We start from the raw sequence: 57,671 nt of genomic DNA, 5'->3' as shown, positions 1-57,671 counted from the left end.
AAAAGAATAAAGTAAGTTTCTTCATTTCTGTTATTTAGTAATTTCGTACAAAAGTATCTGATTTCCTTGAAAGTTGAAAGCTGCGGATAGAAAGTTCGTAACTTTTAACCTTTACAACTGAACTTTTTTTATCCTTTGGCATTCAGCAGCGGTTTGTATTTCTCCAAAGCCTGCTGAAAGACCTTGCGGGCCTCATCCATCGTTCCATAAAATTCACCGCCGGAAGCATTCAAATGACCGCCGCCGCCAAAGAACTCGGCAGCCAGCTGATTGCAGGGGAATGTACCGACCGAACGTAAAGAAATCTTTATCATCGGCTTCTCCGTATCTTCACGCAGGAAGCAAGAGAAAATCACCCCTTTGATGCTTAAAGGAATGTTCACAAACCCCTCACTATCTCCACGCACATAGTCGAACTGGCTTTGTTCGGCTTTAGTCAGAGAAATTAAGGCTGCATGATAGTCCGGATAGACCTTCATTTGTGACAAGACATATCCCATTAGGCGCAAACGGCTTTCTGAATAAGTATTGAACACCTTGCGGTAAATCTCGTCCTTGTCAATACCTTTCGACAACAGTTCGCTGATGATGAAATAGATTTCCCGGTTATTGGAATTATAGGTGAACCCGCCGGTATCCGTCATCATACCCGTATAGATGCACTCCGCTCCTTCCCTTGAAATGTCACTGAAATAGCCCATACGGCAAATCAGGCGGAAAACCAGTTCCGAAGTGGAAGATATCTCCGGATGGGAAATGATAATCTTGCAGAAATCCTCCGGATGGAGATGATGGTCTATCAGTATTTTTCTTGCCGGGGATGCAAGAACAGCGTCACCCATGGCATCTATACGATGGATAGCATTAAAGTCCAGACAACAAATGACATCCGCCTCGGCAATCAGCTTGTCAGCGAACTCCTTGTAGCGGTCGTACAGAAGGACGTCCTTGCTCCCGGGCATCCATTTCAAGAAGTCGGGAAAGGCGTTCGGCACAATAACATTCGCCGTCTTTCCCTGCGAGCTGAAGAAGTGCCACAAGCCCAGAGAAGAGCCGATGGCGTCCCCGTCGGGACCCACATGCGAAACGATTACTATCTTGTCTGCACGGTCAAACCATTTGGTGAAATGGTCTATCTTGGATTGTTCTATTACTTTGGTCAACATATTTTTATTTACTATTTGACGATTGACTATTTACTATTTGGCGTTTATAACAAATTGAAGGGGCAAAAGTACGAAAAGTTTGTGATTTATAACAATATGCGGTAAGAACCTTTTTGAGAAAGAAGAAGATAGGGAATACCTAAGCGAACGCAATCATTGGCAATCTTATTCTGATAATAGTCTGAAAGAGAAGCGTCAAGCACCACCATGCCCATGGAAAAGAGCGAAGTAAGTTCCTCTATCCCACCTTGATACCCCTTGGAGACATACAGATAATCAACTGAAAGGGGATGGGAAGAGTTCTTGTTTCTCCAACGGTTGTCGGAAAGAAGACAGATGCGCTTACCGGCGTAAGAGACAATCTGGTAACGCATGGATAAGCCGGAAGTGGTATAATCTCCGGCAACCAGTCGGGGAGTCTCCAGACGCAGGCGGTTCCAATGCGGAGAAAGGGCACGGCACAGACGCGGCATATCCGGCAAGCTATCGGCACATGCCAACCAAGAATGACGGTTGTCTGCCATGCAATGGACAACGGGACAACCTCTCACGCTATAAAAAGCAATCCCCTGCCGGGGAGCATTGGACATGATGGAAAGGGAATGCCAGGAAACCACTGCCAACAATGCCAGCAACGCAAAGCAGACTCTACGTACCGTAAGGCGTAGAAAGCCATAATATGCCATCCCCAAGAACAGATAGACGAGCAAAACACCCCATATATCCAGCCAAATATCATCAACAGCAGCGCCGGGAAGATGCTCTATCCAGCGGAGCACTTCATTCTGGACATGTACCAATGCCTCTACTACCCTTGCAAACAGATGTTGTACAAAAGGCAGCGGCGTAAGCATCAACAGAAAGACAGCCGAATACAGAACGAGCGACACCATGGGAATTACCCAAAGATTAGTCAACAGAAAATGAGTGGAAAAACGGGAGAAATAGAAAATGACCAAAGGGGCCGTACCCAGCTGAGCCGCCACAGACACTGTCATAAGTCCCCACAAATATCGCAGGAAACGATTGTCAACCTTCCAAAGGGCATATAACTTAGGTTGTACAAGTACAATAGCTGCAACCGCCGAGAATGACAACTGAAAACCGACATCAAACAACCAGACCGGCTTGCACAGCAGCATCAGGAAAGCAGTTGCCGCCAGCGTATTCAGAGTCAGCGGCTTTTCCGGCTGCAAACCGGCAAACGCCAACAAAGAGAACATGACGACCGACCGCACCACCGAGGAAGACAATCCCGTGAAAAAAGCAAAACTCACCAAGAAAAGGACCAGAAGCAAAAGCAACAAAAGTTTTAACCGCCGCCATCGCCTCCACAAAGGACGAAGCACAAACAAGAGCAAAGCATACAGAAAACCTATGTGCAACCCCGAAAGTGCCAGTACATGGCTGGCTCCCGAAACGGAGTAGGTCTCCACAATATCATCACTCAGTTCCTCTTTATCCCCCACTGTCAACGCAGCAAGTACCGCCAATTCATCAGCTTCAAAACCCAAACTCCGGTATAAGCCAACCACTTTCTCCCTATAATCCAGTGCCACTTGGCTGACAGTGCGAGAGGCATCATGCCCCGTCTTCCGCCAATGTCCGTCAGCCACGTAAGCCGTGCCGCTATAGCCTTTCCGCCTCAGGTAGCGAGCATAGTCAAACTCGTCGGGATTACCATTGTTTGCCGGAGGAACAAGCCGGGTAGATACCAACAACTCATCACCACGGCGCAAAGTGGCCGTAGCAGAATCTTTCGGAAAATAAGCCAGAAAAAGATGATTCCGGGGGCAACCCGTAACTGTATCCTGCTCTACCTCTCCCAGCAGGGCAACCCTGCACAATATGCTGCGCTCCCTCTCTTCGGGATGCTCGCGGATACAAACCCTATAAACAGCAGGTTTGCCCGAAAAGGGAAGTACCGTCTTTCCCTGCTGCCAACTCATCAAGCAGAACCCCGTACCACCCAAGAAAAGGTATACCGCCGCTCCATACACCCATCCGGTATACTTGTATCTACCTATAATAAAAAGAAAAAGCAGAAAACCTGCCACATACTCCCATGCAGAAAGCACGTGTGGAAACGCATCTCCACACAAAATACCAACTACCAACGGCATCAACAGTCGAAGGAAAGGATGCCGTTGCCAGCTGTCGATTATCAATCCAGAAGACGGATTACAGATTCCTTAATGCACGGATGGCCTCCTTCGGATCGGGAGCCGAGAAAACGGCATTGCCTGCCACCAGTACATCTGCTCCAGCTTCTACCAGACGCGAACCGGTTTCCAAGTTTACGCCACCGTCCACTTCTATCAAGGCCTGCGAACCGGTAACCGTAATCAATTCACGCAACTCGCGCACTTTATCAAGAGAATGCTCTATGAACTTTTGTCCGCCGAAGCCAGGATTTACGCTCATTATCAGCACCATGTATACATCATTAATAATATCCTTCAACAAGGATACGGGAGTTGCCGGATTAATTGTTACCGCCGGCTGCATCCCTGCTTCGCGGATTTGCTGCACCACACGGTGCAGATGCGGACAAGCCTCGTAATGCACATTCATGACATGTGCCCCCAGAGCCTTCACCTCCGGAATAAACTTCTCCGGCTGTACAATCATCAGATGCACATCCAAAGGTTTCTGCGACAGTTTTGCCACATACTTCAGTACCGGGAATCCGAAAGAAATATTGGGGACAAACACACCGTCCATGATGTCGATATGTACCCACTCAGCCTCACTTTCGTTAATCATTTCAATGTCTCGTGCCAGATAACCAAAATCGGCAGAGAGAATAGAAGGGGATATGATTGGTTTCATAATGTTATGTTCTAAAGTTTACGAACTTTGTTATGTACAAATATAGAGAAAAGATTTAATTCAGCCTAACATTGGAAATCAAAACTCTCACTGCAAACTTACTGCATACCTTTTGCAGCGTCACTGCAAACGTGTTGCAGTAGCACTGCAAAGCAGTTGCAGTCACACTGCATATTAGTTGCAGCAACACTGCAAAGAGGTTTGCAGTGACGCTGCAAAAGGTATGCAGTAAGTTTGCAGTAGGAAGTCATTGAATGACAATCAGTTATTTCATCACGTATCCTTCCGTCAACCGGAAGCCGCGCAACAGTTCATCCGTTTTCAGTTTCTTCTTGCCCGGAAGCTGGAGGGAGCAGATGCCGACAAAGCCATCTTCGGCAGCAACGCGGATATAGGTCTTCCCGTCTGTCTGCAAGGTTCCGGGAACCAGTTGATGGGATTCCCCTATTTTCTCCGTCTCGAAGATTTTTACCACAACAGATTCTCCACCGGGTTGGACCAGCTCCGTCCAAGCGGCAGGATAGGGAGAAAGGCCGCGTACAAAATCGTAAATACGCTTCACCGGGCGGTTCCAGTCAATACGACAAGTATCTTTGAAGATTTTCGGTGCCGGACGCAGTTCACCCACGACGGCCATTTCTTCTTGAGGAATACTTTTCACTGTACCGGCAAGAATGGCATCTACGGTTTCTACCACCAGGCGACCGCCCAACAGCATCAGTTTGTCGTGGACGATACCCACGTTGTCCGTATCGGCAATGGGTACCCGTACCTGCTGGATAACCTCACCGGTGTCAATCTCATGTTTCAGGAAGAAAGTGGTGATGCCCGTTTCCGTATCACCATTAATCACCGCCCAGTTGATGGGGGCTGCGCCGCGATACTGCGGAAGCAGGGAAGCATGCAGGTTGAAGGTGCCCAATCGCGGCATGTTCCATACCACCTCCGGCAACATGCGGAAGGCAACGACTATCTGCAAATCGGCCTTCCATGCACGCAACGCCTCCACAAAAGCCTCATCCTTCAGCTTCTCCGGCTGAAGAAGCGGAAGATTATGTTCCAGTGCATACTGTTTCACCGGAGAGAATTGGAGCTTATGTCCCCGTCCGGCAGGCTTGTCGGGCATCGTAATGACACCCACCACATTGTAACCTCCTTCTACCAGACAACGAAGAGCCTCCACCGCAAAGTCGGGAGTACCCATATATACAATCCTCAAATTCTTCTTTTCCACCATTTCATTTACAATTTACCATTTACAATGTACCATTTGCGAGGCAACTCATTTGCCCATTTACAATTTACCATTTACAATGTACGAAGCATCTTCTTTGCGATTTACAATGCCCCATCACCCCGAACGGCAAATAGTAACTTGTAAATAGTAAAATAGTAAATACCAAAAAGTCCTCAGTCTTCCGAGAAATGTACCAATACTTCACGGTACGAGTTGAATATCTTCGACTTGGACACGAAGCCCAAGTATTTGTTTTCCGCATCCACCACCGGCAGATTCCACGCCTTCGTATCATCAAAGGTACGCATCACCCGCTCCATACTGTCCGTATCATACAGACGTGCCGGAGCCGAAGTCATCAGTTTTCCCACCGTGAAACGGTGGTACAGCTCCTGGCGGAACATAATGTTCCGGATATCGTCCAGCAGAACAATGCCAATCAGTACCCCTTCCCTATCCGTCACGGGAAAGACATTGCGATGCGAGGCGGAGATAGCCTTTACCAGTTCGCCCAAATCCATCTCGGGATGCACGGTCACAAAGTCCTTCTCCACCACATTCTCCATCTTCATCAAAGTGAGGACGGCCTTGTCCTTATGATGCGTCAACAGCTCTCCCTTCTTTGCCAGACGCATGGAGTAGATACTATGAGGCTCGAACATGATAATGGTGAGATAGGAACTGACAGAGACAATCATCAACGGCAGGAAAAGGTCGTATCCTCCCGTAAGCTCGGCTATGAGGAACACGCCGGTCAGCGGAGCGTGCATGACACCGCTCATGACCCCCGCCATTCCCATCAAGGCAAAATTCTTCTCGGGCAGATAAGCCGTCATCTCTATTTCATTGCTGAAATGTGAAAAGACAAAACCGGCAATACAACCCAGATACAACGAAGGTGCGAAGATACCGCCGCAACCGCCCCCGCCATTCGTGGCACTCGAGGCAAAGACCTTGAACAGAATAATCAGTATGAGGTATATCAGCAACAGATTGCCGTGCCCGTAGAAGAAGGAATTATTCATCACCGTGTCCCATTCGGCATTGCTCATCCCATTCAGCAACAATTCTATCGTATCGTAACCTTCGCCATACAACGGTGGGAAAAGGAATATCAGGATACTCAGCATGGCACCGCCCATTATCAGTTTCTTATAGGGAGTTCTCAACCTTCCGAACACGCCTTCCACAGAGTTCATGGCCCGGGTAAAATAAAGGGAAACCAATCCGCAGAAGATACCCAGCATAATGACATACGGAATACGCTCCAGTTCGAAAGCTTGGTCCAGATGGAATTTGAACATGGCATCCGTACCCGTCACGATATAGGAAACAGTTGCAGCCGTCACCGCAGATATCAGCAACGGCAACAAGGAGGACATTGTCAAATCTATCATCAGTACCTCCAGCGTAAATACCAGACCGGCAATCGGCGCCTTGAAAATGCCTGCAACCGCACCGGCAGCACCACATCCCACCAATAGCATCAGCGTACGATGCTCCATCTTGAAGATGGTTCCCAGATTGGAACCGATAGCCGAACCCGTCAGCACAATAGGCGCCTCTGCCCCGACCGAACCACCGAAACCGATGGTAATGGAACTGGCTATGATGGACGACCAAGTGTTATGCCGTTTGATGCGTCCCTGCCGCCGCGAGATGGCGTATAGGATTTTGGTAACACCATGACTGATGTCGTCCTTCACCACGTAGCGGACAAACAATCCGGTCAGGAAGATACCCACTACCGGATAGACCAGATAAAGGTAGTTGGCTTCCGTCGCATTGAAATTATCCGTCAGGAAGTTCTGTATCCAGTGTATGATGACTTTCAGTATCAGTGCGGCGAATGCCGTAAAGATACCTACAAGAAAACTGAGAATCAGTATGAACCGCTTTTCCTTGATATTCTTTTCGCGCCATATGATGAAGCGCTGCAACAAACTCCTCTTGTCCTCTGCCATTTTTCCTTTTATTCGCGAATAATCTTAATGACTCCGCCCTTGCCCAACTTGATGATACTGGACGGTTTCGGGCGTCCCGTTTCCTCCTGGCGGTATCCTACTATATAATCCACCGCAGACTTGATGTCTTCACTTATTTCACTGAAGTTACCGGGAGACGGTTGCCCGCTGACATTGGCAGAAGTAGAGACTATCGCCTTGCGGAACTGCTGACAAAGCCGTTTTGAAAATGCCTCACTGGTGACACGGATACCTACACTACCATCTTCGGCAAGCAAGTTAGGAGCCAGATTACGCGCTCCGGAATAAATTATGGTAAGGGGCTTGTCAGCCAGTTCTATCAAATCCCAGGCAACCTCCGGAACATCCTGCACATAGAAATCCACCTTTACCGGAGAATCTACCAATACCAGCATCGCCTTACTGTCAGAGCGTTGCTTGATTTCATATACACGGCGCACCGCTTCTTCATTGGTAGCGTCACAACCTATACCCCAAATCGTATCTGTCGGATACAGAATTACCCCGCCCTCGCTCATTACCTGGCAGGCTTTTTTGATGTCTTCTATCATTTCTTGATATATAAGTTCACGGATTAACACGCAAAAATAGTATTTTTGCAGCGATTATAAACAAAGTTTAAGAGAAAACAATGGAAGAAATTCAATTTAACCACACCCTGCCCATACAACTACGCTTCAATGACGTCGACAAATTCGGCCATGTAAACAACACTGTTTACTTCTCTTTTTATGATTTAGGAAAAACGGAATATTTCGCTTCCGTATGCCCGGATGTAGATTGGGAAAAGGATGGTATCGTTGTCGTCCATATTGAAGCAAACTTCCTCGCACAGATTTATGGTTCGGACCATATCGCCGTGCAAACTGCCGTCACTGAGATAGGAACCAAAAGCTTCCACCTCGCCCAACGGGTCATTGATACGGAAACCCAAGAAGTAAAATGCGTATGTACCTCCGTCATGGTAGCCTTCGACCTCGCCAAACACGAGTCCAAGCCACTGGAAGAAAAATGGATTGAAGCAATCTGCAAATATGAGGGAAAAGATTTGAAGAAAAAGAAATAAAATCCTATATTTGTCAATTAAGCTAACATTTGTATAAGTAACAATCAGTTACATTTAGTCAACTGCTATGATTCGATTGATATTATTGACCGATTTTACAGAGTCCTTTTCGTACAATCTGCTAAAGGGGGTATTGGCCTATTCCAAAAGCCATGAGCCATGGGTAGTATGCCGTATGCCACCCTCCTACAAAAACAGTCATGGTATAGAAGGAGTCTTGAAATGGGCAAAGACATGGCATGCAGATGCAATCATCGGCAGATTTGACAATGATGACAACGTGGAGCTATTCCGTGAAAACGGAATTATCGCATTGGCCCAGGATTATAAATCAAGGTTCAGCAATATTCCAAACATCACCGGCGATTACCGCAAGACCGGCAGAATGGCAGCAGAGTTTTTTCTGAGTAAAGGCTTTCAGAACTTCGCATTCTATGGTTATCGCGATACGGTATGGTCACAAGAACGTTGCGAGGGTTTCTATGAATGTATAGCAGCCCAAGGGTTTGGAAACAATTTCTATTCTTATCAGGACCAATCCCTTGATGACTTATGGTTTTATGAAGCACCGCCCCTGCTCAACTGGTTAAAGTCATTGCCACAACCTACGGCACTCATGGCTTGCGATGACAATCAAGGTAACCGCATTACGGAAATCTGTAAAGTCAACAACATCAGAGTGCCCGACAAGATAGCAATATTAGGAGTCGACAATGATGAGATTATATGCAATCTTTCAGACCCTCCCCTATCCAGTATCAGCCAAAACATTGTAAGAGGCGGATTTGAGGCAGCTGCCCTCATAGAACATCTATTGAATGATGAGGAGGCCACTTATCAGGACGTAGTGCTCCAACCAGTTAATATAATCAACCGGCTTTCGACCGACTTCTATTCTACCACCGATGCCCATATCCAAACCGCTCTGAAATATATCCATCAGAATATAGCGGCTGATATCACCGTATCGGATATAGTGAAACAAGTACCATTATCACGCCGTTTATTGGAGATTCGTTTCAAGCAAGTCACTCAGCAATCCATCCACAAATACATCTTCAACCTTAGGATGGAACGTTTTGCCCAATTGCTGTTGGCCAGTGATGCTCCGATTGCAGATGTGGCGGAACAAGTCGGAATAAACAATCTGAAGAACTTGTCCCGCCAATTCAAAGCTTTGAAGAAAGTTTCCCCCAATGAATATCGGAAAGAGTACCAGACAAAGAGTTACCAGCGCTGATTTAATCCGGTACAAACAACATGGTATCAGGTAACACGGTTTCCAGAACATTCCGTCCCGAATACCCGACTTCCAATTCCTGGCCCATGTAATCTTCGAAATACAGCAGATGCAACTCGTGGTACCCTGCTTCGAGAGCGACTTTCCCTTCGGCACGGCGTCCGCTGTGTCCACCGTCGTTATCAACAATCAATTTACCGTCTATGTATAGTTTAGAACCATCATCGGAAAAAGTATAGAAACGGTATACTCCCCTTTCTGGAATTTTCACCAACGTACGGAAATCATAAGCAAAATGATCAGGGACGGCTACTTCTTCAATCGAGAAGTTCTTCATCACCCCTTCCTTCACTTTATTGCAGGCGGCAATATCGGCAACACGTTTACATTTGCCTTCATAATAGGTATATGCCACGCCCTGCTTCTTGGGAGAAGTTCCCGTAGCCGGCAAATAAGCCATACTCTGCTCCTCATCCGAATTCAGACCTGAAGGGTAATAGTAGGCAGCCTCCCTTCCCGAAGGAGTGGAAATCCATGTGTCAAATTTGAATTGGTCTTCGTACAGTTCAATGATACGGGCTCCTCTCGTCAACTCTCCATACGCATCCGCACCGGTCACCCGTCCGTATCCCAATGCAATACCTTTATCTATTCCTATAAAATCGTTATCATGGTCATGTCCTACAAATACTCCCATTACATCCCTCATGTCAAGGAAGGAAGCAAACATACCGGAATTGATATTAGCAGAGGCAACTCCACCTTCTTTGTCATTGCCATAAGTTTTCCCGTCACCTCTGATTTCGTTGTATTCAATCAGCGGAATATGGAAAAAGGCCAAAGCAGGAACGGGATTACCACCGTTCTTCTCTGCAAAGTGCTTACTTTGCTTTCTGTACCATTCTATTTGGTCGAAATGAATCCAGTCGTAAGCACCATAGATTTTATTAGGCTGATAGTCGTTGGAATCCATGCAATAGAGCAATGCCTCTACCTGGTCCTTCTTCTCCGGACTATAAATAGAAATCACACAATTACCACATCCCATAATATCTTCAGGGCCTTTTGCCCCCACATAGTAGGGAGACTTCAAGAGGAAATCATAGATTTCATTGCGCGTCAAGTATTCTGCATCATGGTTTCCCATCATCACCACAAAAGGCATCTTGGCTTCATTGAAAATATCCACTACACTTTTCCATCCATCCATAGCAGGGTCATCGGTCACCACATCCCCACTCAGTATAGCAATGTCCGGATGTTCGGCTGCCAGGACAGCACGGATAGTAGCTGCCGTTTCGGCACACTTTGCAGAACCCGGCATCCAGTGCAAATCTGTAAACTGTGCTACTACAAACTTGCCATCCTTAAAAAAGAATTGCTTCTGCGCAAAAGCCGTTACCGGCATACAGCCCAACAGTACAACTAAAAGAACAACTATTTTCTTCATAATTTCTTGAGATTAATATATTTCTATTTCATCTATTGCCAACTCACTCTGCAACCCTTCATGAAAATATCCTTTCGGGCACAAGCCACCACTCAATAATTCCAAGCGGACAAATGTAGCTTCCGTTTCGGCAAATGAAAGAGATGCCGGAAAACGGGTGCCTTCCGTCAAGCTAAAATCATAAGTCAGCCGTTTAGTGCCCACCGGAATAAAAGTCTGACCATCCATTGAAACAGAGACACCCATCGCTCTTGCCGGCCATATCTCATTTACCGGCCGCCATAAAGAAGAAAAGGCCACTTCCTTGACTTTTTGAGGTTTCTTCAGTTCCACTACAATCTGTACAGTATCCTGGTAGAAGCTAATCCAGCGACGCATGTCGCGGGCATAGCCACGTCGTCCATCAGTCAGCCCGAAGCCTTTATTCAAGTGTTCCCATCCTGCTTCAGGATTACAAGTATAGTCACATCCGGTTGCCTTGTTTACAGCAAAACTCTTGCGGGTCACTTTCCCTAGCGGCTTACCGCTTCTGTAAACTGCCGAATAAATAGTTGCATCCTCGTCCAACGGTATCGGAGTCTCATAAAGGGAAGATGAAGTGTTGACCGTTGAATCATTTACCGCATAGTAAATATCGGCATCCGGACAGAAGGTGTTCAAAGTCACCTCATAAGTCTGCTGCGACTTGTTCCACGCACCAGCCTGATTGACTTCATAGAAGTTGCGGCAAGCATTCACTCCGCAATAATCCAATCGTTCAAACTCCTTATCCAGCCTACGGGCAAACGACTCGAAGTCCTTATGTTCCGGCTGTGTCCATTGCACCTCTGACATAGCCAGCAAACGAGGGAAAGCCATATATTCAAAATATTCGGGAGTCTGTATGTACTCTCCCCAGATATTGGCTTGTACACCTATTATATAAGCTTGTTCTTCCGGAGTCAGTTCAGCAGGAAGCGGGTTATAATTGTACACCGTATCCAACGGAAGAAAACCGCCGATAGCCAACGGGGCAAATTCCGGACTTTCCTGGTAGTAATCCAAATAACACTTTTTGCCGGGTGTCATAATGACTTTATGCCGTTGGCGAGCCGCTTCGATACCTCCTTTCTCGCCACGCCATGACATGACGGTAGCATTAGGAGCAAGCCCTCCTTCCAGAATCTCATCCCACCCGATGATGTCACGCCCTTTACTGTTCACAAATTGCTCAATCCGATGGATAAACCAACTTTGCAGAGCTTCTTCGTTGGGCAGACCTTCCCACTTCATCAAATGCTGGCAATGGGCACACTTCTTCCATGCTTTCTTGGGACACTCATCTCCACCAATGTGGATATAATGGCTGGGGAAGAGTTCCATAACTTCGGTCAGCACATTTTGTAAGAATTCAAATGTATGCTCTTTGGGACAATAGACCTCATCAAAAACATCAAAATAATCACGCACCACATAAGTCTTTCTCAGTCCGCAAGAAAGTTCCGGATAGGAAGCCAGTGCTGCGGATGCATGTCCCGGCATTTCAATTTCGGGAATGACCGTAATGAAACGGTCGGATGCATACTTCACAATTTCCTTTATTTCTTCCTGCGTATAATAACCTCTCTTTTCTTTTCCATCGTAACGCCGTGGAAAATAATAATCAGAGTGTCCTATCTGAGTCTGTTTACGATAAGAACCTATTTCAGTCAGTTTCGGGTATTTCTTTATTTCTATTCTCCATCCTTGGTCATCTGTCAGATGAAAATGGAATTTATTCAATTTATAGAATGCCATCAAATCAAGAAACTTCAGCACTTCCTCTTTGGGCAGAAAATTACGTCCTACATCCATCATAGCCCCACGATGAGGGAAACGGGGAGCATCCGTAATGCTGACAGCAGGAATCCTAATCTTTCCTTCGTATTTCCGGTCACCATCATAAATGGCTGCCGGCATGAGCTGCAGCAAAGACTGGACACCATAAAAAAATCCGACGGCAGTTTCACTGGAAGATATATTTATCCTATCAGAAGAAACCTCCAATGTATAGGCCTCATTGGGCAAGGAATTATCTATAGATAAGCAAATATCGGCCTTTCCCGTTTCCGAAATACCCTTCAGCGTTACAGAAGTGTTTTTCAACGCATCCTCCAAATAATGAAAAACTTTCATCGCGGCTTCCCCGGAAGGGACAGCCACTGTTTTTTTCCCTTGCAAGACATACACTCCCTGCATTGGAGCAAGTTCATTCGGCATGGGTATAATACCATAGTTTGCCTCTACATCATCAGCCACTCTCCCACAAGAGAGAAAAATGAATGACATAGCCAGTAACCAATATCTTATCTTCATAGTATTTGGGATAATAAGTTGGGATATTCCTTGATTGTATTCAGTATCAGTTCACCGAACAAAGTATTTGTCCAGGCAAACCAGGAACGAGTAAAGTCCGCGGCATCCTCCGAATGGAAAGACTCATGCATAAAGCCCGTCCCTCCATCCGTATCACGAAGTTGCTTCAGACAAGCACGTATTTCTTCGGAATCATCCGTTGTAAAAGCCTTCATAATGATGCTCATCGGCCAGATATAATTCAATCCCACATGAGGGCCTCCTACCCCTTCACCGGCTTTTCCTTTAAAGAAATAAGGATTATTGCCGCTCCATATCATTTTACGGGTATTCTGATAAATCGCATCTTTAAAAGAACAATAACCCAGATAAGGCGCAGCCAGCAAACTGGGTACATTGGCATCGTCCATACAAAGCGCGTTACCAAAACCGTCGACCTCAAAAGCATAAATACGTCCACAAACCGGATGATTGAAAGTACCATACCTGCGGATAGCTGCATCCACTTCATCTGCCAGTGCTATACATTTGCCAGAGAAGTCCTTGTTTCCATAAACTTTATCCTCTATCTCGGCCAATTGGCGCAATGACACAACTGCAAACATATTAGAAGGAATCAGAAAACCGTATTGTGTAGCATCATCTGACGGACGGAAAGAAGAAACGATTAAGCCGACCGGCTTTACCGGTGCTCCCCATCCGTTGTTAATCTGCGAATCTGTAGGGCGGTCGCAATCGCGCGTAAAGCTATAAGGTCCTAAGCCTTGTTTCCTCTGTTGCTCTTTAAAGGTCTTGACCACCAGCAGCATAGCTTTATGCCAATTTTCATCGAACACAGACGTGTCTTCCGTGTATTGCCAATAATGATAAGCCAGACGAATGGGATAGCACAAAGAATCTATCTCCCATTTGCGTTCATGCAGTTCCTTAACCATATGTTGTGTATGGTCGGTTTCCCAATAGCTGCCCAACGGCCCGTCGTTGAAGGCATTGGCATACGGGTCTATCAAGATACATTCAGTCTGTCTGTTGACAAGTCCTGCCACCATCAACTGCAAGTCCTTATCTTTCTTCATCAACGGCAGATAGGGCCATACTTGCGCTGAAGAGTCGCGCAGCCACATGGCATCTATATCACCTGTAATGACGAAAGTATCTGGTCTGCCATTCTTCACTCTATATCTGACAGTAGTGTCAAGCGTATTGGGAAAACAGTTCTCGAACATCCAACGCAACTTCTCGTCCTTTATTTTAGGCTTTGCTTCTTCAACAGCAGCATCTACTGCCTTCGAAATGAAGCTCCTTTTGCTTGCAGAAGGACGCAACGAAACATATCTCTGGCTGAAAGTCCCGGATGAAGATAATACGGAAGCGGGCTGAAAGGTCATTGCAGCCAAGGCAAGCCCGCCAGTCTTCAGAAATTGGCGTCTTGACATATTGTTTTTCATGATTGATTTCTTCTTTAATAGGTATGCTTACCGGATGTCACATTTATCTTTTTCTCTTTTCCACCATAGAGTACACACAGTTCAAAATCGATATTGGAATCTACTGTGATACGGGGTTCATCACTTGCAGAACGGCGTGCTTCAGCTTTTAAGGAGATAAGCCCTTCGGGACCAAAAGGATAGCGTTCTATGCCGTTAATCTCCGTCAAATTCATATCCCAGATAATCTGCTTTTTGGCATAATCTCCCCGAATACCGATAATAAATTCTATCAATTCAGCAATAGGAGGAAGTCCTGCCCAACCCACAAAATTATCCCTTGCCATAAATCCCGGCTCAGCACTTTCCGGAGCATAATATTCCCAAAAAGTTCCAGTCTTCTTATAGACCTCAAACACCTGGGCATAATGATTCAAACAAATCTCCCGTGCCAGTTTACCATAACCTTTCTGCACAAGGCCCTGCATCACCATGTAATTAGTTCCCGGCCATACGCCACCCTGCCAATAACGGCCATTCTCCTTGTACTTGGGATTATCGGCAGACAAAGAAGGAATACGGTGTTTCCGGTTGAATGTGGCAGGATTATCCAATTCCTTCACCATACGGTCCAACTGTACAGAATCCAATACATCAGTAAACAGAGCCCAATAGGCACCTATTCCCTTGGTTGTACAGAGCGTACCGTCAGCATACTGGTCATAAAGGAAACCGGTCTTTTCATCCCAAAGATTGTCATGGATATATTTTCCCAGCATTTTGGCTTCGTCTTCAAACTCTTCTATCTCTTGCCAACGTTCCAGATAAAAGCCCATCTCAAGTAGTAAATTGGCAGTAAATAATTGCTGTAGGTTTGTATCTAACCAAATCATATGCCCGTGACTGTAGATAGGGCTGTATTCCGACGGAACACGGGGCATATTATCCATGCCGGTCCCCCATCCGCTTGACCAGTAGGTTCCATTTCTCCAAGTATGGTTCAATTTCAACCACTTATAATAAGCACAAAGTACCGGAAATATCTTGTGCAGGCGTTCCGTATCACCAAACTGATGGAAATAGACCATCTCACACCAAGGCATCAAATTCGGTCCGGTACTCACCGGATCATAGCGTTCAAAGCAATCGGCACCATCCGCCTTTATTTCACGGCAAATGAAACCGTCGGGATGCTGCTTGGCGTAAAAGTTGTTCAGCGTATTCTGGAAAGGAAAGAAACGGGTACCATAGCGGGCAAACATCAGAATGAAAGAGGAATCCCACATAAAGATATTACCATTATAAGCTGTATCCAAATAGCTTGAGACAAAACCCGAGCCTGCTTGAGGAGCACGAATATTGCCGATAGCTATTTCCCATGCCTTCCAATACATTTCAAGTTCCTTGTCATGTCCACCCCAAATGGGATTGGGAAGAATCTGCCGAGCTTCTTCGAAGCTTTTCGGCACAATCGTCTCAGGTTTTGCCACACGATACTCATTTTCAGTGACCAGCGGTTCCTTTACATATGTATTTTTATAAGGCAAATGATACTTTTCATCATTGCCACAGCTCTGAGCTTTCAGCAAAGGGAGAGTGGAAAAAGAAAGCAAGCTTACCAATAAAATGTGTTTCAACATAGGAAATCGTTATTTTTTAAATTACAAATTGAGCAGTTTTTTTATCTTGTCAAAGATAGCAGTATTTTCAAAAATCCCTGTAAACTCCTCTGCACCGGGACCAAAAGCATACACTGGTACCATTACACCGCTATGACCACCGGTAGAGAACTTACATACGATTCTGCCTTCTGCCAAATCTCCATCAACCAACGTAAGTCCACCAGTCTCATGGTCTGCAGTAACTACTACCAATGTTTCTCCATCCTTGGCAGCCCATTCATAAATGGCACCGATAGTACGGTCAAAGTCATGTGTTTCCTGCATCAGCAAATCAATGTCATTGAAGTGTCCGTAGTCATCCAGCTGCGAACCTTCTATCATCATAAAGAAACCGTTTTTATTTTGGTCCAGCAATTCGATACCTTTCAATGAAGCACGTGCCAAAAGGTCGCCACGTTCAGCAGGAAGAGGAGTATCGACGGGATAAGGTACGGCAAATACCTTACCACTCTTTATGCCAGCCAATTCATCCCAACTGCGAGGAGTCTGAAATCCTTTATCGCGTAGTTCCTTAAACAAGTCACGTCCATCTTCACGGTTTTCGAAAAGCTTGGCACCTCCACCGAATACATAATCGGCACTGCAATTAACGTAATCTGCTACGATTTCAGCTTCCGCATCCCTATCCTTGTTATGGCAACAAAAATCAGCAGGAGTGGCATCCCACAGACGGCAAGTCACCGCTATACCGGTCGATTTACCTTTAGCAGCAGCCAGGTCTACCAATGATTTCAAAGGACGTCCTTCGGTATCTACACCCACAGAATGATAGTTTGTCTTCCGCCCCGTAGCTATGGCTGTTCCACCCGCTCCCGAGTCTGTAATCAGCTTGTTGGCACAATAGGTTTTAGACAAACCCACTACCTGGCAGTTATCCAAAAACAACTTGCCTCGATTGGCTGTCCAGGCAGAATATACGTGCATAAGACTCATGCCATCACCAATCATCAAGATGACATTCTTTATCTTCTTGCCCTGGGGAGGGGTAATCTTTGTCACCTCATAAGGTTGGTCCAAAACATAGGTCTGTTCTTTATCACGGCGGCTTTGTGCCGATAACTCTACCGGCAGTAGCAAGACTGCCAAGAGCATAACGATACATATTCTTAATATCTTAGTCATAATTATTGTTTTATTATTCAACCGTTACTAAAATAGGGGCATGGTCGGAGAGGAAAGCATTATTCTCTGTTTCAGCCAATACACCATACCTCAAAACTTTCAGTCCATTACGTACAAAAACGTAATCAATCAGCGGACGTTTATCGTAAGGAATCTTTCCGAAATCATGGAAACTCCATGCCGGACCATAAACAATTGCCGATGCCTGGCGTGCATCTGTCAAGTGTTCCGGATTGGAAGGGTCAGTCACGTGTTTGATGACATCCGATTCCGGACTAGCATTAAAGTCGCCCGTTACTACTACGGGTAAGTTACCACTCAACTCATTTACTTTATCCAGCATAAGGCTTATACCTTCACGACGTGCAGCAACACCTACATGATCCAAGTGGGTATTCAATGCGAAGAACTCCTTGCCACTTACTTTATCTTGCAGTTTTGCCCATGAAGCGATACGCTCACAAGCTCCATCCCAGCCCTTGGAACCGGCAACTTCAGGAGTCTCGCTCAACCAGAAATAGCCAGAATCCAGCAAGTTGAAACGATCTTTCTTATACCAGAGTGCACTATATTCACCCTTTTCCTTTCCATCTTCACGACCTACACCGATGACTCCGTATTCCGGTAATCGTTGTTTAAGGTCTTCCAACTGATTATGAAGTACTTCTTGCGTACCCAATATATCCACATCATAAAAACGGATGGCATTTGCCGCGCGGTCTTTACGGTATTGCCAGTTGTCCAAGCTATCTTCCGGATTGTCATAGCGAATATTGAAACTCATGACATTAACGGGCTCTGGTGCAGGTGCCTGCTGCTTCACCTGTCCGCATGATGCAGCGAACAAAGGTAAAAATAACAAAAATAACTTTCTCATAGCATATATATTAAACTATTATTTCACAAATAAAGCCGATGCAGGGATGGGTGCCAACTTCTCGGCAGAAGGCAGTTTCCAAGCCCAGCTCAAATACTCACCTTCATAATCTTCAAAGTAATAGAGCTTGTAAGGATGAAAACCTTTCTTCAGCGCGACCATTCCGGTAGCAGGAATTGCAGCATGGGAAGCATCATTATTGACTACCTGCTCATCGTGAATGTACAAGACACTGCCATCGTCCGAACGGGTCTGGAAAGTATAGACCCCATCTTCGGGAACATTTATCAATCCAGAAAAGATATAACCGAAATGATCCTCCTGCTTAGCACCCTTAATAGAAGGTTCGGGCATGACACCAGACTCCAGCAACGGTGACTTTTCTACATCAGCCACTTTCTGGTAAGTGCCTTCAAAGTACTTATAAGATGTACCATTCTGAGTAGGATTTACAGAAAGAGCAGCCTTTAATTCAGCTTTCGTTGCCGATATGGATAATGTTCTGCTTGAGCGGAGACCTTCCTTGAATCCTTTGGCTTTTATTAAAGTGGTCTTGTCCAGTTCAAAAGGCTGCTCGTACAATGCCGACTGCTCTGTGGGCTCGCTGCCATCCAATGTATATCTGATTTCGGCATCCTTGGTTGTTGTGGCCAATGCAACCGTTACCTTATCCATAAACAAGTTCAAATCCTTATCCACATAGGGAATGGAAACGACTTCATCTTTAGTATAGGAATAAGGGGATGCTTCAGAGGAAACACCTCTCTCCATATTCGGCTTATCGGACAAAGTAAAACGAAGTTCTCCACCTTCCATCAACTGTGCATAAGTAATAAAATTTACATCTATCGGTTGTCCGTTCAATTCTACTTTTGTGATATAGACATTCTTCTTCGGATTGTTGGCAAGGATGGTCAAAGTCTTTCTATTTGCCAGGTTGACAACCGCTTTCTCAAATAGAGGAGTAGTCAGTGCAAATTCATTGCTTCCCGGACAAACTGAATAAATACCCAAGCTGGATAATATATACCAACCGGACATCTGTCCACAATCTTCATTACCAATGATTCCTTCAGGCGTAGGAGCGTACATTTCATGGAGCAGACGGCGTGTCATTTCCTGCGTCTTCCAAGGCTGTCCGACGTAATCGTACAGATAGGCGATATGATGGCTCGGCTCATTGCCATGAACATATTGACCTATCAGTCCGGTAATATCCACTAAATCGCCATGTACATCCGACTCTACTGTAAAGATAGAATCGAGTGCGGTAATAAACTCTTTCTTACCACCAAACAGTTGTGCCATACCGCTTACATCGTGAGGTACAAAGAAACGATACTGCCAGGCTGTGGCTTCCGTATAGGCACGACCTATCTCAATAGGATTGAAGGGAGTTTCCCAGTTCCCATCCATCCGCTTGGGGCGGAAGAATTTTGTATTACCATCAAAAACATTGATATAGTTCTGGGAACGTTGAATATACTTTTGATAAATATCATCCTTACCCATTTCCTGAGCCATACGTGCAATACACCAGTCATCATAGGCAAACTCCAGCAAACAAGAGATGGACTCTTTCTTTATATTAGAAGGAATAAAGCCATTCTGAATATAGTAATCAGCTCCCTTTTTGTTCTTTTCAGAAGAAACTACCATAGCTTCCAACGCCTTTTCCGCGTCAAATCCTCTAATACCCTTCATATAAGCATCTGCTATAACGGACACTGCATGATAACCAATCATAGTTCCCGTCTCTCCGGCAGAAAGCGGCCAGATAGGAAGTTCACCCGAAGATTCGTAAATGTCCAGAAAGGAATTTATCATATTATTGACCAAAGTTGTATCAATCAAAGTCATCAACGGATTCCATGCACGGAAAGTATCCCAAAGCGAAAATGTAGAATATTGCACTTTGCCTTTTGGCAATTGCCCAATTTCCATATTATGACGGCGGTACTCACCATTGACATCACTCACGACATTGGGTACAACCATAGAATGATACATGGCTGTATAGAAATTCTTCAAGTCGTCCGTATTGCCGCCTTTTACCGTAATAGCAGAGAGAGCTTGTTCCCAAGCGGAACGGGCAGCACTACGCACGGCATCAAAATCGAAACCTATCACCTCGGTTTCCAAATTCTCACGTGCATTCTTTTCACTGACAATGGATAATCCAACTTTGGCTATAACCGGCTCTCCATTACTATTATCGAAGGACAAGCAAGCCTGCAAATCGGTACCGTTCAACTTAACTCCTGCAGAAACCATCTTTTTATTCTGTATAAAGTCTATGGCCTGAAAAGGTTTCGAGAACTGGGCTACAAAATAAACGTACTGATTGTCCGTCCATCCCCTGGTTCTGCGCATACCTGTTATTTCGTTGGCGGCAGTCTGTTCAAGTTCAGCCTCATAAATATATTCGTTATCAAGCAAATGAGTCAAATCTATAATAATAGATGCTTCTTTGCCGGAAGAAAACGTATAGCGGTGCATACCGGCGTGTGCCGTTACCGTCAATTCAGCTTTTATTCCTTCTTCTTTCAGAACAACCGAATAATATCCGGCAGAAGCATCTTCGTCTTTATGGGAAAAAGCCGCTGGCTGGTAAATGCTTTCCGTAGTCAAATCCGGTTTCAGCGTAGTAGGACGAAACAGTATATCCCCAAGATCAATGCATCCGGTCCCACTTAAATGTGTGTGTGAAAAACCTTTTAGAGTCGTATCATTATAATGATACCCCGAACAAGCATCCCAGTTTCCGGCACGCGTGTCAGGACTTAACTGTACCGCCCCGAACGGAACGGTTGCCCCCGGATAAGTATGCCCATGAAAGCCGGTACCTATAAAAGGGTCTACATAGTCTACGGGAGATAGTTCACCGGATGTACAAGAGCAGCAAGCCCAAAAGGCAGTAGTTGCACATATAAGAGTTTTTAATTTCATCAGACTGTATATTTGAAGAGCGCTGCAGACTGTCGGGAATGCCGTCTCTCCGTATATTAAAATGATTTTATGAATAGCCTTTGCAAATGAAAGAAAAAGAAGAAATATCTGCAAGGATCAATACCCGAAAATACCAACCCCTGCAGATTAGACCAATGGCAATGAGGTCTTTTTTTATATTTTATCTCTTTCAGAGAAAATATCAATCATAATGAGGATTCTGTTTTAATTTACCATCAGATTTGGTAATCTGAACCGAAGGATAAGGGAATACGATCATGTAATCCTGATAAGCAATCTTATCCGTATAATCCTCATACTCACCTACAACGAATGTGGAAGCAGGGTCCTGGCGGTTGGCATAATGACGTACGCGCGGACGGGCATTCAATTCGGCAGCAGCCAAAGCCTTTATTTCAGTATTGCCTGAGCGATACCAGCGTTTCAAATCATATAAATGGTCTGTAAACTCAAATGCCAATTCACAACGGCGTTCATGATATAGGTCAGCCATAGTAGCAGTGCCCGTCAATAATGCAACATTGGCACGTTTACGAATGCGATTCAAATCAGCCGTAGCCAAGTCCGCTTTATTAGTCATCAAATAAGCTTCCGCACGGAAAAGTAACATTTCTGCAAAACGGATAACCGGAAAATTAATACGTACCGTCGGCCAGTCTCCGTTTGTATTGATATACCCCTTATTGGCTGCATCTTCATACTTAAAGGGATCCATGTATTTATTAATCATAAAACCGGATTCAATATCCGAGCTTGAATAAAAAGCACGGGATTCACCCAAGAATTGAAATTCCTGACCATACTCTAAAACCGTACGAACCAAACGGTCATTACCAGCTCCGTCTTTCAACATCTCTTCGTAAATATCATAAGACGGCTTGTTCTGTCCCCAGCCATTATATTGTCCCCAGCCTTTGTTCTCAAGGACAACTCCCGGAAACTCCGAACCGCCACCTTGAGAGCCACCATTTCCAGGAATAGTCCAAATATACTCTTTATTCCACCATTTAGAGAAATCAGAAGAGAACAACTCTTCATAAGTACCGGCTAAATCACGTCCGTAAGCAGTTTCCAGTTCATTGACCATACTGATTACATTTCCCCATTGTGTAGCATCCCAAGTTGCCCAATAAGCATAAACTTTAGCTTTAAAAGCTACTGCAGCCGCATCGTGCGCGCGTCCTCTATCATTATCTCCATACTCTTCAAAACGGGGCAAATACTCTATTGCCTTGTCCATATCCGAGATAATCAATTTATAATTATCGATGACCGAAGCTTGCTGAGGAGGAATAGAATTGTCATAGCCACCTTCAAAATCTTCATAACGGACAAAAGGTACCCCTTGTGTATCAAGACCGTAACGATAAGCAATCAAGAAATGAGCCCATCCACGAGTGAAGTAAGCTTCACCGAGACTTCTCTTTTCAATATCACTCAAAGTGGTGCTTTTCCCTTTCTTAAGCAACTCTTGTATTACCCAGTTGGAACGTGCCATCACTTTGTACATAGTATCAAAAATAGTACGCAAAGGGGATTCGTCTCCTGTATATTTCAATGTAGCAAGTGTTGGAAAATCACGGGTCTTTCCCCACACAACGTCGCACGCGGCACCTTGTTCCCAAAACAGTTCGCGTCCATATACAGCTTCCTGATGAAATCTTTCATACAATGCATCTACAGCATCAATAGCCTGCAGGTCATTGGTAAAATAAGTCGTTGTAGTAGCATCTCCCTCTGGTTGCACATCAAGGAAGTCACTGCAAGAACTCATAAGCAATGTGGCAGACATCGCAAAAAATAATATATTTTTTTTCATAATCATTCTTCTCTATTAATTATTAGTAAGTCAATTTTACACCAACAGATAATACGCGAGATACCGGATATTTCAAAGCATCCCAGCCACCACATTCAGGATCCATACCAGAATATCCAGTGATAGTAGCAAGATTTTCACCACTGAAGTACACAGACAAACGGCTGTTACGGTCATTCAAATGAGACCACTTGCGGAATACATCGCTTAAATCATAAGAAAGGGTTACATTCTTCAAACGCAGATAAGAAGCATTCTCCAAATACCAATCAGATGCAGTCGTAAAGTTTCCATTCGGGTCATTCTTTGACAAACGAGGAATATCAGAACCGGTATTTGTAGGACTCCAAGCATTCAATATCCCGCTGGAACGGTTAAAGTTTCCTTCTACATCACTCAACAGCATGTACTTTCCTACATATAAAGCTTTTGCTCCACCTACTCCCTGGAACATGGCACTGAAAGAAAGTTTTTTCCACGTCATTCCCAATGTAAAGGCAAAAGTCGTCTTCGGAGTCGCACTACCCATATACTGACGGTCTGCATCCGTAATTTTACCATCGCCATTATGATCCACAAACTTCAAGTCACCAGCCTTGGCATTCGGCTGAATACCTACCCACTCTTTTTCACCATTATCATTGGTCACATATGTTCCATGTTTAGCATTCCACTCGGCAACTTCTGCATCACTTTGGAACAAACCATCTGTCTTAATCAAGTAGAAGGAATTCAGAGGTTCCCCTTCCGTACTCTGCATCATATAAGGGATGCTACGGAACCTTTTATCATTAGGCCACAAACCCGGATTGCCATCCGCATCCTTCACACCTATATCTGATACCCAGTTCTTTAAATACGAGAAGTTACCCGATACGAAATAAGAAAGGTTTTTGTTAATCTTATCGCTCCAATTAGCTTGAATCTCAAAGCCACGGTTACGCACTTCACCTTGATTGATTAACATGGCATCGAGTCCCATAGTAGAAGGCCACCCCATTGATTGTGTCTGAATCAAATTGAAAGTACGTTTATCAAAATAGTCTAATGATACCGACAAACGGTTTTTAAACATCTCAACATCCAAGCCCAAGTCAGTCTGTTCTGAAGTTTCCCAGGTCAAATCAGGATTTAACGCAGAGCCGTTGTAAATCAAAGTATTCCAGATATTATTTGCCTCAGGACCATATTGTGCTTGTTCTGTCCACGAGCTTTTCTTCAACAAAGCAGACTTATAATTAAGCCCTATAGAGCTCAAATTACCTACACGCCCCCAAGAAGCACGCAATTTCAGCAAACTGATAAAATCACTCTTCTTAAAGAATTTTTCATTAGATATTTTCCATCCAAGGGTCACTGCAGGGAAATCACCATAGTTATTTTCCTTAGGCAAACGTCCAGCATAATCACGACGCCAAGATGCAGTAGCAAAATAACGGTCATTATAAGAATAAGCCAAACGGGCAATCAACGACACATTGGCATCAGGTCCAGTCAAATAGTCAGATGCTGTCACTGATCCTGCATACGCCATGTATTGTAAAAATTCCGATTCATCCGCAAAATCCTTACCCGTCACTTCCAGTCCACGCGTTTCAGAATGATCTGCCGTAGTCGAGAACAAGGCACCAACCGTATGTTCACCGAATGTCTTATCATAAGTCAGGGTATTTTCCGTCTTCCAAGCATCTCTACGGTAAGTAGTTTCTTGAAGATTATTCGACAAAGCCGGTTTACCTACTTCATCACGAATAGGATTGAACTTCTTGTAATGATTAGTCTTCATATTATAAGTAAAACGACTCGTAAACTTCAATCCAGGAAGTACATTAGCTATCTCCAAGCTGGTAGTGCTCCATATGTCACTTATCTTGTCATACAAATTCTCTGCTTCCAATAGACGTACCGGATTTACAGCATCCCCGTGGATATCAGAGAAATTCGAACCATATTTTTCAATATAGGCAGGATCTTCCGTAGTCACACCACCATAACTTCCGTCCAACGGATTATAGACAGTGGCACTTGCCGGCATGTAGATAGCCGAAAGGATAGGTCCTGTATAAGCATCGTTATCCGTAGCTTTGGAACGTTGGGTAGTGTTCTGCCATACAAAATCCTCACTGACGCTCACCCACTTGTTCAGCTGCATTTTACCATTATAACGTAATGTAAGATTCTTCTTGAAAGTATTAATCAAAACACCTTCATCATTATCGTAAGCAAAAGATATACGATTTGAAAAATTATCAGAACCTACATTCAACGCTACGTTATGACGTTGGTAGAAGGCAGTGCGGAAAATCTCATCCATCCAATCAGTACGAGTCGTACCTATCCATGGATTTTTGGTAACATCCCAACCGACTGGAAGCGAAAGTCCTGCATTTTGATGAGATATCTTACGCATCTCAATCTGCTGCTCCGCATTCAGTGGTTCTATCAAATTGGTAGCCTGACGAATACCAAAAGTGCCGTCATAAGTCAACGAAGGAGCACCTTGTTTCGCTTTTTTGGTAGTTACCAACACAACACCACCTGCACCAGACTGTGCGCCATAGATAGCAGCAGAAGCAGCATCCTTCAAAACAACGATACTTTCAATATCATTCATGGATGAGATAGGTGCACCGGGAACACCGTCCACAACCCAAAGTACATTGTCTCCATCTTGTGAGCCTTGACCACGAATCACAATGTTAGGAGAAGAAGTTGGGTCGCCACCATCGGCCGTAATGGTAACACCTGCCAGCTGTCCCTGCAGCATGCCTTCGGTAGAAGTTACCGGGCGAGCAGCCAATTCTTCAGTATTACTTACTACACCCACTGAAGCAGACAAGTCCTGCTTACGTGTATTCGCACCATACCCTAATACAACAACCTCATCCAGAAGTTCTGTATCCTCTTTAAGCACAATTACCATTTGTTTTTCTGCCACTGGTACTTCCTGAGTCACATAGCCGACAAAACTGATTACCAATACGCCGTTTTTATCGGCCGAAACATTAAAGTTTCCGTCAACGTCCGTAATCACTCCATTAGTCGTCCCCTTTACTAACACATTGGCACCAATCACAGGTTCGCCAGTCTGATCCTTTACTGTTCCTTTCACAGAAATCTGCTGTGCATAAGCACCTGCCGACAAGAACAGTCCCAACAATAGGGTCAGAATCGTTCGATAGATTCTAAGATTTACTTGTTTCATGCATTCAAAATTTAAAGTTTATAATATAGAAAATTATAATTCCGCCACAAAGGTCAGAAAGCAGAATTACATAGTTATTACAAAAGGAACAATTCTCTAACAGTCCTTATTTATGCGTAAAATAATATAACTGCAAAATATTTATTATTTTCAATCAAACCGTATAGGGATTATTACTCAAGAAGAGCGGCAGCACCCAATAAACTGGAATCCTTTTGATGCGAAGCCACCACACTCACATTATCCGATATAATCTTGTAGGGAAAACTTTGCATTGTTTGTTCCATAGCATTTTTAAAGAAAGGAAAAGCCGATACAATACCGCCTCCTAAAACAATAGCCTGGGGAGCATAGGCAAAAAGAATTGCCTTTATAAGATTACCCAAATGCCTCCCAAACTCTTTCCAAATCTCCAATGCAGCTTGTTCTCCTTGCTGGGCTTTTTCAGCTACTACCGCACCGGTAGTGCCATAACGTTTAAACAAGAAACTACTGCAATAGTGTTCAAAATCAGAGTCCAAATAAGGAAATGAGCCTATCTCACCGGCTCCCATATATTGCCCACCATACAAACGACGGCCAATGACAACGCCAGCTCCAATTCCGGTCCCAATAGTAACGCCTACCATGTTGGTATAAGATTTTCCTTCGCCGTATAGGCTCTCCCCCAAAGTGAAACAGTTGGAATCATTATTAATGGCAACTGCCACCTTGAATTCGTTCTCCAAAATCTCCTTCAAGTGTATTTCTTTCCAAGAAGATATATTTGCTACATTATATACAATTCCTTTCTCCGGATCAACAATTGAAGGGACACCGATACCGATACCATCTACCTGCTCATTCATCATATTCCGAATAAGCTGGGAAAGCTGGTTTAGCACAGTAGAAGCATCTTGCTGAGCTAAACATGGAACCGACACTTTATTCAAGCAGTTCCCTTTTTCCACTTGGGCTATTCGAATATTGGTTCCTCCTAAATCTATTGACAGTTTCATAGTATATAACATTAAGGTGTTCAACATGTGCAAAATTAAGAAAATGCTTTTTTTTCAGTATTCCCAATTGCGCATATAAATCTTCATTTTGCGCAAACATTACTGTCAATCAAATATTCCACCAAATCTTTTCCTCCAGGTTCACTGACAAAATCGATAAAAACAATACCGCAATTCCGGCTATTCTTTTGTTTTAAATAGTCAGCAATAGGCTTGTTCACCTTATCAGCAAAGACTTTAGGGGTTCCCAAGGGCAGCCCCGTCGCACTTACAAAAGTAATTCCCCACCGACGTGAGGAAACCGGCTCAGCAGACATCCCTTCAATATTACGGACACAAACCCCTACCTTCTTCCCGGCCTCCTCACCCGATTCATATTGATATTCATCTTCGAGCAAAGCCACTCCTTCCTTACCATCTTTATTGCGAAGAGTGAGCAGGCAAGTACTGTCATCCTCCCAACCTACACATGCTGCTCCAGGATAATTATCCATAGCATGATCCCTATGCAGGAAAAGAATCTTTCCACGGCAATCTTTCAGCGTCAGTTCAGGGCGAAAGTCCATCACGAAATAACTTTGATACTCAGGGCTGCTTAAAGAAACGGACAGCAGAGAAGCATAATCCCGCAATTCTCCCCCTTCCTTTTTCAAGGAAACAATCAAAGTCTCAGAAGGATATGTTTGCAGAAAGTGTATAAAAGCAGGTAAAACATCATCTTCCCAATATATATCCTGAAAGGCATGACTGTGAAACACCCCCAGTTTATTACCCTTCTTTTCCAAACGGATATCGAAAGCACGGATGCCTTGCCGTAATTGAGCGGGAATATCTGTTGCTTGTGTTTTCAACATATGCCCTCCTTTGATACTACCGCTATCGTGTGAACCAGGAATAGAAATCTTACATATAGGAAGCGTATCATGGAGAATCCTCATCCACTCAGGCCGCAGTGCAACCTCATCCGCGCCTCCGCACAAGTATCCTGCAATCTGGAAGCTGTAGCACAAACCGGAGCATTCAATAAAAATATGGTCAAAGCTAATACAACAACTGTTCTTAATCTGTTTCTCTTCATAGTATATTGCTTTTAAGTTTACTGCATGCAAATGTAGAGGGTTCATTCTTTTCCCTCATCCTAAATTGCGTATTTAGTTCTTCATTTTGCGCAAACATCGAAAGCAACATATAGTAACATCTGAGCCAAACGTAATGTACCTTTTCATTACATAAATGTACCTAACGAAAAATGCCATACATTCTCCGTACTGCGTATCTCATCCCAGACGAAGCCCTCCCAAGAAAAGGATTTCAACTCCTCAGGACACTCCAGACGGTTCTTGACAATAAAACGCGTCATCTCTCCGCGACACATCTTGGCATAGATAACGACAGTCTTCGGCTGTCCGGCCTTCCAAACTTGAAACTCGGGCGTAATAACACGCACCTCTTGCTCCACCCGCTTCCAGTCGAACAAATCTTTCATTTCAGCACTTGCCAAATTAATGAGAACACCGCCACAGTTTTTAATTTCCTCTATGAAGTAATCCGTCAACAAAGGCTTCCAATAATCAAACATGGATATTCCACCTTTTTCGGGCAAACGGACATCTCCTTCCAAACGATAGGGTTTGATACCGTCCAGCGGGCGAAGCAACCCATAAAGAAAAGAAGTGATACGCAGATGTTCTTGCGCATAACGAAAATCCTCCGCTGAAAAATCTTTCGGAAGAATGCGTTTAAAAACAGCTCCCGTGTAGGCGCAAACGGCTGGCATCGAACGATTCTCCTCCGAACAGAAATCATGAAAACGCAAACGGTTCTCGGCAGCAATTTTGGTATTCACCCGAAGAAGCCTTTCCAATTCGGATACTGAATACTGCGACATTTCCAACGCATTCCGCACAGCCTCCGTTTCGAATTTCGGGACTGTGACTTCGGGCACGACAACAGAGCAGCGCGCTGCCATGGTCTTTGCACAAGAGATAAAAACAAGCATAGCGATATTTTTTAATGGATACAAAAATAAAGTTTTTTAGTGGAGAATACATATACTTATAAAGTTTTTCCGCAGAATTCACCTCCGTTTCAAGAGTTTTTCATACCTTTACACCTTGTTGGAGAAAAGTGCACGTATTGCCCCCCTCTACTCCCCCAACATCTTGAGATAGAAAAAGAAAAAATAATATATAAAATGACTCACAAATGGAATTATCAACCCATTACACCCGAACAGGCAGAAGCAAGCCAACAACTGGCCCAAGAATTGGGAATTAGCCCAATATTGGGAAAATTGCTGGTGGAGCGGGGAATAACAACGGCAGCGGATGCCCGGAAGTTTTTCCGCCCCCAACTACCGGACTTATACGACCCATTCCTGATGAAGGATATGGATATAGCCGTAGAGCGCCTGAACAAGGCAATGGGAAAGAAAGAGCGCATTCTTGTTTATGGAGATTATGACGTAGACGGTACCACGGCTGTGGCATTGGTCTACAAGTTTATTCAACAGTTCTATTCGAACATCGACTACTATATCCCCGACCGTTACAATGAGGGGTATGGAGTTTCAATCCAAGGAGTAGACTATGCCGCAGAGAGTGGTGTAGGTTTGATTATTGTATTGGACTGCGGTATCAAAGCCGTCGAAGAAATCACATACGCCAAGGAGAAAGGCATTGATTTCATCATCTGCGACCATCATGTCCCCGATGATGTACTGCCCCCTGCTGTAGCCATTCTGAATGCCAAACGGGAAGACAACACCTATCCTTATGAACATCTGTCCGGATGCGGTGTAGGCTTTAAGTTCATGCAGGCATTTGCCCTCAACAACGGTATCGAGTTCCATCACCTTATCCCTTTACTGGACCTTTGCGCCGTCAGTATCGCATCGGATATTGTCCCCATTATGGGTGAAAACCGCATTCTCGCCTACCACGGTTTGAAGCAGTTGAACAGTAATCCCAGCGTAGGCCTGAAAGCAATCATTGATGTCTGCGGACTGACGGACAAGGACATCACCGTCAGTGACATTGTATTCAAAATAGGTCCCCGCATCAACGCCTCCGGACGTATCCAGAACGGGAAAGAAGCTGTTGACTTGCTTACTGAAAAAGATTTCTCTCTTGCCCTGGAGAAAGCCGGACAAATCAACCAATACAACGAGACACGCAAGGACTTGGACAAGACCATGACCGAGGAGGCCAACAAGATTGTAGCTGACCTGGACGGACTTGCCGACCGACGTTCCATCGTATTGTACAATGAAGACTGGCATAAAGGCGTCATCGGCATCGTAGCCTCCCGGCTGACGGAAATCTATTACCGGCCGGCAGTAGTACTGACACGTACGGATGACATGGCAACCGGATCTGCCCGTTCCGTCTCCGGATTCGATGTCTACAAAGCCATTGAATACTGCCGCGACCTTCTGGAAAACTTCGGAGGTCATACCTACGCCGCCGGTCTTTCCATGAAGGTGGAAAATGTACCGGCCTTTATCGAACGCTTCGAAGAGTTCGTATCACAAAATATCCTGCCGGAACAGACATGCGCCGTCATCGACATCAATGCCGAGATTGATTTCAGAGACATCACTCCGAAATTCTTCAGCGACTTGAAGAAATTCAATCCATTCGGACCGGACAATGCCAAACCCATTTTCTGTACGCACAATGTCTATGATTATGGTACCAGCAAAGTCGTAGGCCGCGACCAGGAACATATCAAGCTAGAACTGGTAGATAATAAATCGAACAATGTAATGAACGGCATCGCTTTCGGGCAAAGTTCCCACGTACGCTTCATCAAGACCAAACGTTCCTTCGACATCTGCTATTCCATTGAAGAGAATACCCATAAGAGGGGTGAAGTGCAGTTGCAGATTGAAGACATAAAGCCGAACTGAAAGCCTCTCCCCTAACCCCTCCCCCACAGGGAGGGGAATAAGAATAGTCTCCTTATATTAAGGAAATGATGAAAATTGGTTGATGCTATAAGATAAGTAATCACTACTATTAGCATAGAGAAGGAAAGAATATCAATTCAACGATAAGAAGTAGCAAGAAAGTTCAATAAGACCATGAGCAGCAGTAGTAACTTCAAAACTCCCCTCCCTATGGGGGAGGGATTGGGGGTGAGGCTTCTGAAGCAATACTGGGGATACGATACCTTCCGGGGAATCCAGGAAGACATCATCAACAGCATTACCGAGGGACGGGACACTTTGGGACTAATGCCCACGGGAGGAGGAAAATCCATCACTTTCCAAGTTCCGGCACTTGCTAAAGAAGGACTTTGCCTGGTCATCACTCCGTTGATTGCCCTCATGAAAGACCAGGTACAAAACCTGAAAAAACGGGGAATCAAGGCGCTTGCCATCTACTCAGGCATGAGCAGGCAGGAAATCATCGTCACACTGGAGAACTGTATATTCGGCAATTTCAAGTTCCTCTATATCTCCCCCGAAAGGCTCGATACTGAAATCTTCCGCACCAAACTGCAGAAGATGAAAATCAGTATGATTACGGTAGACGAAAGCCACTGCATATCGCAATGGGGCTACGATTTCCGTCCCGCCTATCTGAAGATAGCCGAAATACGCGAACTTCTGCCCGGCGTACCCATCCTGGCATTGACAGCCACCGCCACTCCGGAAGTAGTGAAAGATATCCAGGCCCGTCTGCATTTCCGTGAGGAAAATGTGTTCCGCATGAGTTTCGAACGCAAAAATCTCGCCTATATCGTCCGTAAAACGGAAAACAAGACGGGAGAGCTGTTGCACATCCTGCGCCGTATGCCCGGAAGCGCCATCATCTATGTGCGCAACCGCCGCCGCACCAAGGAAATTACCGAACTGCTGCACAACGAAGGCATCACCGCAGATTTCTACCATGCCGGACTGGACGATGCCACCAAAGACATCCGCCAACAACGCTGGCAGACGGGAGAAAGCCGCGTCATGGTCGCCACCAATGCATTCGGTATGGGTATCGACAAACCGGATGTACGGATTGTCATCCACATGGACCTGCCCGATTCCATAGAAGCCTACTTCCAGGAAGCAGGACGTGCCGGAAGGGACGGACAAAAAGCCTACGCGGTCATCCTTTACGCCAAGTCGGATAAGGCAACACTGCACAAACGCATTCCCGACACCTTTCCTGAAAAAGAGTATATAAAGGAAGTATATGAGCATCTTCAATACTATTACCAGATGGCAATGGGAGACGGACAAGGCTGTGTACGCGAGTTCAATATAGAAGACTTTTGCCGAAAGTTCAAGTACTTCCCCGTTCCCGTGGACAGTGCCTTGAAGATTCTGACACAAGCGGGATACCTGGAATATACAGACGAACAAGACAATGCATCCCGGCTACTGTTCACTATCCGTCGAGACGAACTTTATAAACTGAGAGAGCTCGGCGAAGATATGGACAAACTCATCCAAACCATTCTCCGCTCCTATACCGGGGTCTTCACAGACCATGCTTTCATCAATGAAGATTCACTGGCCATACGCACTGGACTCACACGCCGGCAAGTGTATGAACAGCTCATCCACCTAGCCAAGCTACGTATCGTCAGTTACATCCCCCGCAAAAAGACACCATATATAATATACACGCGAGAGAGGGTTGAAATGCGCCACCTGCAAATCTCTCCCGCCGTGTACGAGGAACGCAAAGAGCGGTATGAGAAACGCATAAGTGCCATGCTGGATTACGTGAGCAGCGATACCGTGTGCCGTAGTCGAATGCTGCTACACTACTTCGGAGAGAAGAACGAGCATAACTGCGGGCAGTGCGACACTTGCATCAATTTGAAGAACAAGAAACCTTCCGGCCACCTTTCGGAAAAGGAACTTTCTGAAAAGATTCTTCAAGCCCTATCTGATAAACCACAAACTCCAGCCACTTTGGCAGAACAGATACCGGACGATAAAAACATGCTCATCGATGTGTTACATGAATTGTTGGACGAAGGTAAGGTAATTGCTGTCAACGGAATGCTTCAAATCAAAAAATAATTCATTACTTTTGCCGTTGGAAAAGAATGTCCTGCCGCTGAGAGGAACATCTCTTATCAGCCATGCCCCTCCTTTTCCTTTTTAATTTTTAATTCTTTAATTTTTAATCACCTATGGGATTCTTTAAATCTTTTTTCTCCGGCAAGTCAGACAGTCCGGCAAATGAGAAACAAAAAAACGAGCAGAAGAATTTTGAGATATTCAAGTATGACGGTATGCGTGCACAACGCATGGGCCGTACAGACTACGCCATCAAATGCTTCACTGAAGCCCTTGCCATTCAGGAAGACTTTGAGACCATGGGCTACCTTGCCCAAGTCTACACCCAGACCAACGAACTGGACGAGGCACACAAACTGCTGGAACGTATGACCGAAATAGAGCCGGAACATACCTCCACCTACCTCAGTCTAGCCAACGTATGCTACATGCAGGAAGACTATCCCGCCATGGCAGGAGCGGCAAAGAAAGCTATCGAAATAGAAGAAGGCAACGCCATGGCACACTACCTGCTAGGCAAAGCAGACAATGGGCAAGGGGACGGCATCATGTGCATCGCTCATCTTACGAAAGCCATCGTACTGAAAGATGATTTCATCGAAGCACGTCTGCTCCGTGCCGAAGCACTGGTCCAAATGCAGCAATACAAGGAAGCGATGGAAGACATAGACACCATTCTGGCACAAGACCCGGAAGACGAAAGTGCCATCTTGCTCCGCGGAAAGATAGAAGAAGCTACGGGAAACAAAGAAAAAGCAGAAAGCAGCTATCAGAAAGTGACGGAGTTGAATCCCTTCAACGAACAAGCCTTCCTCTACTTAGGACAGCTTTACATCACCCAAAACAAGCTGGCAGAAGCCATCGAGCTCTTTACGGAAGCCACAGAACTGAACCCTAATTTCGCAGAGGCCTATCATGAGCGCGGACGTGCCAAGTTGCTGAACGGCGACAAGGAAGGTTCTGCAGAAGACATGAAGAAAGGACTGGAACTCAATCCTAAAGAGATACAGAACTTTAACGGACAATATGGTAACCAACCGGGGGGAAGTACCGGTAATATCCTAGGATTATAACAAATTCAATTATTGCCGCCAATGAAACGAAATTTATTTCTATCAGTACTTTTTGTACTGATGTTCGCACCTGCCCATGCACAGCAAGTGAACATATTGTCCTATAACGTACATAATTGCATCGGCATGGACAAGGAGTACAATTACCGACGCATTGCCAATGTTATCAGTCAAACTTCTCCGGACATAGTCGCCCTGCAGGAACTTGACAGTGTAACGGTGCGCAACAAAGGAATCCATGCTCTCGGAGAACTAGAAAAACTGACCGGAATGCACGGGACTTATGCAGCAGCCATTCCTTTTCAGGGTGGAAGCTACGGCATCGGAATCCTCTCCAGAGAGATACCCATACAATACAAAATCATTCCAATGCCCGGACGGGAAGAAAAACGTACCCTCATTATTGCAGAATTTAAAGATTATGTATTTTGTGCCACACACCAGTCCCTCACTCCAGAAGACCAGCTCCTTGCCGTACCATTGATAGAAAAAGCCTTGCAAAACGTCGATAAGCCCATCTTTATGGCAGGCGACATGAACTCTGCACCAGCAAGCGCTCCCCAGCTGGAATTGGCAAAACATTTTGCCACCCTCAATGACACAACCTCTTATACTTTCCCGGCAGACCGTCCCAACCGATGTATAGACTACATCTACGGCTATTCCAAGAATGGGTATCGGTTTGACGTACAATACCGGAAAGTCATAGAAGACACCATTTCATCCGACCATCGTCCGGTTCAAGTCATTGTACAAGTTAAAGGGAAATAAGTTAAATTGCTACTATCCCTAAAAAAAACATTGTTTTTTGTTTGTATATAAAAGAAAAGCATTACTTTTGTCACGTAATTCAAAAACAGAGAATACAAGTATGAAGTCATTTACTTATGCATATTACTTCTTTTTTTACTTTTACTTTAGCCAGAAAGTAGAGCGGGAGTTTGTATGTATCAAGTGACAGTGATGCTTAAGGACTGAATAGAGAAACAAGTAAATATACAGAATCCCGCTCCATCGTATGGAAGCGGGATTTTTTTTATAGCATAACCAAGAAAATAAAAATAATGAAAAAGGTAGCCATTCAAGGAACATTAGGCTCGTATCACGACATCGCCGCACACAAGTACTTCGAAGGAGAAGAAATAGAGTTAATCTGTTGCGCCAACTTTGAAGACGTGTTCGGTGCCATCAAAAAAGACAGTCAGACCATAGGAATGCTGGCAATAGAAAACACCATTGCAGGTAGTTTGCTGCATAACAATGAGCTATTACGCCAAAGTGGCGCACAGATTGTCGGCGAGTACAAGCTGCGTATTTCCCATAGTTTTGTCTGCCTGCCCGATGAAGACTGGGATGATATTACCGAAGTCAACTCCCACCCTATCGCCCTGATGCAATGCCGTGAATTCCTGGGGCAACACCCCGGAATCAAAGTGGTGGAAGGCGAAGATACCGCCCGCAGTGCCGAAATCATCCAACAGGAACATCTGAAAGGCCATGCAGCTATCTGCTCCAAAGCTGCTGCAGAGCGTTATGGCATGAAGGTCCTGCAGGAAGGTATCGAAACCAACAAACATAACTTCACCCGTTTCCTGGTCGTAGCCGACTCTTGGCAAGTAGATGAACTGAACCGGCATCGCAGCAAGGACGTCAACAAGGCAAGCATGGTATTCACACTTCCCCATACTGAAGGAAGCCTTTCCCAGGTATTGTCTATTTTGTCTTTCTACCGCATCAACCTGACCAAGATACAATCACTGCCCATCATCGGGCGTGAATGGGAATACCAGTTTTACGTAGATGTCGTCTTCGACAATGTACTGAGATATAAACAATCCATTGCGGCCATCACACCGCTGACCAAAGAACTGAAAATATTAGGAGAATATGAAGATGGAAAATCAAACGTGTAGAATAAAGCCTGCCGACCGCCTGGCAAGCGTAAGCGAATACTACTTCTCGAAGAAGCTGAAAGAAGTGGCACAAATGAATGCCGAAGGAATGGATGTCATCAGCCTGGGAATCGGAAGCCCCGACATGCCGCCTTCCGAAAAGACAATCCGAACACTTTGCGAAGCTGCCTGCAATCCGGACGGACATGGTTACATGCCCTACGTAGGTATCCCCGAACTGCGCCGCGGTTTTGCGGACTGGTACAAAAAATGGTACGGTGTAGCATTGAATCCCAACACAGAGATACAACCGCTCATCGGCTCCAAAGAAGGCATCCTGCACGTGACGCTGGCCTTTGTCAACCCCGGTGAACAAGTATTGGTTCCCAATCCCGGCTATCCCACCTATACTTCATTAAGCAAGATTCTGGGTGCCGAGGTCGTGAACTATAACTTGAAAGAAGAAAACGGCTGGATGCCCGACTTCGACGAACTGGAACGGATGGACATGAGCCGTGTAAAACTGATGTGGACCAACTATCCCAATATGCCCACCGGGGCGAACGCAACACCGGAACTGTACCGGAAACTGGTGGACTTCGCACGCCGCAAGGACATCGTCATCGTAAACGACAACCCCTACAGTTTCATCCTGAACGAACATCCCATCAGCATCCTCAGTATTCCGGGTGCCAAAGAGTGCTGCATAGAATTCAATTCCATGAGCAAAAGCCACAACATGCCGGGATGGCGTATCGGCATGCTTGCCTCGAATGCCGACTTCGTGCAATGGATATTGAAAGTAAAGAGCAACATCGACAGCGGTATGTTCCGTGCCATGCAACTGGCAGCCGCCACTGCCCTGGAAGCAGAGCAAGACTGGTATGACGGCAACAACGCGAATTACCGCAACCGCCGTCAGTTGGCAGGAGAAATCATGCATACCTTGGGTTGCACCTACGACGAAAACCAGGTAGGCATGTTCCTCTGGGGCAAAATCCCCGACAGCTGTACAGACGTGGAAGAACTGACTGAACACGTGCTGCATAAAGCCAGAGTATTCATTACTCCCGGGTTTATCTTCGGAAGTAACGGGAAACGGTATATCCGCATCTCCCTCTGCTGTAAGGACAATAAACTGGCAGAAGCATTGAAGCGTATCAAGGACATGAAATAAATGCTTACAAGTAAGAGATGAACACCCTAAAGCCGGAATCCCGTTTACTAAAACTCCACCGGAGATTCACTAAAACGGGAGGAACGATTTAGTAAATCTTCTCCGACGTTTTACTAAATCTCCGGGACCTTGCTCAGAAGGTCTTCTGAAAAGGAGGAAACGTCACAAGGAAGAAAAAGCATAATTAAAGAATATTATTAAACAAATAAAGAATATGGAACTCGAATTAGAACCTATCACATTACCTGGTGTTGAAGACAAACGCCCTATGGTAATAGCCGGCCCCTGCAGTGCCGAAACCGAAGAACAAGTAATGAGCACCGCCAAACAATTGGCAGACAAAGGCCTCAAGCTATTCCGTGCCGGTATCTGGAAACCGCGCACCAAACCGGGCGGCTTCGAAGGAGTAGGCGTAGACGGCCTTGCATGGCTGAAGGAGGTAAAGAAAGAAACCGGCATGTACGTTTCAACAGAAGTTGCTACCGCCAAACATGTATACGAATGCCTGAAGGCTGGAATTGACCTTCTTTGGGTAGGTGCACGTACCACCGCCAATCCTTTCGCCGTACAGGAAATTGCCGATGCACTGAAAGGCGTAGATATCCCGGTACTGGTGAAGAATCCGGTAAATCCTGACCTGGAGCTGTGGATTGGAGCTTTGGAACGTATCAACAATGCAGGCTTGAAACGCCTGGGTGCCATCCACCGCGGATTTAGCAGCTATGACAAAAAGCTCTACCGTAACTTGCCCCAATGGCATATCCCCATTGAGCTGCGCCGCCGAATTCCCAACCTTCCTATTATCTGCGACCCCAGCCACATAGGTGGAAAGCGCGAACTGGTTGCTCCACTCTGCCAGCAAGCTATGGATTTGGGTTTCAACGGACTGATTATCGAGAGCCACTGCAACCCGGACTGTGCCTGGAGCGATGCAGCCCAGCAAGTCACCCCGGATGTGCTGGATTACATCCTCAACCTGCTGGTCATCCGCAAGGAAACACAAAGCACCGAGAACCTCAGCGAATTGCGCAAGCAGATAGACGAATGCGACAACAATCTTATTCAGGAGCTGGCCAAACGGATGCGTGTGGCACGTGAAATCGGTACATACAAAAAAGAGCATGACATGACCATCCTGCAAACCGGACGCTACAACGAAATCCTCGAGAAACGCGGCTCGCAAGGCGCATTGTGTGGCATGGATGCTGAATTCATCAAAAAGGTATTTGAGGCGATACACGAAGAGAGTGTAAGACAGCAGATGGAAATTATAAATAAGTAATTGGCACATTAAACATCATGAGAATATTAATACTTGGAGCCGGGAAAATGGGCTCTTTCTTCACAGACATCCTGAGTTTCCAGCACGAGACGGCTGTGTTCGACGTCAATCCGCACCAACTGCGTTTTGTCTACAACACCTACCGCTTCACCACACTGGAAGAAATCAAGGACTTCGAGCCGGAGCTGGTCATCAATGCCGTTACGGTGAAATACACGCTGGACGCTTTCCGCCAAGTGCTGCCTGTACTGCCCAAAGACTGCATCATCAGCGACATCGCTTCGGTAAAGACCGGATTGAAGAAATTCTACGATGAAAGCGGCTTCCGCTACGTGTCGACGCATCCTATGTTCGGTCCCACTTTTGCCAGCCTCAACAATCTGAATACGGAGAATGCCATCATCATCAGCGAAGGCGACCACTTGGGGAAAATCTTCTTCAAGGACCTCTACCAGACCATGAAGCTGAACATCTTTGAATATACCTTCGACGAGCATGATGAGACTGTGGCATACTCCTTATCCATTCCGTTTGTATCCACTTTCGTGTTTGCAGCGGTAATGAAACACCAGGAAGCTCCGGGCACCACCTTCAAAAAGCACATGGCCATTGCCAAAGGCCTGCTGAGTGAAGACGACTACCTGCTCCAAGAAATTCTCTTCAATCCGCGCACCCCCTCACAAGTGGAGAACATCCGCCTGGAACTGAAGAACCTGCTGGAAATCATCAGCAATAAGGATGCAGAAGGCATGAAGAAGTATCTGACTAAAATCAGGGAAAAGATTAGATAAACAATCAACAAGTGTGTGCCTCGATGCCAAGGTACACACTTTTATCCCAACTAAACACCCCGGATGAAAAAGACAGTCACCACCTCAGGCTATCCGTCGAAGTAGCCCTTTGAAGAGGTGCATGAATCACCGGAAATCCTAACAGTTGACACTAAAAGACAAAAAAATGTCTCCGGTACCATTTTCAAAAGCGGGTGCAAAAATATCACTTTTTTCAAGATGAAAATATCCTTTTTATCTTTTTATTACAATCTGCCAACTTCCTTTTCTATCTCCTCTCACCCTTGTACTCACTTGCTAGACAACACAAAACAGATATATAAAATAATAATTACATTAAACTTCCAGTGTATAGAATAAAAAGACGCCGTTAATTATTTTTAATTTTAGCAACTATATTTTACGATTAAAATGCATTTGTATTATTTTTGTATAAATAACACGTGGCAATTAAATTGCCATTAGACAATATACTACTTGAAAAATCAGGTTATGAAAATTTTTCTAGATAAAAGATGCATAATCAATTTATGTTTCCTTTTTTTATATTTAAGTTCGGCTTTTGCCACAGCAACCATAGTCGGCAAACACCGCAGATTACTTATTATAAACTCGTACAATGAAAGCGCACCCTGGAGCCAAGAACTTATAACTCCCATCCTGCTGCAAACATCTCCTATAGAGGACATCACAGCCGATGTAGTACACATGAACGGGACGTTCATTCGTAATGACTCATTGTATATCCGGATGGAGAATGGCATTTTCGAACGTTTCCAGGATAAGAAACCCGATTATCTTGTACTTCTCGGCAACATGGCTTTTACTTTAAGGGAACGTATTTTGAGTGAGTGGGGAAATATTCCAATAGTATTGATCGGCAACGAAGACACGTATGCTCCACGGGAATATTATTTCACCGGACGTCCTATACACATTTCCAATGCCATCACATCTCCTCTGGTTGACCTGCAGCCGCAATACAACTTTACTTTTATCGAAACGCCGTATATGTACAAAGAGACCATCGACATGATGGTACAGATGCTGCCAAAAATGAAAACGATTGTATTCGCAGCAGATGAACTCTATCATAACCAAGACTTGGACCGGCTTATTCATGCCTATATAACGTCAAAGTATCCAAACCTCCACTATGAACGCTTAATAGGTAATGAAAGAAACCAAAACGAATTACAGGCATATCTGCTAAATGATGAACCGGAGACGGGTATGCTATTTTCCACATGGTTTTACGAGCGTAAGAATCTACTCGGTTTTCCTACACTCATCAGTGGAGACTTTCAGTTAGTTGCATCATCGCCTCAACCCGTATTTGCATTAAGGAATGCCTATGTGGGTAAAGAGGGGTTTGCGGGAGGATATTTCTATGACCGCATGGAAGTGCAAAACGCGCTTTCTTCAGCCCTCAAACAGATATTTGCAGGAGAGGATGCACGGAATATCCCATTTACATATAGCAAGAAATCCTATCCCTTCATCAACTACCAGCAACTGCAGATGGATGGTCTGGACACCACACTCTGTCCTAAGGACTCGGTATTCATCAATAAACCGCTTACATTCTGGCAGAAGTATCAATGGTGGATTATTTGCGGAGTAGTGTTGATACTCTCACTACTTATCATAGCTTTAGTCATTTATCGGTTCCAGCAAAAGAAAATCACCTTGCTAAGTGCCCATGATACCCTTTTACGTAATATGCCGATATCTTATACTCAAATAGAGGTTTTCTTCGACAAAACGGGACAGATAGCAGATATGAGCTATCGATGCGGCAATATTATTTTCAACGACCAGTTTACGCCAACTACCGATGGTTCACAAAAAAATGCCTTCTCCCAAATAGAGCACCTGACACATTTCATGGAAATGGTATTCCAAGAAAAGCAAACGGTAACATTTACTCATTACTTCAAACAAACAAACAGCTTTTACGAATTCATTCTTTGCCCGGCATCCCAAAAACACACTTTGGATGTCTTTGCCGTAGATATTACAGCGCGCAAAGATGCCGAAAACACATTGCGAGAGATTAATAAAAAACTGGAAATGACATTGGGCATAGCACGCATCATACCATGGCGCTGGGATTTAAAGGAGGGTCTGATTTATTGCGAAGCACAAAAGATATTAGACCACATGAACTTTACAAAGGAGAAGAACTCTACAGTCCAAGTAGATATTATCAAGGCGTCAGAATATTTCCGAAAGATACACCCGGAAGACTTCGAACGTATGCACCATGTACATGAAAATCTCATTTCAGGCAAGTTGCAGCATATCAAAGAAGAATATCGTATCATCACCGAAGTAGAAGGGCGAAAAATAACAGATTGGATGGAAACCAACGCAGTAATTGACCAGCGCGACAAGAACGGCTATCCAATATCGCTTGTCGGCTCCCTTTTACTGATAACAGAACGCAAGAGGCAAGAAGAAGCGCTTATCCGAGCACGAGAAAAAGCCCAAGAATCCGACCGGCTGAAATCTGCATTTCTAGCCAATATGAGCCACGAGATACGTACCCCCTTGAATGCCATCGTAGGATTCTCCAGCCTGCTGACTGCAACCGAAAACGAAACCGAACGCAAAGAGTTCATCAGTATCATAGAAACCAACAACCAGTTGCTATTGCAACTGGTAAGTGACATCCTGGATCTTTCAAAAATAGAAGCAAATACACTGGAATTCAATTATCAGAATGTCGACTTAAATCAGTTGGCAAAAGATGTGGAAAACACTGTACGAGGCAGACTGCAAACAGGTGTTGCCCTACAATTCGTTCCTGAAGTACCAGTTTGTTATGTACAGACAGAACATAACCGTCTCTCTCAAGTCCTCATCAACCTGCTGGTCAACGCTGCAAAATTTACAGAGAAAGGTGAGATTATGTTTGGATACAAAATCCGTGGAGAAGAACTCTATTTCTACGTAAAAGATACGGGCATAGGCATCTCACTAGAGAATCAGAAGAAAATATTTGAACGGTTTACCAAAGTAAACACCTTTATACAAGGAACGGGATTAGGGCTCTCAATATGCAAAAACATTGTCACAAAAATGAAAGGACGCATCGGAGTAGAATCCGAAGGAGAAGGTAAAGGAAGTACTTTCTGGTTTACAATACCTTATAAACCGAAAGAGGCTCAAAAGGAAAATAATCTAACTTTAATGCCTCTTCTGAACGAGAGAAGCAAGGAAAAGCCTATAATCCTGATAGCAGAGGACAACGAAAGCAACTATATGCTGTTCAAGTCTATCCTACAGAAAGATTATGAGTTGGTTCATGCTTGGGATGGGGAGGAAGCCGTGGAACTCCATCAGAAGTTTCATCCGCATGTGGTCATCATGGACATCAATATGCCTAAAATGGATGGATATGAAGCTACTCGCGAAATACGTAAAGTATCCAAAACGGTACCTATCATTGCAGTAACGGCATACTCCTTTGCTTCGGACAAAGAAAAGATTATGCAGAATGGCTTTAACGGATATATGTCCAAGCCGGTTGACATACAAAGATTGAAAGAAAAACTCGACTATACAATCCACGGGAATTTTATGATGATGTAGGGTTCCGGTCTGCTCTTTCCTATATGATATTTTTTGATTATCCAAGAAATATCATGTACTTTTGCACAAGTTAGAAAAGAGACAATGATAGACCAACCCACCATAGACCGCATACTTGATGCCGCACAGATATACGATGTCGTATCAGACTTTGTCACCCTGCGCAAACGCGGTGTGAACTATGTAGGTCTGTGCCCTTTCCACGATGACAAAACCCCTTCCTTCTATGTATCCCCCGCCAAAGGGCTCTGCAAGTGTTTTGCCTGCGGAAAAGGAGGAAATGCAGTGCATTTCATCATGGAGCACGAACAGATGTCTTATCCTGAGGCGCTGAAATATCTCGCAAAAAAATACGGCATTGAAATCAAAGAACGCGAACTATCCAGCGAGGAGAAGATAGCACAGAGCGAACGGGAAAGCCTCTTCATTGTGAACAACTTTGCCCGTGACTACTTCCAGAATATCCTAAAGAACCACGTAGACGGACGGAGTATCGGCATGGCCTATTTCCGCAGCCGCGGCTTCCGGGATGACATCATCGAGAAGTTCCAGTTGGGCTATTGTACCGAGAGCCACGATGCCCTTGCCCAGGAAGCTTTGAAAAAAGGCTATAAAAAGGATTATCTTGTCAAGACCGGCCTCTGCTACGAGACGGACGACCACCGACTGCGCGACCGCTTCTGGGGGCGGGTCATCTTTCCGGTACACACTCTCTCCGGTAAGGTGGTGGCTTTCGGGGGACGTGTGCTTGCCGGCGCCACCAAAGGCGTCAAGGTGAAGTACGTCAACTCGCCTGAATCGGAGATTTACCATAAAAGCAATGAACTGTACGGCATATATTTTGCCAAACAAGCCATTGTGAAACAAGACCGTTGTTTTCTGGTCGAAGGTTATACAGACGTCATTTCCATGCACCAATCGGGCATAGAGAATGTGGTTGCCTCTTCGGGCACAGCATTGACATCCGGACAAATCCGGATGATTCATCGTTTCACCAACAATATGACAGTGCTCTACGACGGTGATGCTGCCGGTATAAAGGCTTCTATCCGAGGTATTGATATGTTGCTGGAAGAAGGCATGAACGTCAAAGTCTGCCTCCTGCCCGATGGTGACGACCCGGACTCCTTTGCCCGCAAACACAATGCGACGGAGTTCCAGGCCTTCATACAAGAGAATGAAACGGACTTTATCCGCTTCAAAACCAATCTGTTGCTGGAAGATGCTGGAAAAGACCCCATCAAGCGTGCCGAGCTTATAGGAAACCTTGTGCAAAGCATTTCCATCATTCCCGAAGCCATTGTGCGTGATGTCTATATCAAGGAGTGCGCCCAATTATTGCACGTAGAAGACAAACTGCTGGTTTCTGAGGTTGCCAAGCGTCGAGAAAAGCAAGCCGAGCAACAAGCTGAGCGAGCAGAACGTGAGCGTCGGTCGGCCAATGCCGCAAGAGCCAATGCAGAAGCGGAGGTCAATGGCAGTCATACTGCAGCTACCAGCCCCGACGCACAACAAGCTGGCTATCCGTCCCAATCACTGCCTGCCGGTCTCCCTTCCGAAACACCTCCACCTTTTCCACCCGAGGAAGAATATGTATCCTTCATCCCGCAGGAGGGCAAGGAGGGCCAGGAGTTCTATAAATACGAACGACTTATTCTGAAGATGGTAGTGCTCTATGGTGAGCGGGTGATGTGCAATGTCACCAATGAAGAGGGGCAGGAAACCCCTATCACTGTAACTGAATATATAGTCAATGATTTAAAAGAAGACGAACTTGCCTTCCACAATCCGCTTCACCGGCAAATCCTGACAGAGGCTGCCGAACGTATCCACAATGAGGGTTTTACCGCCGAACGGTATTTTGTGGCGCATCCCGACCCCGTCATCAGCAAGCTGAGTGTGGAGCTTATCAGCAACCGCTATCAGTTAAGGAAATCACAGATAGAACAAATGGTGACGGACGAAGAACGCCTCTATGAGCTAATTCCACGGTTAATGATAAACTTCAAATATGCCATCGTCTGCGAAGAATTGAAGCATACCCTATTTGCGTTACAGAACCCTGCCATAGCCAATGATGAAACCCAGTGTAACAGCATCATGGAGCGCTACAACGAATTGAACAAAGTAAAAAGCATCATGGCAAAGCGGCTGGGAGACAGAGTCATCCTGAATTTTTAAATTCAATTCGGGGAGTTCTCCGTCAAGAATTATGCCTGATTAAATTCATAAATTCCTCGCGGGTCTTCGCTTGGTTGAATGCTCCGGTAAAATCGGATGTAGTGGTAATGGAGTTCTGTTTCTCTACTCCGCGCATCTGCATGCACATGTGTTTGGCTTCCACAACAACCATAACCCCCAGCGGATTCAGCGTCTCCTGAATACACTCTTTTATTTGGAGAGTCATACGTTCCTGCACTTGCAGGCGGTGAGAGAAAATATCCACTACGCGGGCTATCTTGCTCAGTCCGGTAATGTAGCCGTTAGGAATATATGCCACATGTGCCTTTCCGTAGAAGGGAAGCATGTGATGTTCGCAAAGCGAGAAGAAATCAATGTCTTTCACAATCACCATCTGACTGTATTCTTCTTGAAACTTGGCTGAACGGAGTACCTCGTGCGGGTCCATATGATACCCTTTCGTCAACGACAACATGGCCTTCGCCACCCGTTCAGGTGTCTTCTGCAAACCTTCACGTCCGGCATCTTCACCCAACAGAGTAAGGATGCGGTGATAATGTTCCTTCAATTCATCTAATGAAGGAGATACAATTTCTTCTTTTCCTAACATGATAATTCTTTATAAGGGGATGTTTATCTGCTCTTTCACGATAGAAACTTCCTTGAATACACCAGTAGCCCGCAACTGACGCATCATGGCATCCGCTTCTTCGATACTGCGGAAATCTCCTGCACGGCACAGCCAACGGGGGGGATTGAAAGAGGTATAAACTGTAAGTTCGGGAAAATGTTCCTTGATGCGGGTAGCTACCGCATAAGCTTCGTTCTTGGCCTGACGGGTATTATTCCCTGCATAAACTTGTATGCGGTAACCCGAACTTTTAATCACTTTCTGCTCATCCGAACCGGCAGGAACATACTCCGAACCTATCAATGCCGCAATGCGTGCATCTTGATGGATAGTCACCTTGCCTTGTCCCGGCACATTACGTTCCAGGCTTTTCACAATATTATTCTGCGCTACAGAAATCGTTGCAAAAGCGAAACATGCAACTAAAAGTAAACCAAGCTTTTTCATGAGTCAATATCTTTATATAACGGAAAATGGAAAGCTGAAAATGGAAAACAGTTATGCAGATACGACATGCAATCCATTTTCAACTTTCAGCTTTCAACTATTTAATTAAAGGCATCGATGATACCCTTGAAGTCAGAAACCTTCAAAGCAGCACCACCAATCAGACCGCCGTCAACATCCGGGTTGGCAAACAGTTCCTTTGCATTAGAAGGCTTACAGCTGCCACCATAAAGGATAGAGCAGTTGTCAGCAATTTCCTTACCATACTTTTCAGCAATCAAGGAACGGATGAAAGCGTGGATTTCCTGTGCTTGTTCTGCAGTAGCAGTCTTACCGGTACCGATAGCCCAAACCGGCTCGTAAGCCAAAATAATCTTAGAGAAATCTTCGGCAGACAAAGAGAATACAGAAGCCAGCTGAGCGGCTACCACTTCATTCTGCTTGTTTGCTTCGCGTTCTTCCAGTACCTCACCGATACAGAAAATCGGAGTCAGACCGTTAGCCAAAGCCAATTTTACTTTTTCTTCCAGAATAGCAACTGTTTCACCATAGTAAGCACGACGTTCAGAGTGGCCCAGAATGACATATTTTGCACCAGTAGAAGCAACCATAGCAGCTGATACTTCGCCGGTATATGCGCCTGACTCCTTGTCTGCACAGTTTTCTGCACCTACACCAATCTTGGCAGCATCTACCAAAGGAGTAACAGATGCCAGGTGGATAAACGGAGTACAGATGATTACATCACAGTTAGGCTTTTCGTTAGCCAATGTTTCATTCAGTTCTTTTGCAAGAGCAATACCCTCTTGGAGGGTTTTGTTCATTTTCCAGTTTCCTGCAACAATGTTTTTTCTCATTTTGTTTTATTATTAAAAGGGTTAATGTATTTACTATTTGATACTATTGTTGTCTGAGGCGTTGTTTCTCCCGGCGCCTTACGACTAAAATATCGACACAAAGCACCATCATCAGAGGAAGGATGAACCACAGCAACACATAGCCTATTGTTTGTAAGTCACTTTCCTGCTTCTGCTTGCCCAATTCCAACTTGTCCAGGCTATCGGTCAGCACATATTCATCAGGCAGCCGGTTGTCACTCCATTTGTTCAAAATCGTTCCGTCCTTTATCAACAACAAACCGGGATTTGAACGGATAATGGTCTTCAGCGTAATATCATCTGTCTGGCAGAAAGGATATTCCGCTCCGGTCTTGTCACGCCACAACTCTATCTCGTCTTCCGGAGATGAAGTCAAGGCATAAAAGCCATAACCATGCTCCACACTGTAATCGTATATTTCATTGATAAGGTCGATGTTACTGTCGTCCGCTCCTTCTATCCGATGGGCAACCAGCAGAAACGTATATCCTTTATCCGACAGTACGCTGTCCGTTATATCTTCCCATGTATCCAGGCTCATCATGGAAAAATCGTGAATGGGAGGTTCATAACCTTTTTCCTTCAGTATCGTACGCGATTCTACAAACGTCCATGTACTGTCCGGATAGTTGTCCAATGTAAATTCCTGACGCTTTCCTCCTTTTTCCAAAATGAACCGGCTTTCAAACACGCTTGGTTTAGTACCTTCCGGAATTTCCATGCCCGCCTTGATATTCGCTCCAATTCTGTAAGGTCGGAAATCAAGTATCGGCAAATTCTCCAGGCAATAGAAGGACAACGCAAACACAAATAGAAACGTATACATGGAAATCATCCACTCCATCTTCGGAGTAATGAAACGCACCAGTAAATCCTGCCACTTGAATACAGATACTGCCGCCACCAACAACACTACATTCTTGCCGAAAGTCTGCCAATTGGTCAATATCCACGCATCACCGAAGCATCCGCAGTCGGATACCGGATTCGCCAAAGCCAGATAAAGTGTTAGCGGAGTCATTACAACCATCAGCAACAACGCCAATGCAGATGCCACCTTCCGGCGTATACCCAAAAACAAGAAAACACCTACACTGAACTCTATGGCAGACAACGCTATCCCTACCAGCAAGGGCGCATAAGAAGGAAACCAGGAAATCATGTCGAAAGCCGTCAGGTAATCTTGAATTTTATAGAAGAAACCCAACGGATCAACAGCTTTCACAAATCCGGAAAATATGAACAAAGCCCCCAGCAGAAAACGGCAGAGGTTCACCCAAACTTTCCCGACAATATGTTTCTTGTCAATCTCCAAATTCAATCTTAATTAAGCCGAATACAGAATAGTTAATCATATCCATATAGTTGGCATCAATACCTTCCGAAACCAAAGTCGCTCCGGACAAGCTTTCAATCTGCTTTGTCCGATAAATCTTCATCAATATCAAATCCGTATACGAACTGATACGCATACTACGCCAAGCCTCATCATAATCATGATTTTTGGCAAGCATCAACTCCAAAGAGGTTTTGGCATATTTATCATACAGCACCAACGCCTCTTCATTGGTCATATCGGCAGCTTCGGCATAACCAAGCTCCAACTGTATCAATCCTACAATTCCATAGTTGACAATAGCTATGAATTCAGAACGGATGCCTTCGTCTACCAAAGTCACCCCTTTCGTTTCAATACTTCTGATACGGTTGGCTTTGATGAATATCTGATCTGTTACGGAAGACGGACGAAGAATGCGCCACGCCGGACCGTAATCATGAAGTTTCTTAGAGAACAAGTCACGGCAAACCGCAATGACATGTTCAAATTGTTGCTTGGTATCTTTCATTTCCTTTTTTCACAGTGCGCTGCAAAGATAGGAATAATTAAAGAAAAAGAAAAAGAGGGCACTCTAAAATCTATTAAAGTACCCTCTTCTATAGAGATTGTTTACGTTTTTATGAGCAGCGCAATACTTGTCCCGGTCTCAGGATTGTTTTACGCGTAATTCTGTTCAGTTTGCAAAGCTTGTCGATGGAGGTTCCCTGACGTGCTGCAATCCGTCCCAATGTGTCTCCCTTCTTTACCTTATAGAACAGACCTTCACCCGATGCCATGCTACGCGCCGTACCGGAAGAGCCTTTTGTCTTATGGAAAGTATAGGAATCAGCTACGATATCCTGCTTTTCAAAATCAAACATAAGCGCAGGATTGATGGGAATACCCAAGAAACGGGTTTCAAAGTGAAGGTGTGAACCGGTAGAACGTCCGGTATTTCCTCCCAATGCAATTGGCTCGCCGGCTTTTACCAACTGGTTTGTATCAACCAATTGTTTAGACAAGTGTCCGTAAACGGTTTCCAAGCCATTGTCGTGACGAATAACGACGTATTTGCCGTATCCACGACGACCTTGATTCTTGACAACGCGCACTTTTCCATCAAAAGCCGCACGGATTGTATCGCCTACATACACCTTGATATCCAAACCATAATGAGCTCTTCTTCTCCGGGGACGGTAACCGAATACATCCGTGATACGGGTATTGGGAGTAGGCATACAGAAACCGGTCAAATCAAATGTATAGCTCTCAGGCACAATCGCATTGCCATAGGCTTGTACGAATTCGTTGTTCCAGTTGGGATACAAATCCAAACCCGGATACAATGATTGTTCTGCACGTATCTGTTTTTGCAAAGCCAGTGAATCAACACTCTTAAGTTTTCTGTCGATGGGGGCCTGGCGGGCAATCAGGTCTTGCGAGAAAGAATTCAAGCTAACCATTGCCGTCGCAGCCAATAAAGCAGTTTTTATCCAATTAAAATTCATCCGTTTCGTCATTCATTTTGATATCCGTTGCAAGCATCTCGGCAAATCAAACACCACTTGTTCTACGCGAATATCCAGATTGATTTTCAAAAATTCTCCCAAAGGTAACATTTCTCTCTGAAAAACGACATCAGTCATTAACTATTTTTTCGAAGAGGAGGAAACTGTAAAGCTCGCAAAGATGTCTTAATCCCCTATAGATAGGAGATTTACAAGCAAACATGTTTTACAACATAAAATGCAATAAAAGTGCATGTTTAACCGTTTTTTCAGCTAATGGCAGCCCAATTAACGTTCGTTTTTCTCAACGCTTTCAGTTGTCGCCACAAGACCTCGTTCTCAGGCAACATGCCATGTGGATCTGCATCCACCACCGTTTGCGCTACTTCACGGACATATTGCAGCAGTTGTCCGTCACGGGCTATATCGGCAATCTTCAGATCGAAAGCAATGCCGCTCTGCTGTGTCCCTTCCAAATCTCCAGGACCACGTAGTTTCAAGTCTGCTTCCGCTATTTCAAAGCCGTCATTAGTCCGCACCATTATCTCCAAACGCTTCCTTGTATCCTCCGCCAACTTGTAGCCGGTAACCAGAATACAATAGGACTGGTCAGCTCCACGTCCTACACGTCCCCGAAGCTGATGAAGCTGGGACAGCCCGAAACGCTCGGCGTTCTCAATCACCATCACCGAAGCATTGGGCACATTTACACCTACCTCAATCACGGTGGTAGCCACCATTATCTGTGCCTCGCCGGATACGAACAATTGCATCTGAGCATCCTTTTCAGCAGGTTTCATCTTTCCATGTACCTTGCAAACCCTACACTCGGGAAACTCTTCACAAACATGCAGATACCCTTCTTCAAGGTTCTTTAAGTCAATCTTTTCGCTTTCCTTAATCAGCGGGTAGACAATATAGACCTGCCGGCCTTCGGCAATCTGCTTGTGCATGGACTGATACAAGCTTATCCGACGGCTATCAAACTGATGAAGAGTGACAATCGGTTTACGTCCGGGAGGCAATTCATCGATGACAGACACATCCAAATCGCCATAAAGCGTCATTGCCAATGTACGGGGAATCGGGGTTGCCGTCATCACCAATACATGGGGAGGTTGTACATTCTTTGTCCACAACCGTGCCCGTTGGGCCACACCGAAACGATGCTGCTCGTCAATCACAACCAAACCGAGCGAAGCAAAATTCACCGTATCTTCAATAACGGCATGAGTACCTATTAATATATGTATGTCTCCTGTCAACAAACCGGCAAGGATAGCTTCGCGCCGCTTGCCCTTAACAGAACCGGTCAACAGTTCCACACGTACCTCCATTCCATACAGCAGCTCACGGATGGTTTCATAGTGCTGGTTTGCCAAAATCTCGGTAGGTGCCATCATGCATGCTTGAAAACCATTATCGAGCGCCATCAACATACTCATCAGTGCGACAAGCGTCTTTCCACTTCCCACATCCCCTTGCAGCAAGCGGTTCATCTGCTTTCCTGAGCCTACATCCTTACGGATTTCCTTCAATACCCGCTTCTGTGCATTGGTCAGTTCAAAAGGAAGATTACGGGAGTAGAAGGTATTGAACACTTCGCCCACCCTTTCAAAAATATAACCGCGATATTTCCGCTGACGGTCTTTTGCATACCTCAGGATGTTCAACTGTACGTAAAAGAGCTCCTCAAACTTCAGGCGATACTGTGCCTTACGCAATAAATCCGGATTAGCGGGAAAGTGTATATTGACCAAAGCTTCCGTCAACGGCATCAGATGATGCTCGGCAAGTATAGCGGGAGAAAGGGTCTCGGGCAACGGCTCACGCAACTGCTGCACCACCGTATTCATCATCTTCTCGATGGCATGTGAATTGAGAGAACTCCGTTTCATCTTTTCAGTCGTATTATAATAAGGTTGTAACCCCATGGACGACAATTTCAAATCCGAAGCAGAGTCTATATCCGGATGAGCCATGTTTATTCTGCCATTGAAGAAGGTCGGTTTTCCGAACACAATATATTCCTGATGCACTTTATACTTCCCCACCAAATATTTGATGCCCTGGAACCAAACCAGGTCCACTACCCCCGTACCGTCCGAGAAATGAGCTATCAGCCTGCGCTGGCGCCCTTCTCCAGCCGTCTCAAAACTTAGTATTTCACCTTTCAGCTGAATATAGGGCATCGTCCCATCGATCTCCTGAATATAATAAATCCGACTGCGGTCTACATATTTATATGGAAAGTAATATAGCAAATCGTGCAAGGAGTAAATGCCCAATTCCTTATTGAGCACCGAAGCACGCTGCGGCCCGACGCCCGACAAATATTTTATGTCACGCGTGGCTAAATCGAACATGAACCTATCAGAGCTGTGGCTATTTTTAAATCAAAAGGAGTGGTTATTTTAATGTTTTCCCGATTTCCCGGCGTCAAAAAGACAGATACGCCCAATGCCTCCACCACAGAAGCATCATCGGTAAAATGGGGTGTATAGGGCTGCTCGTATGCCGCTTTCAGCAGTTTCGCATCAAAAACCTGGGGAGTCTGCACCAATCTATAATCATCCCTGCCGACAGTCACACTGCCTTCCCCTTCCATACGGCGAACGGTCTCCACCACACCGATTACCGGAATTACGGCCTTTTTCTCGGCCGCCAAGTCATAACAGCGTGCAATCACTTCCCGGGCCACGAACGGACGCACCCCATCGTGCACACCGACCAAAGCAGGTGTCTTGACCAAAGCCAAACCATTCTTTACGGAGTGGAACCGCGTCTCCCCCCCATCTGCAATGGCATGCGGCAATGAAAAACAGTACTCCCTGCACAGCTGCCTCCAGTAATCCTGCTGGCTGTGGGGAAGCACCAATATTATCCGTATCTCAGCATTGTAGTCATAAAACGCCTCCAGAGTGCGCATCAAAACAGGTTTCCCCCCTATCGGGAGAAACTGTTTGGGGAGTTCGGTCCCCATGCGCAAGCCCTTGCCACCGGCAACAATCAGAGCATACTGAACCATTTATGATTTATGATTTATGATTTATGATTTAAAATCATAAATCCGTTACGCACATAGCTTCTTTCAGTTCCTGCACCTTCTCTTTGCCTTGCAACAGCTCCACTACGGCCAATGCAAACTCCATGGCAGCGCCCGGTCCTTTACCAGTGATGATATTGCCGTCTCTTTCTACCGGAGCACCCGTACATTCGGCACCTTCCAAATACTGTTCAAAGCCGGGATAGCAAGTAGCCTTCTTGCCTTTCAGCAATCCCAGCTTACCCAATACCATAGGAGCCGCACAAATAGCAGCAATCGGTTTCTGCTCTTGGGCAAAACGCAGTACCAGATTACGCAGTTCTCCACACTTCTCCAAAGTGGACGCACCCGGCATACCGCCAGGCAATAATACAAGCTCTGCATCAAAGAAGTCGCAGTTCACTACATTCTTATCGCACAAGACCGGAACATCGTGTGCTCCCGTCACTATTTCATCAGGGGTTACCGTCACCATTTCTACGTTCAGTCCGGCGCGTCTCATCACATCCACAGAAGTAAAAGCTTCTATTTCTTCAAATCCGTCGGCAAAAAAAACATAAACTGTACCCATAATTGTTCCTCCTCTTATTTTAGATTAAAATAATACGTTATTGTTCCCGTCTGATTGTTCAAGCCGCTTACCGCATTGAAACGGGCTTTCTTGGCAGCATCCTCTGCCGCTTTCCGCAATGCGGGATTGACGGTATTGGTCTGGCGGTTGATGCTGGTTGCTATCACATGTCCGGCAGGGTTCACTGTGATGGTCACCACAACCCTACCTTCATCCTGCACATTATATACCGGCCGCGGCAATCCGCCCTCACCAAGAGAACGTCCGCCCAAATTAAACGAGCCGTAGCCTCCCGTACCCGAAGTGGCTCCGGACGGAGCATTTCCCGTAGGACTTCCTTGAATACCTTCGCCTTCCGTATCGCCTTTACTACCCATTTGGGCACCTTTGCCAAAAGCGCCAGCTACCCGTTTACGGGCAGCTTCCTCGGCTTCCTTACGTTCCCGTTCGGCTTTTGCCGCTGCCAGTTTGCGGGCCTCTTCCGCTTTTTCGGCTTCCGTCTTTTCCGGTTTCTTCACCTCCTCCTTTTTCTTGGGTTCGGCTTTGGGCTTTATGGCAACGGTTTCTTCAGTTTCCTGCGTAATGATGTCCTGCTCCACCGTTTCCTGCACCTGAGGAGCGGTTTCCTCCGGCATGACATCCACCTTTACTAAAGAAGGGTCGGCAGCGCCCAGTGCATCGGGCACCTCTCCCAGCATAACGGGTATACCGCCTTCTTCCGAGGGTTCTGGCGGTGTGAATCCTACCAGTATCAGAAGGGCAATAATGGCAACATGCACCACAAGTGCACCTGCCATACCTATATATTTTCCTTTCTTCTTCCGATTCACCATTGCATTTACAATTTAGCCATGTACAATGTACGATTTAGTTTTCCGGTGGTCGTGTAGCCAGCACCATCTTGAATTTATTCTCGTTTGCAATGTTCAGCACCTTCACGATTTCCCGGTAAGGCACTGTTTCGTCAGCATACAAAGCTATATACATTTCAGGCTCCCTCTCCGCACACGATTGTAGGAAAGGAGTCAATTCTTCAAGCGTCAGAGACAGTTCCTTGTCATTGCCAAAAGCAGCATAATAATTCAGATTCTTATCTATGATGACTCTTGTCAAAGGCTTCGCAGAAGTCTGTTGCTTTCCCTGCGGCAGCAGTACCTTGATAGCATTGGGCGATACCATGGTAGATGTTATCATAAAGAAAATCAGCAGCAGGAAAATCAGGTCCGTCATGGACGCCATACTGAAATTGGGTGATATTTTAGCTCTACGTTTTAACACGCCTTTAAGTTTTAATTCTTAATTCTTTAATTAATCATTTCGCCGGTTCGTTCAACAAATCCATGAATGCCATTGTCTTGGCTTCCATCTTGTTGACCACGCCATCTATCAATGTCACCAGGTAATTGTAGGCAAACATAGCTATGATACCGACTATCAAACCGCCCACCGTAGTAATCATCGCCTCATAAATACCACCGGAAAGCAACGTTATATCAATATTATTTCCGGCATTTGCCATTTGCCAAAATGCACGTACCATACCCGTCACCGTGCCAAGGAAGCCTAGCATAGGAGCGCCACCGGAAATCGTGGCCATAATCGTCATTCCCTTCTCCAGTTTGGCAACCTCAATATTACCCACATTCTCGATGGCAGCCTGCACATCGTTCACCGGGCGTCCCAAACGGCTGATACCCTTTTCAATCATACGGGCCGAGGGAGTATCCACACTGCGACAATAAGCAATGGCAGCTTTCAATTCCCCACCCAAAATATAATCCTTTATTTTATCCATGAACTGAGGGTCTTCTTTCCCCGCCTTCCGGATAACATAATTACGTTCAAACAAGATGTAGAAACAAAGTACGGACATCAAACCCAAGACAATCATAATCCAGCCACCTTTGATGGCCATGCTCCATAAATTCATTTCGTCGGAAGCGTTTACTTGTGTCAGTACCGGATTGGCACCTGCAATAGAGTCAGTCAGTGCCGGAGCCACTTGGGCCAATAACAACATTACATTCATCAGCGAAGACAGTTTTTATATTCCTTGACCGTACGCTCCAATCCCAGATACAACGCGTCACTAATCAGCGCATGCCCGATGGATACCTCGTCCAGCCACGGAATGTTTTGATAAAAATAATTCAGATTCACCAGACTCAGATCATGTCCGGCATTCAGCCCCAGACCTAAGCTGCGGGCCACCTTGGCAGCCTCGACAAAAGGAGCTACAGCCGCTTCCCGTCCTTTGGGATAAGCCGTAGCATAAGGTTCCGTATATAGCTCCACGCGGTCGGCACCGGCTTTGGCAGCATATTCTATCATTTCGGCATCGGTGGAAACAAATACGGAAGTACGGATACCGGCATTGTTGAACTCATCCAACACTTCGTTCAAGAAGTCAAAATGGGTCTTGGTATCCCAGCCTGCGTTTGAAGTCAGCTGTGTAGGGCTGTCGGGCACCAAAGTTACCTGATGCGGTTTCACCTTCAAGACCAAATCCATAAATTCGGGTGCAGGATAACCCTCGATATTGAACTCTGTCCGCAGCAACGGCCGCAAATCATATACATCCTTACGGCGGATATGCCTCTCGTCAGGACGGGGATGCACCGTAATGCCATCAGCACCAAAGTCTTCACAATCCAGCGCTACCTTCACAACATTCGGGACATCACCTCCACGGGCATTGCGCAGCGTTGCCACCTTATTTATATTAACGCTTAATCTAGTCATAATTCGGTTTATAGTTTGGGACAAAAGTACAAATAATAGTTATATATTGGCAGCATTCTGAGAAAAAAATAGCATCTTTGCACTTCAATCCAACAGAATTGATTATGAAATTTGCCATATTCGGAAATACCTACCAAGCAAAGAAATCCTCGCATGCAGAAAACCTCTTCCGGTTGCTCGGACAGCATAATGCACAGCTCTGCATCTGCCGGGAATTCCATCACTTCCTGACTGCCGATTTACATTTAAACATACCTGACGCCGAATTGTTTGACGGAGATGATTTCTGTGCCGACATGGTTATCAGCATCGGTGGCGACGGCACTTTCCTAAAAGCAGCCAGCCGTGTAGGAAAGAAGAATATCCCCATATTGGGCATCAATACCGGCCGGCTGGGTTTCCTTGCCGACATCTCACCGGAAGAGATGGAAGAGACCTTCGATGAAATCTACAATAATCACTATAAGGTGGAAGAGCGTAGTGTACTGCAACTGAGGTGCGACGATGAACGCTTGATGCAATCCCCTTACGCCCTCAATGAGATAGCCGTATTGAAGCGGGACAGTTCGTCCATGATCAGTATCCACGCCGCCATCAATGGCGCTCCGTTGACCACTTATCAAGCTGACGGCCTGGTTATCTCCACACCTACCGGTTCCACCGCCTACTCACTCAGCGTCGGCGGTCCGGTCATTGTGCCCCACAGTAAAACCATCGCCATCACCCCGGTGGCTCCACACAGCCTCAACGTCCGTCCCATCGTCATTTGTGACGACTGGGAAATTACACTTGATGTGGAAAGCCGCAGCCACAACTTCTTGGTTGCCATCGACGGCCGTAGCGAGTCCTGCAAAGAAACGACCCGGTTGCACATCTCACGTGCCGACTATAGCATAAAGGTAGTGAAACGGTTCAACCATATTTTCTTTGATACCCTTCGCAATAAACTAATGTGGGGGGCGGACATCAGATAAGCCTATATCACTTCATTCACTCCAGCAGGATAACCTATTCACTCCAGCAGGATAACTTATTTACCTCAGTGGGGAACTCCATTTTGTCTTATCCTGATATAGGTAGACACATTTACAAACTA

The 57,671-nt window shown here is 45.3% G+C and carries 44 protein-coding genes and 1 pseudogene (1 of these 45 running past the window's edge); 13 read left to right on the top strand and 32 right to left on the bottom strand.

The window, feature by feature from the left end:
• The 7 genes from DW096_RS18010 to DW096_RS17980 form a co-directional block, all read right to left on the bottom strand.
• Window positions 1–25 carry the start of a DUF4827 domain-containing protein gene (locus DW096_RS18010; protein WP_005830068.1) on the bottom strand. It extends 587 nt beyond the left edge of the window, so only the first 25 of its 612 coding nucleotides appear in the window; it begins with the start codon at window positions 23–25; the stop codon falls past the left edge of the window.
• Between the two features lie 103 nt (window positions 26–128).
• Window positions 129–1,166: a bifunctional oligoribonuclease/PAP phosphatase NrnA gene (locus tag DW096_RS18005; RefSeq protein WP_118931211.1), complete on the bottom strand. Its 1,038-nt coding sequence runs from the start codon at window positions 1,164–1,166 to the stop codon at window positions 129–131.
• 86 nt (window positions 1,167–1,252) lie between these two features.
• Entirely contained in the window at window positions 1,253–3,289 is a 2,037-nt protein-coding gene (locus DW096_RS18000; RefSeq protein WP_120028826.1) for a ComEC/Rec2 family competence protein, read from the bottom strand.
• A 58-nt stretch (window positions 3,290–3,347) separates the two neighbouring features.
• Window positions 3,348–3,998: a ribulose-phosphate 3-epimerase gene (gene rpe / locus DW096_RS17995; protein ID WP_005830060.1), complete on the bottom strand. Its 651-nt coding sequence runs from the start codon at window positions 3,996–3,998 to the stop codon at window positions 3,348–3,350.
• A gap of 265 nt (window positions 3,999–4,263) precedes the next feature.
• Entirely contained in the window at window positions 4,264–5,235 is a 972-nt protein-coding gene (fmt, locus tag DW096_RS17990) for a methionyl-tRNA formyltransferase (protein ID WP_005833316.1), read from the bottom strand.
• 173 nt (window positions 5,236–5,408) lie between these two features.
• Window positions 5,409–7,199: a chloride channel protein gene (locus tag DW096_RS17985; protein ID WP_120028827.1), complete on the bottom strand. Its 1,791-nt coding sequence runs from the start codon at window positions 7,197–7,199 to the stop codon at window positions 5,409–5,411.
• 8 nt (window positions 7,200–7,207) lie between these two features.
• Complete coding sequence (locus tag DW096_RS17980; RefSeq protein ID WP_005830050.1) at window positions 7,208–7,771, bottom strand: L-threonylcarbamoyladenylate synthase; 564 nt, start codon at window positions 7,769–7,771, stop codon at window positions 7,208–7,210.
• 80 nt (window positions 7,772–7,851) lie between these two features.
• Between DW096_RS17980 and DW096_RS17975 the strand changes: the two genes are divergently transcribed.
• Together DW096_RS17975 and DW096_RS17970 are read left to right on the top strand one after the other, a co-directional pair.
• Window positions 7,852–8,286 (top strand): thioesterase family protein, encoded by a 435-nt coding sequence (locus DW096_RS17975; protein WP_005830048.1) that lies wholly within the window; start codon window positions 7,852–7,854, stop codon window positions 8,284–8,286.
• A gap of 67 nt (window positions 8,287–8,353) precedes the next feature.
• Window positions 8,354–9,526, top strand: coding sequence for a DNA-binding transcriptional regulator (locus DW096_RS17970; protein ID WP_005830046.1), 1,173 nt, complete (start codon window positions 8,354–8,356; stop codon window positions 9,524–9,526).
• 1 nt (window position 9,527) lies between these two features.
• On the opposite strand, the gene DW096_RS17965 is transcribed toward DW096_RS17970, so the two are convergent.
• From DW096_RS17965 to yaaA, 12 genes and pseudogenes are all read right to left on the bottom strand, one after another.
• Complete coding sequence (locus DW096_RS17965; protein ID WP_009037898.1) at window positions 9,528–10,976, bottom strand: PA14 domain-containing protein; 1,449 nt, start codon at window positions 10,974–10,976, stop codon at window positions 9,528–9,530.
• Window positions 10,977–10,988: 12 nt separating this feature from the next.
• Window positions 10,989–13,310 (bottom strand): glycoside hydrolase family 20 protein, encoded by a 2,322-nt coding sequence (locus DW096_RS17960; RefSeq protein WP_009037897.1) that lies wholly within the window; start codon window positions 13,308–13,310, stop codon window positions 10,989–10,991.
• A complete protein-coding gene (locus DW096_RS17955) occupies window positions 13,307–14,758 on the bottom strand; it encodes a glycoside hydrolase family 125 protein (protein ID WP_120028828.1) in 1,452 nt (483 codons plus the stop codon). Before DW096_RS17955 ends, DW096_RS17960 begins: the two co-directional genes overlap by 4 nt.
• 14 nt (window positions 14,759–14,772) lie before the next feature.
• Entirely contained in the window at window positions 14,773–16,377 is a 1,605-nt protein-coding gene (locus tag DW096_RS17950) for a trehalase family glycosidase (RefSeq protein WP_005830037.1), read from the bottom strand.
• 21 nt (window positions 16,378–16,398) lie between these two features.
• On the bottom strand, window positions 16,399–17,541 hold the full coding sequence (locus DW096_RS17945) for an alkaline phosphatase (RefSeq protein WP_055288314.1): 1,143 nt from the start codon (window positions 17,539–17,541) through the stop codon (window positions 16,399–16,401).
• A gap of 13 nt (window positions 17,542–17,554) precedes the next feature.
• On the bottom strand, window positions 17,555–18,418 hold the full coding sequence (locus tag DW096_RS17940; RefSeq protein WP_005830032.1) for an endonuclease/exonuclease/phosphatase family protein: 864 nt from the start codon (window positions 18,416–18,418) through the stop codon (window positions 17,555–17,557).
• A gap of 18 nt (window positions 18,419–18,436) precedes the next feature.
• Complete coding sequence (locus DW096_RS17935; RefSeq protein WP_008664181.1) at window positions 18,437–21,367, bottom strand: GH92 family glycosyl hydrolase; 2,931 nt, start codon at window positions 21,365–21,367, stop codon at window positions 18,437–18,439.
• Between the two features lie 202 nt (window positions 21,368–21,569).
• A complete protein-coding gene (locus tag DW096_RS17930; protein WP_005833325.1) occupies window positions 21,570–23,207 on the bottom strand; it encodes a RagB/SusD family nutrient uptake outer membrane protein in 1,638 nt (545 codons plus the stop codon).
• A gap of 22 nt (window positions 23,208–23,229) precedes the next feature.
• Window positions 23,230–26,412, bottom strand: coding sequence for a TonB-dependent receptor (locus DW096_RS17925; protein WP_005830023.1), 3,183 nt, complete (start codon window positions 26,410–26,412; stop codon window positions 23,230–23,232).
• A 173-nt stretch (window positions 26,413–26,585) separates the two neighbouring features.
• Window positions 26,586–27,410, bottom strand: coding sequence for an ROK family protein (locus DW096_RS17920; RefSeq protein WP_005833328.1), 825 nt, complete (start codon window positions 27,408–27,410; stop codon window positions 26,586–26,588).
• An 83-nt stretch (window positions 27,411–27,493) separates the two neighbouring features.
• A pseudogene (locus tag DW096_RS17915) lies at window positions 27,494–28,488 on the bottom strand (phosphatidylinositol-specific phospholipase C).
• A gap of 147 nt (window positions 28,489–28,635) precedes the next feature.
• Window positions 28,636–29,409, bottom strand: coding sequence for a peroxide stress protein YaaA (gene yaaA, locus DW096_RS17910; RefSeq protein ID WP_005830017.1), 774 nt, complete (start codon window positions 29,407–29,409; stop codon window positions 28,636–28,638).
• Window positions 29,410–29,604: 195 nt separating this feature from the next.
• Between yaaA and recJ the strand changes: the two genes are divergently transcribed.
• The 10 genes from recJ (at window position 29,605) to dnaG (ending at window position 45,434) form a co-directional block, all read left to right on the top strand.
• The gene (recJ, locus tag DW096_RS17905) at window positions 29,605–31,320 is read left to right on the top strand and encodes a single-stranded-DNA-specific exonuclease RecJ (protein WP_005833333.1); all 1,716 of its coding nucleotides are present in this window, start codon (window positions 29,605–29,607) and stop codon (window positions 31,318–31,320) included.
• A gap of 210 nt (window positions 31,321–31,530) precedes the next feature.
• Window positions 31,531–33,441, top strand: coding sequence for an ATP-dependent DNA helicase RecQ (locus DW096_RS17900; protein ID WP_118931210.1), 1,911 nt, complete (start codon window positions 31,531–31,533; stop codon window positions 33,439–33,441).
• Between the two features lie 113 nt (window positions 33,442–33,554).
• Window positions 33,555–34,514 carry a tetratricopeptide repeat protein gene (locus DW096_RS17895; RefSeq protein WP_005833337.1) on the top strand — a complete coding sequence of 320 codons (960 nt, stop codon included), beginning with the start codon at window positions 33,555–33,557 and terminating at the stop codon, window positions 34,512–34,514.
• Window positions 34,515–34,535: 21 nt separating this feature from the next.
• Complete coding sequence (locus tag DW096_RS17890; protein WP_035450088.1) at window positions 34,536–35,285, top strand: endonuclease/exonuclease/phosphatase family protein; 750 nt, start codon at window positions 34,536–34,538, stop codon at window positions 35,283–35,285.
• 293 nt (window positions 35,286–35,578) lie between these two features.
• A complete protein-coding gene (locus DW096_RS17885; protein WP_118931209.1) occupies window positions 35,579–36,427 on the top strand; it encodes a prephenate dehydratase in 849 nt (282 codons plus the stop codon).
• Window positions 36,402–37,583 carry a pyridoxal phosphate-dependent aminotransferase gene (locus DW096_RS17880; protein WP_022401362.1) on the top strand — a complete coding sequence of 394 codons (1,182 nt, stop codon included), beginning with the start codon at window positions 36,402–36,404 and terminating at the stop codon, window positions 37,581–37,583. Before DW096_RS17885 ends, DW096_RS17880 begins: the two co-directional genes overlap by 26 nt.
• 214 nt (window positions 37,584–37,797) lie before the next feature.
• Complete coding sequence (locus tag DW096_RS17875) at window positions 37,798–38,865, top strand: bifunctional 3-deoxy-7-phosphoheptulonate synthase/chorismate mutase type II (protein WP_005829998.1); 1,068 nt, start codon at window positions 37,798–37,800, stop codon at window positions 38,863–38,865.
• Window positions 38,866–38,882: 17 nt separating this feature from the next.
• Window positions 38,883–39,656: a prephenate dehydrogenase/arogenate dehydrogenase family protein gene (locus tag DW096_RS17870; protein WP_005829995.1), complete on the top strand. Its 774-nt coding sequence runs from the start codon at window positions 38,883–38,885 to the stop codon at window positions 39,654–39,656.
• Window positions 39,657–40,148: 492 nt separating this feature from the next.
• A complete protein-coding gene (locus DW096_RS17860; RefSeq protein ID WP_022401361.1) occupies window positions 40,149–43,253 on the top strand; it encodes a response regulator in 3,105 nt (1,034 codons plus the stop codon).
• A gap of 84 nt (window positions 43,254–43,337) precedes the next feature.
• Window positions 43,338–45,434 (top strand): DNA primase, encoded by a 2,097-nt coding sequence (gene dnaG / locus DW096_RS17855; RefSeq protein ID WP_057255821.1) that lies wholly within the window; start codon window positions 43,338–43,340, stop codon window positions 45,432–45,434.
• A gap of 22 nt (window positions 45,435–45,456) precedes the next feature.
• Here dnaG and folE read toward each other — a convergent pair whose 3' ends face one another.
• The 13 genes from folE to DW096_RS17790 form a co-directional block, all read right to left on the bottom strand.
• Window positions 45,457–46,044 (bottom strand): GTP cyclohydrolase I FolE, encoded by a 588-nt coding sequence (gene folE / locus DW096_RS17850; RefSeq protein WP_005829983.1) that lies wholly within the window; start codon window positions 46,042–46,044, stop codon window positions 45,457–45,459.
• Between the two features lie 9 nt (window positions 46,045–46,053).
• Window positions 46,054–46,512, bottom strand: a complete 459-nt coding sequence (locus DW096_RS17845) for an SPOR domain-containing protein (RefSeq protein ID WP_005829980.1) — start codon at window positions 46,510–46,512, stop codon at window positions 46,054–46,056.
• Window positions 46,513–46,613: 101 nt separating this feature from the next.
• Window positions 46,614–47,369 (bottom strand): triose-phosphate isomerase, encoded by a 756-nt coding sequence (gene tpiA, locus DW096_RS17840; RefSeq protein ID WP_005829974.1) that lies wholly within the window; start codon window positions 47,367–47,369, stop codon window positions 46,614–46,616.
• 43 nt (window positions 47,370–47,412) lie between these two features.
• Window positions 47,413–48,705 (bottom strand): BT_3928 family protein, encoded by a 1,293-nt coding sequence (locus tag DW096_RS17835; RefSeq protein WP_057255823.1) that lies wholly within the window; start codon window positions 48,703–48,705, stop codon window positions 47,413–47,415.
• On the bottom strand, window positions 48,695–49,237 hold the full coding sequence (locus DW096_RS17830) for a DUF1599 domain-containing protein (RefSeq protein WP_005833349.1): 543 nt from the start codon (window positions 49,235–49,237) through the stop codon (window positions 48,695–48,697). Before DW096_RS17830 ends, DW096_RS17835 begins: the two co-directional genes overlap by 11 nt.
• A gap of 109 nt (window positions 49,238–49,346) precedes the next feature.
• Window positions 49,347–50,216 (bottom strand): M23 family metallopeptidase, encoded by an 870-nt coding sequence (locus DW096_RS17825; RefSeq protein ID WP_005837478.1) that lies wholly within the window; start codon window positions 50,214–50,216, stop codon window positions 49,347–49,349.
• A 269-nt stretch (window positions 50,217–50,485) separates the two neighbouring features.
• Window positions 50,486–52,582: an ATP-dependent DNA helicase RecG gene (gene recG, locus DW096_RS17820; RefSeq protein WP_005829964.1), complete on the bottom strand. Its 2,097-nt coding sequence runs from the start codon at window positions 52,580–52,582 to the stop codon at window positions 50,486–50,488.
• Complete coding sequence (locus DW096_RS17815; RefSeq protein WP_117865991.1) at window positions 52,570–53,244, bottom strand: 2-C-methyl-D-erythritol 4-phosphate cytidylyltransferase; 675 nt, start codon at window positions 53,242–53,244, stop codon at window positions 52,570–52,572. Before DW096_RS17815 ends, recG begins: the two co-directional genes overlap by 13 nt.
• 34 nt (window positions 53,245–53,278) lie before the next feature.
• Entirely contained in the window at window positions 53,279–53,833 is a 555-nt protein-coding gene (locus DW096_RS17810) for a DJ-1 family glyoxalase III (protein WP_005829959.1), read from the bottom strand.
• 14 nt (window positions 53,834–53,847) lie between these two features.
• Window positions 53,848–54,666 (bottom strand): TonB family protein, encoded by an 819-nt coding sequence (locus DW096_RS17805; RefSeq protein WP_117865992.1) that lies wholly within the window; start codon window positions 54,664–54,666, stop codon window positions 53,848–53,850.
• 34 nt (window positions 54,667–54,700) lie between these two features.
• The gene (locus DW096_RS17800) at window positions 54,701–55,111 is read right to left on the bottom strand and encodes a biopolymer transporter ExbD (RefSeq protein ID WP_005833355.1); all 411 of its coding nucleotides are present in this window, start codon (window positions 55,109–55,111) and stop codon (window positions 54,701–54,703) included.
• Between the two features lie 34 nt (window positions 55,112–55,145).
• Window positions 55,146–55,862, bottom strand: a complete 717-nt coding sequence (locus DW096_RS17795) for a MotA/TolQ/ExbB proton channel family protein (RefSeq protein WP_005833356.1) — start codon at window positions 55,860–55,862, stop codon at window positions 55,146–55,148.
• A complete protein-coding gene (locus tag DW096_RS17790; protein WP_005829949.1) occupies window positions 55,862–56,575 on the bottom strand; it encodes a pyridoxine 5'-phosphate synthase in 714 nt (237 codons plus the stop codon). Before DW096_RS17790 ends, DW096_RS17795 begins: the two co-directional genes overlap by 1 nt.
• 104 nt (window positions 56,576–56,679) lie before the next feature.
• On the opposite strand from DW096_RS17790, the gene DW096_RS17785 reads away from it, so the two are divergent.
• Window positions 56,680–57,549, top strand: a complete 870-nt coding sequence (locus DW096_RS17785) for an NAD kinase (RefSeq protein ID WP_005829945.1) — start codon at window positions 56,680–56,682, stop codon at window positions 57,547–57,549.
• Window positions 57,550–57,671 lie beyond the last annotated feature (122 nt).

Origin of the sequence: Bacteroides sp. AM07-18 (genome assembly GCF_003602695.1) — a bacterium.
In the GTDB taxonomy this organism is placed as follows: domain Bacteria; phylum Bacteroidota; class Bacteroidia; order Bacteroidales; family Bacteroidaceae; genus Bacteroides; species Bacteroides uniformis.
Note: the sequence above shows the minus strand (reverse complement) of the source record. Positions and strands in the feature narration are given on the sequence as shown.

Coding starts and splice junctions, on each gene's coding strand:
- DW096_RS18005 (WP_118931211.1), bottom strand. CDS start 1,166: ATGTTGACCAAAGTAATAGAACAATCCAAGATAGACCATTTCACCAAA.
- DW096_RS18000 (WP_120028826.1), bottom strand. CDS start 3,289: ATGCCGTTGGTAGTTGGTATTTTGTGTGGAGATGCGTTTCCACACGTG.
- rpe (WP_005830060.1), bottom strand. CDS start 3,998: ATGAAACCAATCATATCCCCTTCTATTCTCTCTGCCGATTTTGGTTAT.
- fmt (WP_005833316.1), bottom strand. CDS start 5,235: ATGGTGGAAAAGAAGAATTTGAGGATTGTATATATGGGTACTCCCGAC.
- DW096_RS17985 (WP_120028827.1), bottom strand. CDS start 7,199: ATGGCAGAGGACAAGAGGAGTTTGTTGCAGCGCTTCATCATATGGCGC.
- DW096_RS17980 (WP_005830050.1), bottom strand. CDS start 7,771: ATGATAGAAGACATCAAAAAAGCCTGCCAGGTAATGAGCGAGGGCGGG.
- DW096_RS17975 (WP_005830048.1), top strand. CDS start 7,852: ATGGAAGAAATTCAATTTAACCACACCCTGCCCATACAACTACGCTTC.
- DW096_RS17970 (WP_005830046.1), top strand. CDS start 8,354: ATGATTCGATTGATATTATTGACCGATTTTACAGAGTCCTTTTCGTAC.
- DW096_RS17965 (WP_009037898.1), bottom strand. CDS start 10,976: ATGAAGAAAATAGTTGTTCTTTTAGTTGTACTGTTGGGCTGTATGCCG.
- DW096_RS17960 (WP_009037897.1), bottom strand. CDS start 13,310: ATGAAGATAAGATATTGGTTACTGGCTATGTCATTCATTTTTCTCTCT.
- DW096_RS17955 (WP_120028828.1), bottom strand. CDS start 14,758: ATGAAAAACAATATGTCAAGACGCCAATTTCTGAAGACTGGCGGGCTT.
- DW096_RS17950 (WP_005830037.1), bottom strand. CDS start 16,377: ATGTTGAAACACATTTTATTGGTAAGCTTGCTTTCTTTTTCCACTCTC.
- DW096_RS17945 (WP_055288314.1), bottom strand. CDS start 17,541: ATGACTAAGATATTAAGAATATGTATCGTTATGCTCTTGGCAGTCTTG.
- DW096_RS17940 (WP_005830032.1), bottom strand. CDS start 18,418: ATGAGAAAGTTATTTTTGTTATTTTTACCTTTGTTCGCTGCATCATGC.
- DW096_RS17935 (WP_008664181.1), bottom strand. CDS start 21,367: ATGAAATTAAAAACTCTTATATGTGCAACTACTGCCTTTTGGGCTTGC.
- DW096_RS17930 (WP_005833325.1), bottom strand. CDS start 23,207: ATGAAAAAAAATATATTATTTTTTGCGATGTCTGCCACATTGCTTATG.
- DW096_RS17925 (WP_005830023.1), bottom strand. CDS start 26,412: ATGAAACAAGTAAATCTTAGAATCTATCGAACGATTCTGACCCTATTG.
- DW096_RS17920 (WP_005833328.1), bottom strand. CDS start 27,410: ATGAAACTGTCAATAGATTTAGGAGGAACCAATATTCGAATAGCCCAA.
- yaaA (WP_005830017.1), bottom strand. CDS start 29,409: ATGCTTGTTTTTATCTCTTGTGCAAAGACCATGGCAGCGCGCTGCTCT.
- recJ (WP_005833333.1), top strand. CDS start 29,605: ATGACTCACAAATGGAATTATCAACCCATTACACCCGAACAGGCAGAA.
- DW096_RS17900 (WP_118931210.1), top strand. CDS start 31,531: ATGGGGGAGGGATTGGGGGTGAGGCTTCTGAAGCAATACTGGGGATAC.
- DW096_RS17895 (WP_005833337.1), top strand. CDS start 33,555: ATGGGATTCTTTAAATCTTTTTTCTCCGGCAAGTCAGACAGTCCGGCA.
- DW096_RS17890 (WP_035450088.1), top strand. CDS start 34,536: ATGAAACGAAATTTATTTCTATCAGTACTTTTTGTACTGATGTTCGCA.
- DW096_RS17885 (WP_118931209.1), top strand. CDS start 35,579: ATGAAAAAGGTAGCCATTCAAGGAACATTAGGCTCGTATCACGACATC.
- DW096_RS17880 (WP_022401362.1), top strand. CDS start 36,402: ATGAAGATGGAAAATCAAACGTGTAGAATAAAGCCTGCCGACCGCCTG.
- DW096_RS17875 (WP_005829998.1), top strand. CDS start 37,798: ATGGAACTCGAATTAGAACCTATCACATTACCTGGTGTTGAAGACAAA.
- DW096_RS17870 (WP_005829995.1), top strand. CDS start 38,883: ATGAGAATATTAATACTTGGAGCCGGGAAAATGGGCTCTTTCTTCACA.
- DW096_RS17860 (WP_022401361.1), top strand. CDS start 40,149: ATGAAAATTTTTCTAGATAAAAGATGCATAATCAATTTATGTTTCCTT.
- dnaG (WP_057255821.1), top strand. CDS start 43,338: ATGATAGACCAACCCACCATAGACCGCATACTTGATGCCGCACAGATA.
- folE (WP_005829983.1), bottom strand. CDS start 46,044: ATGTTAGGAAAAGAAGAAATTGTATCTCCTTCATTAGATGAATTGAAG.
- DW096_RS17845 (WP_005829980.1), bottom strand. CDS start 46,512: ATGAAAAAGCTTGGTTTACTTTTAGTTGCATGTTTCGCTTTTGCAACG.
- tpiA (WP_005829974.1), bottom strand. CDS start 47,369: ATGAGAAAAAACATTGTTGCAGGAAACTGGAAAATGAACAAAACCCTC.
- DW096_RS17830 (WP_005833349.1), bottom strand. CDS start 49,237: ATGAAAGATACCAAGCAACAATTTGAACATGTCATTGCGGTTTGCCGT.
- DW096_RS17825 (WP_005837478.1), bottom strand. CDS start 50,216: ATGAATTTTAATTGGATAAAAACTGCTTTATTGGCTGCGACGGCAATG.
- recG (WP_005829964.1), bottom strand. CDS start 52,582: ATGTTCGATTTAGCCACGCGTGACATAAAATATTTGTCGGGCGTCGGG.
- DW096_RS17815 (WP_117865991.1), bottom strand. CDS start 53,244: ATGGTTCAGTATGCTCTGATTGTTGCCGGTGGCAAGGGCTTGCGCATG.
- DW096_RS17810 (WP_005829959.1), bottom strand. CDS start 53,833: ATGGGTACAGTTTATGTTTTTTTTGCCGACGGATTTGAAGAAATAGAA.
- DW096_RS17805 (WP_117865992.1), bottom strand. CDS start 54,666: ATGGTGAATCGGAAGAAGAAAGGAAAATATATAGGTATGGCAGGTGCA.
- DW096_RS17795 (WP_005833356.1), bottom strand. CDS start 55,862: ATGAATGTAATGTTGTTATTGGCCCAAGTGGCTCCGGCACTGACTGAC.
- DW096_RS17790 (WP_005829949.1), bottom strand. CDS start 56,575: ATGACTAGATTAAGCGTTAATATAAATAAGGTGGCAACGCTGCGCAAT.
- DW096_RS17785 (WP_005829945.1), top strand. CDS start 56,680: ATGAAATTTGCCATATTCGGAAATACCTACCAAGCAAAGAAATCCTCG.